The sequence below is a fragment of the Tardiphaga sp. P9-11 genome, assembly GCF_008329525.1.
Taxonomy (GTDB): domain Bacteria; phylum Pseudomonadota; class Alphaproteobacteria; order Rhizobiales; family Xanthobacteraceae; genus Tardiphaga.
Genome location: NZ_NPKQ01000002.1, coordinates 451,370 through 509,040, shown reverse-complemented (window position 1 = coordinate 509,040; position 57,671 = coordinate 451,370). Strand labels below are relative to the sequence as shown.

The 57,671-nt window shown below is 60.7% G+C and carries 50 protein-coding genes (2 of these 50 running past the window's edge); 21 read left to right on the top strand and 29 right to left on the bottom strand.

Annotated elements, in window-relative coordinates:
• The 9 genes from oxlT (CIW50_RS08735) to CIW50_RS08700 all read right to left on the bottom strand — a co-directional run.
• Nucleotides 1-926 carry the 5' portion of an oxalate/formate MFS antiporter gene (gene oxlT / locus CIW50_RS08735; protein WP_149530868.1) on the bottom strand. The gene continues 379 nt to the left of window position 1, outside the view, so only the first 926 of its 1,305 coding nucleotides appear in the window; the start codon lies at nt 924-926; the stop codon falls past the left edge of the window.
• 265 nt (nt 927-1,191) lie between these two features.
• A complete protein-coding gene (gene oxlT, locus CIW50_RS08730) occupies nt 1,192-2,481 on the bottom strand; it encodes an oxalate/formate MFS antiporter (protein ID WP_149530867.1) in 1,290 nt (429 codons plus the stop codon).
• A 231-nt stretch (nt 2,482-2,712) separates the two neighbouring features.
• The gene (locus tag CIW50_RS08725) at nt 2,713-4,212 is read right to left on the bottom strand and encodes a tripartite tricarboxylate transporter permease (RefSeq protein WP_149530866.1); all 1,500 of its coding nucleotides are present in this window, start codon (nt 4,210-4,212) and stop codon (nt 2,713-2,715) included.
• Between the two features lie 57 nt (nt 4,213-4,269).
• The gene (locus CIW50_RS08720) at nt 4,270-4,767 is read right to left on the bottom strand and encodes a tripartite tricarboxylate transporter TctB family protein (protein WP_149530865.1); all 498 of its coding nucleotides are present in this window, start codon (nt 4,765-4,767) and stop codon (nt 4,270-4,272) included.
• A 100-nt stretch (nt 4,768-4,867) separates the two neighbouring features.
• Nucleotides 4,868-5,881 (bottom strand): Bug family tripartite tricarboxylate transporter substrate binding protein, encoded by a 1,014-nt coding sequence (locus tag CIW50_RS08715; protein WP_149530864.1) that lies wholly within the window; start codon nt 5,879-5,881, stop codon nt 4,868-4,870.
• A gap of 493 nt (nt 5,882-6,374) precedes the next feature.
• Nucleotides 6,375-6,512, bottom strand: a complete 138-nt coding sequence (locus CIW50_RS28990; RefSeq protein ID WP_170849697.1) for a hypothetical protein — start codon at nt 6,510-6,512, stop codon at nt 6,375-6,377.
• A 233-nt stretch (nt 6,513-6,745) separates the two neighbouring features.
• The gene (gene frc, locus CIW50_RS08710) at nt 6,746-8,023 is read right to left on the bottom strand and encodes a formyl-CoA transferase (RefSeq protein WP_089267116.1); all 1,278 of its coding nucleotides are present in this window, start codon (nt 8,021-8,023) and stop codon (nt 6,746-6,748) included.
• Nucleotides 8,024-8,105: 82 nt separating this feature from the next.
• Nucleotides 8,106-9,845 (bottom strand): oxalyl-CoA decarboxylase, encoded by a 1,740-nt coding sequence (oxc, locus tag CIW50_RS08705; protein WP_149530863.1) that lies wholly within the window; start codon nt 9,843-9,845, stop codon nt 8,106-8,108.
• Nucleotides 9,846-9,930: 85 nt separating this feature from the next.
• Complete coding sequence (locus CIW50_RS08700; protein ID WP_149530862.1) at nt 9,931-10,662, bottom strand: GntR family transcriptional regulator; 732 nt, start codon at nt 10,660-10,662, stop codon at nt 9,931-9,933.
• Between the two features lie 187 nt (nt 10,663-10,849).
• Between CIW50_RS08700 and CIW50_RS08695 the strand changes: the two genes are divergently transcribed.
• Complete coding sequence (locus tag CIW50_RS08695; protein WP_149530861.1) at nt 10,850-13,012, top strand: acetate--CoA ligase family protein; 2,163 nt, start codon at nt 10,850-10,852, stop codon at nt 13,010-13,012.
• Nucleotides 13,013-13,076: 64 nt separating this feature from the next.
• Here CIW50_RS08695 and CIW50_RS08690 read toward each other — a convergent pair whose 3' ends face one another.
• Both CIW50_RS08690 and pncB read right to left on the bottom strand, forming a co-directional pair.
• Nucleotides 13,077-14,396 (bottom strand): alpha-amylase family protein, encoded by a 1,320-nt coding sequence (locus CIW50_RS08690; protein ID WP_149530860.1) that lies wholly within the window; start codon nt 14,394-14,396, stop codon nt 13,077-13,079.
• A 31-nt stretch (nt 14,397-14,427) separates the two neighbouring features.
• Nucleotides 14,428-15,729 (bottom strand): nicotinate phosphoribosyltransferase, encoded by a 1,302-nt coding sequence (pncB, locus tag CIW50_RS08685; protein ID WP_149530859.1) that lies wholly within the window; start codon nt 15,727-15,729, stop codon nt 14,428-14,430.
• Nucleotides 15,730-16,024: 295 nt separating this feature from the next.
• On the opposite strand from pncB, the gene CIW50_RS08680 reads away from it, so the two are divergent.
• Nucleotides 16,025-16,873 carry a cyclase family protein gene (locus CIW50_RS08680; protein ID WP_172980271.1) on the top strand — a complete coding sequence of 283 codons (849 nt, stop codon included), beginning with the start codon at nt 16,025-16,027 and terminating at the stop codon, nt 16,871-16,873.
• Nucleotides 16,874-16,909: 36 nt separating this feature from the next.
• On the opposite strand, the gene CIW50_RS08675 is transcribed toward CIW50_RS08680, so the two are convergent.
• From CIW50_RS08675 to CIW50_RS08665, 3 genes are all read right to left on the bottom strand, one after another.
• Complete coding sequence (locus tag CIW50_RS08675; protein ID WP_149530857.1) at nt 16,910-17,689, bottom strand: ABC transporter ATP-binding protein; 780 nt, start codon at nt 17,687-17,689, stop codon at nt 16,910-16,912.
• A complete protein-coding gene (locus CIW50_RS08670; RefSeq protein WP_172980270.1) occupies nt 17,686-18,429 on the bottom strand; it encodes an ABC transporter permease in 744 nt (247 codons plus the stop codon). Before CIW50_RS08670 ends, CIW50_RS08675 begins: the two co-directional genes overlap by 4 nt.
• A 61-nt stretch (nt 18,430-18,490) precedes the next feature.
• Nucleotides 18,491-19,471, bottom strand: coding sequence for an ABC transporter substrate-binding protein (locus CIW50_RS08665; RefSeq protein WP_149530855.1), 981 nt, complete (start codon nt 19,469-19,471; stop codon nt 18,491-18,493).
• A 185-nt stretch (nt 19,472-19,656) separates the two neighbouring features.
• Between CIW50_RS08665 and CIW50_RS08660 the strand changes: the two genes are divergently transcribed.
• The 8 genes from CIW50_RS08660 (at nt 19,657) to CIW50_RS08625 (ending at nt 27,681) form a co-directional block, all read left to right on the top strand.
• Complete coding sequence (locus tag CIW50_RS08660; protein WP_149530854.1) at nt 19,657-20,517, top strand: alpha/beta fold hydrolase; 861 nt, start codon at nt 19,657-19,659, stop codon at nt 20,515-20,517.
• A 3-nt stretch (nt 20,518-20,520) separates the two neighbouring features.
• On the top strand, nt 20,521-21,309 hold the full coding sequence (locus CIW50_RS08655; RefSeq protein WP_149530853.1) for an enoyl-CoA hydratase-related protein: 789 nt from the start codon (nt 20,521-20,523) through the stop codon (nt 21,307-21,309).
• Nucleotides 21,310-21,351: 42 nt separating this feature from the next.
• Nucleotides 21,352-22,161, top strand: a complete 810-nt coding sequence (locus CIW50_RS08650; protein ID WP_149530852.1) for an SDR family NAD(P)-dependent oxidoreductase — start codon at nt 21,352-21,354, stop codon at nt 22,159-22,161.
• Between the two features lie 307 nt (nt 22,162-22,468).
• On the top strand, nt 22,469-23,689 hold the full coding sequence (locus CIW50_RS08645; protein WP_149531562.1) for an ABC transporter substrate-binding protein: 1,221 nt from the start codon (nt 22,469-22,471) through the stop codon (nt 23,687-23,689).
• Between the two features lie 70 nt (nt 23,690-23,759).
• Nucleotides 23,760-25,658, top strand: a complete 1,899-nt coding sequence (locus tag CIW50_RS08640; RefSeq protein ID WP_149530851.1) for an ABC transporter permease — start codon at nt 23,760-23,762, stop codon at nt 25,656-25,658.
• Nucleotides 25,655-26,422 (top strand): ABC transporter ATP-binding protein, encoded by a 768-nt coding sequence (locus CIW50_RS08635; RefSeq protein WP_149530850.1) that lies wholly within the window; start codon nt 25,655-25,657, stop codon nt 26,420-26,422. The genes CIW50_RS08640 and CIW50_RS08635 overlap by 4 nt, the downstream gene beginning before the upstream one ends.
• Nucleotides 26,422-27,150, top strand: coding sequence for an ABC transporter ATP-binding protein (locus CIW50_RS08630; RefSeq protein ID WP_092151506.1), 729 nt, complete (start codon nt 26,422-26,424; stop codon nt 27,148-27,150). The genes CIW50_RS08635 and CIW50_RS08630 overlap by 1 nt, the downstream gene beginning before the upstream one ends.
• A 69-nt stretch (nt 27,151-27,219) precedes the next feature.
• On the top strand, nt 27,220-27,681 hold the full coding sequence (locus tag CIW50_RS08625) for a MarR family winged helix-turn-helix transcriptional regulator (protein WP_149530849.1): 462 nt from the start codon (nt 27,220-27,222) through the stop codon (nt 27,679-27,681).
• Here CIW50_RS08625 and CIW50_RS08620 read toward each other — a convergent pair whose 3' ends face one another.
• From CIW50_RS08620 to CIW50_RS08600, 5 genes are all read right to left on the bottom strand, one after another.
• Nucleotides 27,682-29,994, bottom strand: a complete 2,313-nt coding sequence (locus tag CIW50_RS08620) for a xanthine dehydrogenase family protein molybdopterin-binding subunit (protein WP_149530848.1) — start codon at nt 29,992-29,994, stop codon at nt 27,682-27,684.
• The gene (locus CIW50_RS08615; protein WP_149530847.1) at nt 29,991-30,470 is read right to left on the bottom strand and encodes a (2Fe-2S)-binding protein; all 480 of its coding nucleotides are present in this window, start codon (nt 30,468-30,470) and stop codon (nt 29,991-29,993) included. The genes CIW50_RS08620 and CIW50_RS08615 overlap by 4 nt, the downstream gene beginning before the upstream one ends.
• Nucleotides 30,467-32,833, bottom strand: coding sequence for a xanthine dehydrogenase family protein molybdopterin-binding subunit (locus CIW50_RS08610; RefSeq protein ID WP_149530846.1), 2,367 nt, complete (start codon nt 32,831-32,833; stop codon nt 30,467-30,469). Before CIW50_RS08610 ends, CIW50_RS08615 begins: the two co-directional genes overlap by 4 nt.
• A complete protein-coding gene (locus tag CIW50_RS08605; RefSeq protein WP_149530845.1) occupies nt 32,830-33,687 on the bottom strand; it encodes an FAD binding domain-containing protein in 858 nt (285 codons plus the stop codon). Before CIW50_RS08605 ends, CIW50_RS08610 begins: the two co-directional genes overlap by 4 nt.
• Nucleotides 33,688-33,843: 156 nt before the next feature.
• Nucleotides 33,844-35,136: an NAD(P)/FAD-dependent oxidoreductase gene (locus CIW50_RS08600; RefSeq protein WP_149530844.1), complete on the bottom strand. Its 1,293-nt coding sequence runs from the start codon at nt 35,134-35,136 to the stop codon at nt 33,844-33,846.
• Between the two features lie 291 nt (nt 35,137-35,427).
• Here CIW50_RS08600 and serA point away from each other — a divergent pair, with 291 nt between their 5' ends.
• From serA to dusA, 3 genes are all read left to right on the top strand, one after another.
• Nucleotides 35,428-36,681 carry a phosphoglycerate dehydrogenase gene (gene serA, locus CIW50_RS08595; RefSeq protein WP_246664241.1) on the top strand — a complete coding sequence of 418 codons (1,254 nt, stop codon included), beginning with the start codon at nt 35,428-35,430 and terminating at the stop codon, nt 36,679-36,681.
• A gap of 623 nt (nt 36,682-37,304) precedes the next feature.
• Nucleotides 37,305-39,065, top strand: a complete 1,761-nt coding sequence (locus CIW50_RS08590; protein ID WP_172980269.1) for a GGDEF domain-containing protein — start codon at nt 37,305-37,307, stop codon at nt 39,063-39,065.
• Nucleotides 39,066-39,256: 191 nt separating this feature from the next.
• Complete coding sequence (gene dusA / locus CIW50_RS08585) at nt 39,257-40,246, top strand: tRNA dihydrouridine(20/20a) synthase DusA (protein WP_149530841.1); 990 nt, start codon at nt 39,257-39,259, stop codon at nt 40,244-40,246.
• Here dusA and CIW50_RS08580 read toward each other — a convergent pair whose 3' ends face one another.
• The 4 genes from CIW50_RS08580 to CIW50_RS08565 all read right to left on the bottom strand — a co-directional run bounded on the left by CIW50_RS08580 (nt 40,247) and on the right by CIW50_RS08565 (nt 43,689).
• A complete protein-coding gene (locus tag CIW50_RS08580) occupies nt 40,247-40,759 on the bottom strand; it encodes a TIGR02281 family clan AA aspartic protease (protein ID WP_149530840.1) in 513 nt (170 codons plus the stop codon).
• A gap of 10 nt (nt 40,760-40,769) precedes the next feature.
• Nucleotides 40,770-40,988, bottom strand: coding sequence for a DUF1289 domain-containing protein (locus tag CIW50_RS08575; RefSeq protein ID WP_149531561.1), 219 nt, complete (start codon nt 40,986-40,988; stop codon nt 40,770-40,772).
• Nucleotides 40,989-41,033: 45 nt separating this feature from the next.
• Nucleotides 41,034-42,635, bottom strand: a complete 1,602-nt coding sequence (locus tag CIW50_RS08570) for a sensor histidine kinase (protein ID WP_149530839.1) — start codon at nt 42,633-42,635, stop codon at nt 41,034-41,036.
• 184 nt (nt 42,636-42,819) lie between these two features.
• Entirely contained in the window at nt 42,820-43,689 is an 870-nt protein-coding gene (locus CIW50_RS08565; RefSeq protein WP_149530838.1) for an NAD(P)-dependent oxidoreductase, read from the bottom strand.
• Between the two features lie 311 nt (nt 43,690-44,000).
• Here CIW50_RS08565 and CIW50_RS08560 point away from each other — a divergent pair, with 311 nt between their 5' ends.
• The 3 genes from CIW50_RS08560 to CIW50_RS08550 all read left to right on the top strand — a co-directional run bounded on the left by CIW50_RS08560 (nt 44,001) and on the right by CIW50_RS08550 (nt 47,357).
• Complete coding sequence (locus tag CIW50_RS08560; RefSeq protein ID WP_149530837.1) at nt 44,001-45,167, top strand: Mrp/NBP35 family ATP-binding protein; 1,167 nt, start codon at nt 44,001-44,003, stop codon at nt 45,165-45,167.
• Between the two features lie 204 nt (nt 45,168-45,371).
• Nucleotides 45,372-46,460, top strand: a complete 1,089-nt coding sequence (locus CIW50_RS08555) for a TRAP transporter substrate-binding protein (RefSeq protein WP_149530836.1) — start codon at nt 45,372-45,374, stop codon at nt 46,458-46,460.
• A 153-nt stretch (nt 46,461-46,613) separates the two neighbouring features.
• Entirely contained in the window at nt 46,614-47,357 is a 744-nt protein-coding gene (locus CIW50_RS08550; protein ID WP_149530835.1) for a 2-keto-4-pentenoate hydratase, read from the top strand.
• Nucleotides 47,358-47,371: 14 nt separating this feature from the next.
• Here the strand turns inward: CIW50_RS08550 and CIW50_RS08545 are convergent, their stop codons facing one another.
• Both CIW50_RS08545 and CIW50_RS08540 read right to left on the bottom strand, forming a co-directional pair.
• Nucleotides 47,372-49,210 (bottom strand): TRAP transporter large permease, encoded by a 1,839-nt coding sequence (locus tag CIW50_RS08545; protein ID WP_149530834.1) that lies wholly within the window; start codon nt 49,208-49,210, stop codon nt 47,372-47,374.
• A 44-nt stretch (nt 49,211-49,254) separates the two neighbouring features.
• Nucleotides 49,255-49,851 carry a TRAP transporter small permease subunit gene (locus CIW50_RS08540; protein WP_149530833.1) on the bottom strand — a complete coding sequence of 199 codons (597 nt, stop codon included), beginning with the start codon at nt 49,849-49,851 and terminating at the stop codon, nt 49,255-49,257.
• Between the two features lie 243 nt (nt 49,852-50,094).
• Between CIW50_RS08540 and CIW50_RS08535 the strand changes: the two genes are divergently transcribed.
• Together CIW50_RS08535 and CIW50_RS08530 are read left to right on the top strand one after the other, a co-directional pair.
• On the top strand, nt 50,095-50,805 hold the full coding sequence (locus CIW50_RS08535) for an AraC family transcriptional regulator (RefSeq protein WP_172980268.1): 711 nt from the start codon (nt 50,095-50,097) through the stop codon (nt 50,803-50,805).
• 69 nt (nt 50,806-50,874) lie between these two features.
• A complete protein-coding gene (locus tag CIW50_RS08530) occupies nt 50,875-51,636 on the top strand; it encodes a sulfite exporter TauE/SafE family protein (RefSeq protein ID WP_149530831.1) in 762 nt (253 codons plus the stop codon).
• A gap of 27 nt (nt 51,637-51,663) precedes the next feature.
• Here the strand turns inward: CIW50_RS08530 and moaA are convergent, their stop codons facing one another.
• From moaA to CIW50_RS08515, 3 genes are all read right to left on the bottom strand, one after another.
• Nucleotides 51,664-52,695, bottom strand: coding sequence for a GTP 3',8-cyclase MoaA (gene moaA, locus CIW50_RS08525; protein ID WP_149530830.1), 1,032 nt, complete (start codon nt 52,693-52,695; stop codon nt 51,664-51,666).
• A 112-nt stretch (nt 52,696-52,807) separates the two neighbouring features.
• On the bottom strand, nt 52,808-53,245 hold the full coding sequence (locus CIW50_RS08520) for a hypothetical protein (RefSeq protein WP_149530829.1): 438 nt from the start codon (nt 53,243-53,245) through the stop codon (nt 52,808-52,810).
• A 150-nt stretch (nt 53,246-53,395) separates the two neighbouring features.
• Nucleotides 53,396-54,109: an HAD family hydrolase gene (locus CIW50_RS08515; RefSeq protein WP_246664195.1), complete on the bottom strand. Its 714-nt coding sequence runs from the start codon at nt 54,107-54,109 to the stop codon at nt 53,396-53,398.
• Nucleotides 54,110-54,272: 163 nt separating this feature from the next.
• Between CIW50_RS08515 and rpiA the strand changes: the two genes are divergently transcribed.
• From rpiA to gor, 3 genes are read left to right on the top strand one after another with little or no spacing between them, the layout of a single operon-like run.
• On the top strand, nt 54,273-54,971 hold the full coding sequence (rpiA, locus tag CIW50_RS08510) for a ribose-5-phosphate isomerase RpiA (protein WP_149530828.1): 699 nt from the start codon (nt 54,273-54,275) through the stop codon (nt 54,969-54,971).
• Between the two features lie 23 nt (nt 54,972-54,994).
• Nucleotides 54,995-55,534 (top strand): DUF2059 domain-containing protein, encoded by a 540-nt coding sequence (locus CIW50_RS08505; RefSeq protein ID WP_149530827.1) that lies wholly within the window; start codon nt 54,995-54,997, stop codon nt 55,532-55,534.
• Between the two features lie 55 nt (nt 55,535-55,589).
• Nucleotides 55,590-56,975, top strand: coding sequence for a glutathione-disulfide reductase (gor, locus tag CIW50_RS08500; protein WP_149530826.1), 1,386 nt, complete (start codon nt 55,590-55,592; stop codon nt 56,973-56,975).
• Nucleotides 56,976-57,000: 25 nt separating this feature from the next.
• Here the strand turns inward: gor and CIW50_RS08495 are convergent, their stop codons facing one another.
• Nucleotides 57,001-57,671 carry the 3' portion of an alpha/beta hydrolase family protein gene (locus tag CIW50_RS08495; RefSeq protein ID WP_149530825.1) on the bottom strand. 250 nt of this gene lie beyond the right edge of the window, so only the last 671 of its 921 coding nucleotides appear in the window; its start codon lies beyond the right edge, outside the window; the stop codon is at nt 57,001-57,003.

Below are 57,671 nucleotides of genomic sequence, written 5' to 3'. Positions count from 1 at the left end.
GCAGCAGTGCCGAAGGCGATGAACATGGTGTGTTCACGACCGATCTGATCGGACAACCAACCGAAGAGCGGGCGTCCGAAGCCGTCGAAGATGCGATCGAGCGAGATGGCAAAGGTCAGTGCAGCCATCTGGAAGCCGGCCAGTGTCACCGGAGAATTCGCGATCTTGTAGTCGTGCGCGATGGGGGCGATCTGCGCTGCGGTCATCAAACCACCGGCGGCGACCATCACGAAGACCAGATACATGACCCAGAAGATCGGGCTGCGCAGCACTTGCGGCGGCGTGAAGTCCGTCTTGGTCTGCGGCAGATTGAGTTGCTTCCTCTTCACCGGCACGGCCTGGCCCGGTGGGCGCATGAAGAAGGCAAGCATGAAAACGATCAGACCTTGGCCGATGCCGAAGGTGAGGAAGGCATGCTGATAGCCGCTCTCGGCAATCATGTGCGCGATCGGTACGACAGTGATCGCGGCGCCTGCGCCGAAGCCTGCTGCGGTCGCACCGGCAGCGAGGCCACGGCGATCGGGAAACCACTTCAACGCATTGCCGACGCAGGTGCCGTAGACCGAACCGGCGCCGATGCCACCGACGATGGCGCCAGCGTAGAGCATCACCAGCGAGTCCGCATAGGAGTTCAGCACCCAGGCGAGGGTGATCATGATGCCGCCGAACATGATGACGACGCGGGGGCCGTATTTATCGACGAACCAGGCTTCGACCGGCACCAGCCAGGTCTCGACAACGACGAACAACGTGAAGGCAAGCTGGATCGCGGCGCGACCCCAATGATACTTGGCGTCGATGGGATCGACAAATAGCGTCCAGCCGTATTGAAGATTGGCGATCATCGCCATGCAGACGATGCCCATCACGAGTTGGACCCAGCGGAAGCTGGAGGTGGGAGCGATGGTCGAGTCGGTATGAGACATTGGGAGTCCTCCGAGCGCGCCTCTTGATCGCGACTTAATGTCACGAATGCTGTGGCTTATTGCCGCAAGCGTCGCATTTGAGGAGACTGGTATATTATATTCCAACTTGCAACTGACTAAGGGCGTGGGCGCGCGGATTTCGTTGCTGCATCGCAGCGCGGCGGTATTTCGGTCTGGCTGGGGTTGATCGACGCGGCGAAGCCCTTAAAACGCAAAACGCGCCCAGCCGAAGCTGAGCGCGTTTTTCTTCAGGGATCTTATAGTCTTAGGTCGCAAGCGCCTTGCTGACAACGGCCCTGCGCCATGGTTTCAGTACTGCAATTGCAAGTACCGAAGCCAAAATATTGGCGCCGGCGGCGATCAGGAACACGCTGTCCCATGTCCCTGACGACTGCTGCATGTAGTTCGCGACAGGCACCAGTAGTGCCGCCGTGCCCTTGGCCGTGTAGAGCAGGCCGGCATTGGTCGTTGCGAACTTGGAGCCGAAAGTGTCGGTACAGGTCGATGGGAAGAGCGAATAGATCTCACCCCAGGCGAAGAACACAAAGCCCGACAACAGCACGAACCACAGCGGATCGTGACCCCACATATACAGCGCCCAGATGCCGACGCCTTCCATGCCGAAGGCGATGAACATCGTATTCTCGCGGCCGATCATGTCGGAGATCCAGCCGAAGAACGGACGTGTCAGGCCGTTGAGTACGCGGTCGATGGTGGCTGCGAAGGTGACCGCCGTCATCGTCATGGCCATCAGCGTGACGGGTACGTTGTCGATCTTCCAGTCGGCCGCAATTGGCTTCAGATTTGCCGTCACCATCAGGCCGCCGGCACCGACGATCACGAACATGAAGTACATCAGCCAAAAGATCGGATGGCGGATGACTTCTGTCGGAGCGTAGTTGCGGCGGGTCTGGATCACGTTGGCGTTCTGCGTGACCGCCGGTACCTGTCCAGCCTTCGGCGCGAACAGGAAGAAGGAGAGGATCACGATGATGATGCCTTGTCCGAGACCGAAATACAGGAAGGTGGTCTGGAAACCGGAATCCTTGATCATGGCCTGGATTGGCGCGACGGTGAGGGCAGAGCCTGCACCGAAGCCTGCAGCCGTGATGCCAGCCGCGAGGCCGCGCTTATCGGGAAACCACTTCAGCGCATTGCCGACGCAGGTGCCGTAGACGCCGCCAGCGCCGATGCCAGCGATGATCATGCCGAGATAGAAGCCGTTGAGCGTTTCCGCCTGTGCGTTGATCGCCCAGCCGATGCCGCACAGAATGCCGCCAACGAGGACGACGATCTTCGGGCCGTATTTATCGACGAACCATCCTTCGACCGGCACCAGCCAGGTCTCGAACAGAACGAAGAGGGTGAAGGCCCACTGGATCGATGCGCGATCCCAGCCGAACTTCTTCTGGATGTCGGGGACGAAGAATGTCCAGCCATATTGATAGTTGGCGATCATTACCATCGCGCCGACACCGATGGCCAATTGGGTCCAGCGATAAGCGTCGCTGACACGGGCGGCAGCCGGGGCCGCTCCATGAACTGCATCAGTCATATGTTTCTCCCACACGCGCTGTTCTGTTAGTTGCGACAGCTGCTGCTAGTGAGTTTGGTATATGATATGCCAGCCGACAAGCGGAATTTGTAGTTCGCTAACTAACACACACAGCCGCAATCACCGTTACACACGGCTAAATCAGCTCAAAAGCGCGTTCAGAGGAAATTTAGCGCACAGACCGACCGGGGTGCGACGAGGTGCCGCACCCGTTTGTGGCGGTGCGGCGGCTCAAGCTGCGACGGTGCGCAGGCGCGTGAAGCCGTTTTGAATCACGGACCAGAACAGGGCGATCAGGCCAAGTATCATGATGGTCGAGACCAGCGTGTTCGAAAAGAAGATGCCAAGCGAACCCTGCGATCCCAGCAGCGATTGCCGGAACGCTTCTTCGGCCTTGTCGCCAAGCACGATGGCCAGCACCAGCGGGGCGAGGGGATAGTTACACTTTTTCAGTGCATAGCCGATCACGCCGAATACCAGCATCATTACCACGTCGAAGGTCGAGTTATGGACGGAGTAAGCGCCGATCGCGCAGAGCACCAGGATAAGCGGTGCGATGATGCTGAACGGCACACGAAGGATCGCCGCGAAGATCGGCACGCAGGTCAGTACGATGATCAGGCCGACGAGATTGCCGAGATACATCGAGGCGATCAGGCCCCAGACGAACTCTTTCTGCTCGACGAACAGCATCGGGCCAGGCTGCAGGCCCCAGATCAGCAGGCCACCAAGAAGCACAGCGGCAGTTGGCGAGCCGGGGACGCCGAGTGAGAGCATCGGAAGCAGGGCTGCGGTGCCAGCAGCATGCGCGGCCGTTTCCGGAGCGATGACGCCTTCAATCTCGCCCTTGCCGAAGTTGTTGCCGTTCTTGGAGACGCGCTTGGCGATGCCGTAACTCATAAAGGACGCGGGTGTCGCGCCTGCGGGCGTAACACCCATCCAGCAGCCGATGACGCAGGAGCGCAATGATGTCATCCAGTATTGCGGCAGGCTCATCCAGGTACGGAGCACGACGCGAAGATCGATCTTCGCCTTGCCGCCCTGGAAGCGCAGTCCTTCCTCCATGGTGAGGAAGATTTCGCCGAGGCCGAACAGGCCGATGACGGCGATCAGGAAGTCGAAGCCATTGAGGAGTTCAGTCGAGCCGAACGTGAGTCGCAGTTGTCCGGTAATGGAATCGAGGCCAACGGCGGCGAGGGCGAATCCGATCATCATTGCCGCGATGGTCTTGAAAGGTGGCTCCTTACTCAGCCCGACGAAACTGCAGAACGCCAGGAAATAGACCGCGAATTTCTCCGCGGGCCCGAACCGTAAGGCGAACCCTGCGACCAGCGGTGCAACCAGGGTGATCATGACGACGGCGAACAGTGCGCCAACGAAAGAGGAGGTGAAGGCGGCTGTCAGTGCTTCGGCAGCCTTGCCCTGCTGCGCCATCGGATAGCCGTCGAATGTCGTAGCGACTGACCATGGCTCCCCGGGGATGTTGAACAAGATCGAGGTGATCGCACCTCCGAACAAAGCGCCCCAATAGATGCAGGACAGCATGATGATGGCCGATGTCGGCGGCATGCTGAAGGTGAGAGGCAGCAGGATCGCGACGCCATTGGCGCCGCCCAGGCCGGGCAGCACGCCGATGATGACGCCAAGCACGATGCCGAGCACCATTACCGCGATGTTGAAAGGCTGCAGCGCGACCGCAAAGCCCTGGAACAGATTAGCAATTTCTTCCATTTCGAGTAGTCCTCAGAAAGAGACCGGCAGACGCAACGGAATTAAAGATCGCGAGAATTAGAGCCCAAGCAGATCCTCCAGCGGCCCTTTGGGGAGCGGCACGAGAAACCAGCGTTCAAAAATGAGATAGGTTACGACAGGCATGCCAAGAGAGATGGCCGCGATGATCGGCCACTCGTATTTGCCAAGCCAGCGCATGAACCAAGCGATGAAGATCATCGACGATACATAGAGGCCGATGAACGGCAGGACCCCGACATAGATGCCGGTGGGAATGACAACGCTGAAGACCTGGCGCAACTGGCCCCATTCAGCGAACAGGTTGCCGTCATCCTCGCGCAGCGTGTTCCAGAGATTGATCAGGCTGGAGATGATGATGAAGAGCCCGATATAAAATGGGAAGAACCCGGCCTTTGGGCCTTCGGCACCCCAATTGATTCCGGCTTTGATGCTGCCATAGACGACGATGGCACCGAAGATGCCGATAACAGTGGTGACGCCGGCTTCGACGGATTTATGAGACGGGCCGACATTGTGAGATTGCTGCGTGGTCATGGAGAACTCTGTGTGAGAAATGTATCGATCAGCGTGCCGCGTGTGCCGGACCTGATATGCGATCAGATCCGGCGTTATCACCCTACGTCAGTTGCCTCGATCAGTTTCCTTGCGCGAGGAAGCCAGCTTCCTTCATTAGCGTCTCGTGCCGTTTCTCTTCGGTTCCGACCCAGCCGGCGTAGTCACCGCCGGTCATGAAGGTCGTGTTGAACGCACCGCTCTTCATCAACTCCTGCCACTCCGGTGTGGCGCGAACCTTCTTGAACAGTTCAACGTAATATTCGATCTGATCCTTGGTCGCTTTAGGCCCCATGAAGATGCCGCGCAGCATTACATATTCGATGTCGAGGCCCTGCGACTTGCAGGTTGGAATGTCCTTCCAGCCCTTGCCGTCGGCGACCTGTTCGTCATAGGCCATAGGCTTGCTGTCGAAGACGCAGAGCGGCCGCACCTTGCCGCCGCGCCATTGCGCGACTGCCTCGATCGGATTGTTCACGGTTGAATCAACGTGCTGGCCAACGAGTTGCACCGCGACTTCACCGCCGCCCTTGTAGGGAATGTAAGTGAATTTGCTGCCGATCGCCTTCTCGACCGCGACCGTGATGATCTGATCTTCCTGCTTCGAGCCGGTGCCGCCCATCTTGATCGTGCCGGCCGGCGCAGCCTTCACGGCGTCGATATAGTCCTTCACCGTCTTGTACGGTTTGTCGGCATTTACCCACAGTACGAACTCGTCGAGCGCCAGCATCGCAACCGGCGTGAGATCCTTCCAGTTGAAGGGAATGCCCGTGGCGAGCGGTGTCGTGAACAGGTTAGAGAGCGTGATGATGATCTTGTGCGGATTGTTGTTCGCCGACTTCACGTCGAGGAAACCTTCACCGCCGGCACCACCCGACTTGTTGATGACGACAAGCGGTTGTTTCATCAGACTGTGCTTGGTGATGATGCCCTGAATGGTGCGCGCCATCTGATCGGCGCCGCCGCCGGTGCCTGCGGGGACGATCAGTTCGACGGGGCGCGTCGGCTCCCATGCAGCAGATGCCGGGAGAATACTTCCCAGACTAAGAATGGATGCAGCGGCGGCCAGCGTGAGACATGAACCTAGGCGTTTCATTGTTTCTCTCCCATTCGATGACGTCGATCGTTCGTCGACTTTGAAATAGTCAGTGCGTGGTCGGGTCTTCCTTCGAATGTCCTGACTGCAGGTGTGCAAACACGCCCTTGCGTGCGCCATATGCGCACGTCAGACTGTCGAGCCCCGAAGCGGCTCGCCTGCAAAAAGGATGAGTGGGTCTGGATCGCTTTGTCATGGCGCATACGGCATTGCATGCCCGCTAGGGCAGCGTAGCCTTTGTCCTCCCCAAGTATGCTTTCTATTAAACGTGAAGCATTACCGTTCGCGCATTTTGGTATGCGATATGCCAAGCGGCAAGCGATTAGAGCCGTTAAAAGCCGGGGAGGCTGAAATGCCGCAGGGAGCGTGAGGCATCGCTGCGAAGCAACTACACAAACAAAAAAAACGGCCCCGGAAATCCGGGGCCAGTCGTCGGGAGGAACGCAGAGAATTTTGCGCGGGCTTGCCGCGCAAAAGTAGTGAAGTCGCAGCCTTACAGGCCGAAGCGAGGCAGGTCGCCGTTGCGGGCCGAGATGCGTGCGCTGGCCATCAGCGCGCGATCAAGCGAGGCCATGAAGCGAGCGAAGAAGCTGGTGGACGTTGTGAGGTCGAGAGAAGCAGTCTTCGACATGATCTGATCCTTTGCTGGAGGCCGCCGCGTCTTGGCGCCTCATCATCCGGGATCAATTTACGTATACCAGATGCCAAGGACAATTGTCTTGTTTGCATGGCAGCATGAGAATTTTGCAGTGCAGTATATATCGATTTGATTTTCTTATTAAAGTTCCGCATTGGCCGCCGTAAATGAAAAAGGCCGCCAATCGGCGGCCTTTCGCATCTAATTGTCTGAAATAACTGCAAAAATTACTCAGCAGCGACCTTCCGCGGCGGATCGAGCGCGCCGGAGTCGTGGATTTCGGCCACCTGATGATCGCTGAAACCCAGCACCTGTTTGAGGATTTCGTCGGTATGTTCACCGAGCAGGGGTGAGCGGGTCACTTCGGTGGGGCTTTCCGATAGCTTAATCGGATTGCCGACCGACAGATACTTGCCGCGCTCGGGGTGATCGACTTCGACCACGGTGCCGGTCGCACGCAGTGACTGGTCTTCGGCCAGTTCCTTCATGGACAGGATCGGGCCGCACGGGATGTCGTCCTGGTTCAGGATTTCCATCGCCTCGAACTTGGTCTTGGTCATCGTCCACTGTTCGATGCGCGCGAAGATCGCGTTGAGCTTGGGCAGGCGCACCGCCGGCTTGGCATAGGCCGGGTCGGTCTTCCAGGTCGGTTCGCCGATCACGTCGCAGATCTTCTCCCACACCGGCGCCTGAGTGATGAAGTAGATGTAGGCGTTCGGGTCGGTTTCCCAGCCCTTGCACTTCAGGATGCGGCCGGGCTGACCACCGCCGGAGTCGTTGCCGGCGCGGGGCACGGCATCGCCAAACGGAATGCCTTCGCCAAACTGGCTGTATTCCTTGAGCGGGCCGTGGGCGAGGCGCTGCTGGTCGCGCAGCTTGACGCGCGATAGGTTGAGCACGCCGTCCTGCATCGCGGCGGTGACCTTCTGGCCCTTGCCGGTCTGTGTGCGCTGATACAACGCGGTGACGATGCCGAGTGCGAGATGCAGGCCGGTGCCCGAGTCGCCGATCTGTGCGCCGGTGACGAGTGGCAGGCCGTCGCGGAAGCCGGTGGTGGAAGCGGCGCCACCGGTGCATTGCGCGACGTTCTCGTAGACCTTGCAGTCTTCATAGGGACCGGGACCAAACCCCTTGATCGAGGCGACGATCATCTTCGGGTTGATCTGCTGTATCTTTTCGAACGGGAAGCCCATGCGGTCGAGCACGCCGGGTCCGAAGTTCTCGACGAGAACATCGCACTCTTTCATCAGCGCGGTGAGGACTTCCTTGCCCTTCGGGTTCTTGGTGTCGAGCGTGATCGAACGCTTGTTGTGGTTCAGCATGGTGAAATACAGGCTGTCCACGTTCGGCACGTCCTGCAACTGGCCGCGGGTGATGTCGCCGACGCCAGGACGTTCGACCTTGATCACGTCGGCGCCGAACCATGCCAGCAACTGCGTGCAGGTCGGGCCGGATTGAACGTGGGTGAAGTCCAGAATGCGAACGCCTTTGAGCGCTTGTGTCATTGTTTTGCTCCCGTAACTATTTTTTGCCGGCTCGGCACATGGAGAAAAGGGGCGGGGCCTCGCGACCCCGCATGGTCAGGTGTTATTTCTTCTTGCTCAGCACGCTCTGCGGATTGAGGTTGCCGATACGGCCGCTCTCGCTGCCGGCCGCCGGATCGATCACCGCATTGATGAGTGTCGGCTTGCCGGAATCCATCGCCGCATTCACGGCGCGCTTGAGTTCGTCGGGCGAGGTCACATTCACGCCGATGCCGCCGAAGGCTTCCATCATCTTGTCGTAGCGCGAGCCCTTCACGAACACGGTCGGTGCCACGTCGGCGCCGCCGGTCGGATTGACGTCGGTACCGCGATAGATACCGTCATTGTTGAAGACGACGATGCAGACCGGCAGATTGTAGCGGCAGATCGTTTCCACCTCCATGCCGGAGAAACCGAAGGCGCTGTCGCCTTCAATCGCGAGGACAGGCTTGCCGGTTTCGACGGCCGCGGCAATGCAATAACCCATGCCGATGCCCATGATACCCCAGGTGCCGACATCGATGCGCTTGCGCGGCTGATACATGTCGACGATGCCGCGGGCGAGATCGAGGGTGTTGGCGCCTTCATTGACCAGCATCGCATCCGGACGTTCGGCGACGATGGTGCGGAGAACGCCGAGCGCGCCGTGATAATCCATCGGCGAGTTGTTGTTCATCAGGCGCGGCGCCATCTTGGCGACGTTCTCTTCGCGCTTCTTGGTGACGGCATTGGCCCAGTCCACCGGCGCCTTCTGCCAGCCCTTGCCCATGCCATCGAGCAGCGCGGCGACGCAGGAGCCGATATCGCCGACGACAGGTGCGACGATCTCGACGTTGGAATCCATTTCCTTCGGCTCGATGTCGATCTGGATGAACTTCTTCGGTGCATCACCCCAGCTCTTGCCCTTGCCATGCGACAGCAGCCAGTTCAGGCGTGCGCCGATCAGCATGACGACGTCGCTGTCTTTCAGGACCGTCGAACGTGCAGCACCCGCACACTGCGGATGGGTGTCAGGCAGAAGACCCTTGGCCATGCTCATGGGCAGGAACGGAATGCCCGAGGTTTCGACCAGCGCTTTCACGGCATCATCAGCCTGGGCATAAGCGGCGCCCTTGCCGAGGATGATCAGCGGCTTCTTCGCCGATTTCAGTACGTCGAGCGCGCGCTTGATTGAATCCGGGGCAGGGATCTGCGCCGGTGCGGCGTCGATCACCTTCACCAGCGACTTCTTGCCGGCTTCGGCATTCATCACCTGACCGAACAGCTTGGCAGGCAGATCGAGATAGACGCCGCCGGGACGGCCGGACACTGCAGCGCGGATCGCGCGCGCAAGGCCGATGCCGATATCGGCGGCATGCAGCACGCGGAACGCGGCCTTACACAGCGGCTTGGCGATCGCGAGCTGGTCCATTTCCTCGTAGTCGCCCTGCTGCAGGTCGACGATCTCGCGCTCGGACGAGCCGGAGATCAGGATCATCGGGAAGCAATTGGTGGTGGCGTGGGCCAGCGCCGTGAGGCCGTTGAGGAAGCCAGGTGCCGACACGGTCAGGCAGACGCCAGGCTTCTTGGTGAGATAGCCGGCGATCGACGCGGCATAGCCGGCGGCCTGTTCGTGACGGAACGACAGCACGCGGATGCCCTCGGCCTGCGCCATGCGGCCGAAGTCGGTGATCGGAATGCCCGGCACGCCATAGATCGTGTTGAGGCCATTGAGCTTGAGAGCATCGATGATCAGATGGAAGCCATCGGTCAATTCCTGCTCGGCGGCTGCGTTGGTATCGATGCTCTGGACTACTGCGGACATCCCGCTCTCCCTGACTTTTCTTGTGACTGTTGGTCGTTGCTCAATTGGACGTGGTGCGGAGTGGTGAACCGTCGCGAGACGGCGCTTACGTAAACAGTTCCTGGCCGTGGGCTTCGACATAAGAAGCCAGACCGAGCGTGTGGTCGCGCGCGCGCTTCTCGGCGAGCTCGGTGTTGCGCTCCTCAAGCGCTTCGATGATGGCCAGATGTTCGGGCAGGGACGTCGCGGTACGGTCCGTGCGTCCGATCGTCAGCTGACGATAGCCACGCACATGCAACAGAATATCGTTGGTCATATCGACTAGCACTGGCGATTCGCTGAGCGAGATCAGCGACTGGTGGAAAGCGATATTCGCTTTCGAATATTCCTCAACGTGGTCCTGTGGCAGACGGTCCTTGTTGAAGTCCTTGAAGAAGTCGCGCAGCGCCGAGATATCTTTCTTGCGCGCGGTGGTCGTGATCAGACGCGCGGCCATGCTTTCCAGCGCTGCCCAGGCGCGGATCATGTCGACGATCTCGACCTTGGTCTTGCGGACAACGACGATGCCGCGTCGTGGCACGGTCTTCACGAAGCCGTCCTGCTCCAGCATCGCAATGGCTTCGCGGATGGGTGTGCGGCTGACGCCAAGTCGTTCCGACAGCGCACGCTCGTCGAGCATCACCGGATCGGCGGTCGTGTAGATGTCCATCTTAAGAATAGCTTCTTTCAAGGCTTCATAGGCCTTGGTCTTGAAGCTGGTCTCCGGTGCAATCCGAACGATCGCGATATCGGCTTCAGACATGACGAACGGCGCCTTGGTTTGTTTTCGCGTGGGCATGAATCATCTCCAGTCGAGATGTCCTACCACAGAAATAACGTCAAGAATTTTTGGCATACCAGATGCCAGCATGTCAAGATGACAGCTATTTCAGCAATTTTGCGCTGCAACGCGCCTTGACAATCAAGTTTCTGGCATACCAAATGCCATCAATCCGTCTATTGGAAAAGACGTGAAGGAGGAAGCCATGTCCCAATCGAATCTTGCCGTCAAAGAAGCAACACCATCGGCGAAACAGGCCGTCCGCAAAGTTCTCGATGCGGTCAAAGCCGACAAGCGCACCAGCCTGACCGCCCCCGAGGGCAAGCTTGTGTGTGATGCATACGGCATTCCCGTGCCGAAGGAAGGCGTGGCCACCTCAGCCGCTGACGCTGCCAAGATGGCAAGCGGCATGGGCTTCCCGGTCGTGATGAAGATCGTCTCGCCGGACATTCTCCACAAGACTGAAGCGGGCGGCGTCATCGTCGGCGTCAAGACCGCCGAAGACGCGCAGAAAGCTTACGACACCATTCTGGCCAATGCCAAGAAGTACAAGGCCGACGCCAAGATAGAAGGTATCCAGGTTCAGCAGATGCTGATGGGCGGAACCGAAGTGATTATCGGTTCGATCACCGATGGTTCGTTCGGCAAGCTGGTGGCCTTCGGCCTCGGCGGCGTGCTGGTCGAAGTGCTGAAGGATGTGACATTCCGTCTCGCCCCCGCGACCAATGAAGACGCGCTGTCGATGCTCGATGGCATCCAGGCGGCCGAGATGCTGCATGGCGTGCGTGGTGGCGATCCCGCCAACCGCGAGGCGCTGGCCGACATCATCGTCAAGGTGTCGCAGCTCGTCAGCGATTTCCCGGAAATGGTCGAACTCGATCTCAATCCGGTTTTCGCTACCAAGAAGGATGCGATCGCCGCCGACGTGCGCATCGTCGTCGATTTTGACTACAAACCGCGCCCGGCGCCGCGCTCCAACGCCGAAATCGTCACGGCGATGAACCGCATCATGATGCCGAAGGCCGTTGCTGTGATCGGCGCCTCCGCCGAAGATGGCAAGATCGGCAATTCGGTGATGAAGAATCTCATCAACGGCGGCTACAAGGGCGACATCTACCCGATCCATCCGAAGGCGGAAGAGATCATGGGCCGCAAGGCCTATAAGAGCGTCAAGGATGTCCCGGGCGTGATCGATACCGCGGTGTTCGCAATCCCGGCCAAGTTCGTCGCCGGCGCATTGGTCGAATGCGGCGAGAAGAAAATTCCGGGCGCGGTGCTGATCCCGTCGGGCTTTGCCGAAGCCAACGAGCCTGCGCTGCAGGAAGAGATCGTCGAAATCGGCAAGAAATACGACGTCCGCCTGATGGGGCCGAATATCTACGGCTTCTATTACACGCCGGCGAATCTCTGCGCGACTTTCTGTACAGCCTATGACGTGAAGGGCTCGGCGGCGTTGTCGTCGCAGTCCGGCGGCATCGGCATGGCGATCATCGGCTTCTCACGCTCGGCCAAGATGGGCGTGTCGGCCATCGTCGGTCTCGGCAACAAGTCGGATATCGACGAGGACGATCTGCTCGCCTTCTTCGAGCAGGATCCCAACACCACGATCATCGCGCAGCACTGCGAGGATCTGAAGGATGGCCGTGCCTTCGCGGAAGCCGCCAAGCGCGTCTCCAAGATCAAGCCGGTTGTCGTACTGAAGGCCGGCCGCACCTCGGCCGGCGCCAAGGCGGCCTCGTCGCATACCGGCGCACTTGCTGGCAACGACAAGATCTATGAGGACGTGTTGAAGCAGTCGGGCGTCATTCGCGCCCGCTCACTGCGCCAGTTGCTCGAATTCGCCCGTGGCATTCCCGTGCTGCCGACGCCGAAGGGCGAGAACGTGCTGATCATCACCGGTGCCGGTGGTTCGGGCGTGCTGCTGTCGGATGCGGTGGTCGATAACGGCATGTCGTTGATGGCGATGCCGCCGGATCTGGATGCGGCGTTCCGCAAGTTCATTCCGCCGTTCGGTGCCGCCGGCAATCCGGTCGACATCACCGGTGGCGAACCGCCGATCACTTACGTCAACACCGTAAAGCTGGGCCTCACCGATGATCGCATCCACTCGCTGATCCTCGGCTACTGGCACACGATCGTGACGCCGCCGATGGTGTTCGCGCGCAACATGGTCGAGATCAAGAACGAGATGAAGGCCAAGGGCATCGAGAAGCCGATGGTCGCTTCGCTTGCGGGCGATGTGGAAGTCGAGGAAGCCGCCGAATATCTCTACCAGAACGGCATTCCGGCTTACGCTTATTCGACCGAACTCCCGGTCGAGGTGCTTGGTGCCAAGTACAAGTGGGCGCGGGGCGCGGGCCTGCTGTAAGCAGCCTCGAGTTATACACTGAGCAAAGCGCCGTCCGGGAAACCGGGCGGCGCTTTTTTGTACCTTACGCTCGGCCGAACACGGCCCAACCGTGACCGGGAATACGGGCCTGACCTTGTCCGCTGTTGACACCTTCGCTGGCGGCCAGCGCGGCGAGTTTGTCTGCATCTCGTACAGTCAGCAGGTCGTCGCCGAGATTGAGCGCAACGGTGATGCGCTGATCGGCGTCGAAGCATTCGTAGACGAACTGGGTATTGGACAGCGTTAGCACGTGGGTGCGCGCGCGATGCAGCCACGCATGACGTCGCCGCAGGCCGATCAGTTTCTGGTGCAGACGATAGGTCGGCCAGCCGAACGGTGCGAGGTCCGCAGGCGCAGCCGGGAAGGCGGGACGGATCGCATCGTCGCCGCCGACGCGGTCTTCTTTCACCGCGCGAAACGCCTGCTCATCGCCGTAATAGATGCAGGGCGTGCCGGCACAGGTGAACAAAACGACCAATGCATGGGGCAGGTGGCGCTCGTCGCCAATCTGGGTGGCGAGGCGGGTGACGTCGTGATTGCCAATGAAGGTCAACGGCACGAAGCTGTCGAGCCACTTGCTGTGCCTCTCCAGTGTCCATGACAACTCGAAGAAATTGTGTTCCCTGAGCGCGCTCCAGATCGCTTTCCAGAGTTCGTATTGAGTGACCGCATCGACCGTGGTTTCACGAACGAAACCCACATAGTCGCCATGGATCACTTCGCCGAAGATATAGGCCTCGGGAAAGTCCGCGCGGACGCGCGGCAGCACCTTGGCCCAGAACGGCCGGGGTACTGCATAGGCGGCGTCGAGTCGCCAACCGTCGGCGCCGCGCGCGAGCCAGTGGGTCATCACGTCCACAATGAGGTCGGCCACCGCCGGCGCGTCGTGATTGAGTGCGGGAAGCTGCCGATGACCTTCGAAGTCCGCATAGGCCGGAGTGCCGTCCGACGATCTCTTGTCGAAGTCGATGCGAAACAACGCCGCGTCCGGTGAATGCGGTCCTTGCGCTATCGCACGTTGGAATGCCGGGAACTCGCGGCCGACATGGTTGAACACGCCATCGAGGACGACACGCAGTCCGCGTTGATGCGCTGCTGCAATCAGTGCGTCGAAATCCGCGCTATCGCCGAGACGCGGATCTATCGCGTAATAATCAATCGTATCGTAACCGTGGCTGGTTGACGTGAAGATCGGTGCCAACAACAAAGCGGAGGTACCGAGTTCGACCGCATAATCGAGCCACGCGATTAGTTGCGGCAGCCGATGGACCACGCCGGTTGCGGTGCGCTCGTTCTTCTCCGCGCCGGTGAAGCCGAGCGGGTAGACGTGCCAGAAGACTGCGTGCTGGATCCATCCGGGCAAATATCTCGTCCCTTCGTCAAGTTATCACCCGCTAGACGATCACCGGCTGTTCTGCCACTCCTTCGCGGCCGAAGATGCGCAGATAGCGTTCGATCTCTGCGGGGCTGCTGCCGGTGGTCTTAGCGGGATTGTCCGACAGCTTCACGGCCGACCGGCCGTTGGCATAGGTGACCTTGCAGACCAGACTGATCGGGTCGAGTGAATCGAGCCCGCGCGGATGGGCGCCGCGGAAGTCATTGGTGGCCATGGTGCCCCAGCCGAAGCTCTCGCGGATGCGCCCACGGAAGCGCTGATGCAGATCGATCATCAGGTCGACCTCAAGGCCGTCGCTGAACATCGCGCGCTTCTTGCGCGGGTCTTCGCCACGCATGGCGTACCAGGCGATCATCTCTTCGCCCGCCGCAACCGGCTCCTTGCTGTCCATGCGCATACCAGTCCATTTCGAGGCCCAGGCCGGCGCATCGCGCAGGAACTGCGTCATGCCGAATGTGTCGGGCAGGATGATCAAGAGCTCGCCGTCATAGACCTCCTGCCATTTCGCGAGCACGTCATATTGCGCGGTCTTCAACTGTTCGTCGTTCTCGGCGAGGCAGGCGAACACCATCGGCAGTTCGTGCGAATTGGTGCCGATGGCCTCGAATGAATGCTTGAAGGCGAGCAGGGCGTTGGAGGTGCCGACGAAGCTGCGGCCAAGCTCGTTGGCCATCGCGTCCGTCACCCATTCCTGCCACAGGAAGCCGTGGCGGCGACGGGTGCCGAATTCGGCGAGCCGCATGTCCGGATAGGATTTCAGCTTCTTGATCTTGTTCCAGATCTTGGTCTTGGTCTGGGCGTAGAGAATATCCAGCTCGAACTTGTCCAGCGTGGCCATGGCGATCCGCGACCGCAATTCGCTGACGATGGCGAGGGCGTAGATCTCCCACATCGTGACTTCGGCCCAGTCGCCCTCGAAGGTGAGGACATATTGACCATCGATGGTCTCAAGCTGGTAATCAGGCAACCTGAAGCTGCGCAGATATTCGATATATTCCGGACGGAAAATGTCGCGGCGGCCATAGAAGCGGTTACCGGCCAGCCAGATCAGTTCGTTCTCCCGGAATGAAAGCGTGCGGGCATGATCGAGCTGAGCGCGCAGCACAGCCTCTGGAATGATCTCGGCGAGGCGGACGGATTTGGTCCGGTTGATCAGGCCGAAGGTCACGGGCACCTTCGGATAGAGCATCCAGATGAACTGATGCATCAGGAATTTGTAGAAGTCGGTGTCCAGCAACGACCGGATAATCGGATCAAGCCGGTAGTTGTGATTGTGGACCCGGGTGGCGAAATCCATCATGGCAACGCCACTCCTGGTAACGTGCCTGATCGTGGCACCTGCACCGAAACGGCAGTGGCCGCATCGCTGACGCTGTCTTTGCAGCAGTTCATTAAATTGGCGTATCCGCCGGGTTTATCGATGTCAACGCAAGCGCTGAACGGTGCTTTCACAATCGAGGATTGTCGCCGCAGCTGGGCTTTTATCGATCTGTTTCTGGCCCTGATCCTGCATCTGCGGGCATTGCGCAGAATTGTTTGCATGCTTACGATTTCCACCTGCCGGTGGGCGCCCCGAAACGATGAAGGACAGCACCATGAAAGTCGTCGATCTCTCCCACGTCATGAACATCCACACGCCCGGATGGGTCGGTTATGCCGGCAACAAGATGTATTACGCGCAGAACCTGCAGACGCAGATGATTGTGGCACAGCGGATCGAGACGGCGCTCCATGCCGGCACCCATTTCGACGGCGCGATGCATGCGACGGACGGGCGCAAAGGCGACATGGCATCATTGCCGCTGGATTATCTGTTCAACCGCGGCGTCGTCGTTGACATCTCCAGCCAGATGCATGACTGGGCGGTGATCACGCCGGAGATGCTCGAAAAATCCGGCGCGGATATTCGCGAAGGCGACATCCTGATCCTGCACACCGGCTGGCACAAATATTACGAAGGGCAGGCGCAGCAGGATCTGGTGAAGTACTTCTGCTATCATCCCGGCCCGAACCTCGACACGCTGCACTGGATGCTTGAGAAGAAGATCAAGTGGTTCGGTATGGACACTGGTTCGTGCGACCATTCGATGAACACCTCGATCCGCAACATGCGGCCGGACATCGCTGCGCAGTTCACCAAGAAGCATGGCAAGACGCCGGCGGAATTCTTCGGCACGTTTGAGTATAATCACAAGCTTTCGGGCCGGCATGTGACTGCCGACATGTTCCCATTCCACAATTACGCGTTCCAGGAAGGCCTGTTGCATGCCGAGAATATCGGCGGCGACATCGAATTGATGTTGAACCAGCGCTGCCTGATCGGCGCATTTCCGTGGCGCTATGACGGGCTGGAGTCATGCCCATGCCGTATCCTGTGCTTCACGGACACTGGTGATGCGTCAGTGGAAGCCATGGGCAATGCGGCGAAGGCGATCATGGACTGATGACGACAAACGCCGGGGCAATGTCCCGGCGTTTCATCACTTGAGGCGCGCATCCGGCGCGTTCGCCTGCAACGTGTTCTGGATTGCTTCGCGGAGCAGGGCGTAGTCGGCGCGATCCCAGTCCGCCATCCGGACATCGGCGAGCAATGCCGCTGACTTTCCGAACACGACGATGCGATCGCCCACGGCCATCGCTTCTTCGAGCTGATGCGTAATCAGAATCGCGGTTGATTTGAATTCCCGTGCCAGTTCGACAAACGTCTTGCGCAGTTCGTTGGCGGTGACTTCATCGAGGGCACTGAACGATTCATCCGCCAGCAATATTTCAGGCTGTACGGCGAAGGCACGCGCGATAGCGACGCGTTGCCGCATGCCGCCGGAGAGTTCGCGCGGATAGGCATTGGCGAATTTCTCAAGACCCAGCCGTTTCAGCCAGGTCATCGCGCGCTCGTGCTGAATGTCCTCGGCGATGCCGATCAGCTCGAGGGGCAGCTTGACGTTGTCGAGAGCGGAGCGCCACGGAAACAGTCTATCCTGCTGGAAGATCGTCGCGATCTTGCCGCGGAAGGCGTTGAAGTCGTCATAGGGCGTTTTTCCGCCGATGGTGATACTGCCGGCGGTGGGATGTTCGAGCCCGATCAGGAGATCGAACAGGGTCGATTTCCCACAACCGGTCTTGCCGACTATGGCGATGAGTTCGCCGGGTTCGATCCGCAACGACAATTGGTCGATGGCCGTAATCGACTGGCCGGAAGTGGTCTGGCGAAATACCTTGCGCAGGCCGGCGATCTCGATGGGCGCTGAAGCTGCCGTCATGCCCGCCACCGTAAGACGCGTGTTTCGAGCCTGACGAGCAGCGCTTCGAGGAGGAACAGCAGGACGACCAATACCAGCGTCCAGGCGAATACATCGGCCACCGAGAATAATTCCTGGGCGACCGAGAGCTGATGCCCGATGCCGGTCACCGCACCTACCAGCTCGGCGATGGTCACAACGCGGATCGCCAGGCTGAGCGTGATCTTCCAGCTCGTGATGATCCCCGGCGTGATCGCAGGCAGCATCAGCTTGTGGAAGAACTGGAACGGCGTTGGCCGGAAGGAGCGGATCATCTGCTTCAGGTCGCGCGAGACTTCACGCATGTTGTCGAGCGCATCGACGGTGAAGACCGGCGCGCAGACCACGACCAGCACGAAGACAATGCGGAATTCGACGCCCTTGAACCACAGCACGGCGAACAGGATCCAGGAGACGACCGGGACCGCCATCAGGATACGTACCATAGGGCGCAGATATTTCTCGATGCTTTCGGACAGATACATCAGCATCGCCACCAGTAGTCCGATGACAAAGGACACGACCAGCGACAGCAACACGCGACCGAGCGTCACCGCGACGTCGAGCGGGGTGATCTTGGCAAGGCTCTGTGCGATGCGACCGAGGCCCGGGATCGCGAAAGCGGGGATACCCAGCGACGGTGCGAGATAGGACATGATCTGCCAGGCCACCGCGAAGAGCACGATCGATATGATCGTCTCGCGTGGCAGGCTGGAGATCATAAGGCTTCGCGGTGACCTTTCGAAGATCGGTTCCTCGAATGGCGTGGCAGGTCTCGGCTCATCAGGGGGCATAGATGATCGCTTCGTCAGGCAACTTCGGATGGAAGCCGGCGGCGACGGCGCGCTCGAACGTATCCCAGATGCTCTTGCGTTCGGTGGCGTCCCAGGCTGGCTTGGCGTCGAAGTCCCAGCGCTTGGCGAGTACGGCTTCCTTCAAAATGCCGGGAGGCAGTTTGACAGTCTCGACCGCAATCTTGTCGGCACCATCCGGATCGCTGCGCAGATATTTGGTCACGTCAGCCAGTGCCGCGACGAATTTCTTGGGCGCATCCGGGGCTTTCTTGATGGTGTCCTCGCGCATCGCATAGACGAGTTCCCAGCCGGTGGTGCCCGCGATCTCCTTCCAGCCGTCGTTGGCATTGAAGATGATCTTCAACGACGGATCGTCCTTCATCATCATGGTGGCGATCGGCTCGATGATCATCGCCGCATCGACACGCCCCGCAGCAAGCTGCGCGCGTGCCACCGCGAAATTGGCGTTGACCAATGTCATGTCCTTGGCCAGGTCCATCTTCCTGGACTTGGCGTAGATCGACAGGATCTGGAATTGCCCGCTGCCCATGTCGGCGGCGAGCTGCTTGCCCTTCAGGTCGGCGAGCGACTTGATGGCCGGGTCTTTGGTGATGATCACGAGATCGGCGAGCGTTGCGCCGGTTGCGACGATTTGCAGCGGCACGCCTTCGAGGCGCAGCTTCTGGAAGTAGGTGGGGCCGCCGATCAGCGTATCGATTTCCCCGGTGGCGAGACCCGCATAGTAAGCGGAGAAGGAGGGGTAGACCTGAACCTCGGCCTCGAAACCGTTCTTGGTATCGAACTTCTGCGCCTTCATGATGTTGACGATGATCGGTGCGAAGACGGGAAGTGTCAGACTACCCACGCGGATTTTTGTCGGCGCCTGCGCCTGCGAATTTGTTGTGAGCGCGCTGCTCATCAGCGTAGCAGCGGTGCCCATTGTAAAGGCGCGTCGCGAAAGTCCGGTCATGACATCTCCTCAAGAAACGTTGTGGCGCGTGGCTTTTCGATCAGTTTATGCGGCGTTGCGAATTTGTTTGTTTGCAAATGATATGCCAAAATTGAATCCACTAAATCCTCTTGCAGTCCCGAAATAACGCTACTAGCATTTCATTTGTGTGCAAATGAAATCTGCTCTGACCGCAGGAGGCAACGATGCCGCACGTGACGACGGCCGACGGGACGCAACTCTATTATGAGGAAGTCGGCACCGGGAGTCCTGTGGTTTTCGTCCACGAGTATGCGGGAGATTACCGCACCTGGGAGCCGCAGCTTCGCTACTTCTCGCGCTCCTATCGCTGCGTCACCTATAGCCAGCGCGGCTATCCCCCGTCGGACGTGCCAACCGATCCCGAACGTTACGGTCAGGATATCGCGCGCGACGACGTCATCGCACTGATGGATGCTTTAAAGATCGACAAGGCGCATATCGTCGGTCATTCCATGGGCGCATCGACGGCGCTGCATGTGGGCATTCACTATCCCGATCGCTGTTTGTCGGTGACGGCGGCAAGTTGCGGCTATGGCTCCAGCCCTGATCCGGACTTCGTGGAGCAGGGACGTGCCGCCTCGCGCGAAACCGCCAAGATGTTCGAGACTGTCGATTTTCCGACTGCCGCAGCGCGCTATGCCGATGGTGCGACGCGTCAGACCCACAAGAACAAGGACCCGCGCGGCTTTGCAGAATTTGCAAAGATGCTGGCGGATCATTCGCCGGTCGGCCACGCGCTGACCATGCGCGAGCTGCAGGCCAAGCGTCCGATGCTGTGGGAGATGAAGCCGCAGCTCGAGAAATTTACGCCGCCGTTGCTCGTGATCGTCGGTGACGAGGACGACTGGTGTCTCGACCCGAGCATCTTCCTCAAGCGCGTCGTGCCGACGGCTGGTCTCCTCGTATTGCCGCGTGCAGGCCATACCATCACCAGCGAAGAGCCGGCAGCGTTCAACGCGGCGCTGGCTGAACTCTTTCCGGCGGCCGAGTCAGGTCGCTGGATGTCGCACAAGCCGGTGGTTTGAGCGATGAGCATGCCTGGCGATATCATCATCGATATTGCGGACGGCATCGCGACGCTGCGCCTGGCCAATCCGGCACGCCGCAACGCGATCTCCACGGTGATGTGGAACAAGATCGCGGCCTTTGCTGGTGAAGTCGCCAACCGCAAAGACATTCGCGTCGTGGTCATCCGTGGTGAGGGCGAACTGATGTTCTCCGCCGGCGCTGATATCTCGGATTTTGCGACGGCCCGATCAGGCGAAGGTAACGCCCGTGCCTATGACGATCTTGTCGAGAACACCTGTCTCGCCATTGAAGCGATCCCGCAGCCAACCATCGGTCTGATCTTTGGCGGCTGCATGGGCGCAGGTTCGTCGGTAGCGGCGAGTTGCGACATGCGCGTTGCCGCTGACGATGCTTTCTTCGCAGTGCCTGCAGCTAAGTTGGGCCTCGGCTACGATCCTCGCGGCATTGCGCGTTTCGTCCGCGTGTTTGGCGCCGGTGCCACGCGGCAGGTGTTGTTCACCGCAGATCGTCTACCAGCGACGAGGGCTCATGCGTTTGGCGCCGTGCATGTCATCGCGCCGAAGGCTGACATTGAAGTGGTTGCCGGCGAGCTTGCCCGGAAAATTGCCGGTAACGCGCCGTTGACGATCAAGGCTGCCAAGGCCGCAATCCGTGCCTTGAGCACCGACAATGCCGAACTCCTGGCCGAAGCCGAGCAATTCTACGCCGCGGCCGACGCCAGCGCCGACTATGCCGAAGGCCGCAAGGCCTTTGCCGAGAAACGACCCCCGCGTTTTACGGGAAGCTGAATCCACCATTTCCATTTCTGCCAACCCAAGAAGGACACGCACATGGATCTCCAACTCAAAGGCAAATGCGCTCTCGTCACCGGCGGCAGCGAAGGTATCGGCAAGGCGATCGCCATGACGCTGGCCAAGGAAGGCGTCAATGTCGCGATCTGCGCGCGTCGTATGGAGCCGCTGGAGAAGACCGCCGAAGAGATCCGCAACGCCTATGGCGTGACGGTGGTGGCGATCTCGGCCGATCTGACCAAGGATGCCGACGCCAAGGCTTTCGTCGAGAAAGCCGCCAAGGAACTTGGCAGCGTCGACATCATGATCAACAATGCCGGCTCGGCGCCGGGCGGCGTCATCGAGACGCTCACCGAAGCCGACTGGGAGCAGGCGCTGCAGCTCAAATTCATGGGCTATGTGCGCTGCCTGCGTTACGCGCTGCCGATCATGGTCAAGCAGGGCGGGGGCCGCGTCGTCAACCTGATCGGCAATGACGGCGTGAAGCCGTCCTACTGGGAAATCGCGCCGGGTGCTGCGAACGCCGCCGGCCAGAACATGACCCTGTCGCTCGCTGGTCAATACGGCCGCCACAACATCTCGTTCTGCGCCGTCAATCCGGGTCCGGTCCGCACCGAGCGTTGGGCAGGCCTCGTCAACGCCATGTCGCGCGACATGAAGGTTTCCTATGAGGAAGCTGACAAGCTGGCGCCGGCCTCGATCCCGCTCGGTCGCATCGCCGAAGTCGAAGAAGTTGCAAACCTCGTCGTCATGCTCGCGTCGCCATTGGTCCAGATGGCCAACGGCACGATGATCGAAATCGACGGTGGTCAGGACAAGGCGCTGATGGATCGCTTCCGCGACCGATAGTCCTCGAAAGCAGAACGCGCGGCGGCGGAATATCGTCGCCGCGCGGCTCTGCAAAATTCGGTCTCAGATGCGCGCGTCATCTGCCGACATCAGATGATCAAAACTTCAGCGATGTGCTAGGCATGTTGCACCAAGACCGGTCTTGACAACAAAGAGGGTGCGCCGGACTATTTGCGTACAAACTAATTCGCGTTGCAAACTCGGGGCTGCAAGCGACGCAAGGGAAAACGGTTGCCCGTTTCCTGGCGAAGGCTTCGGCGAGAATCACTTCTATCGCAAACGTCGATCACAACGGAGTTCGATCATGATGACGGCTCGTTCCCTTCACTCACTCGCGATTGCCGGCGCCTTCGCCGGCGCACTGACATTGTCGTTCGGCCACGCGGCGCGCGCGCAAGACACGATCAAGATCGGTGAGCTCAACAGCTACAAGACACAGACCGCGTTTCTCGATCCCTACAAGAAGGGCTGGGAGCTGGCGATCGAGCAGATCAATGCCAAGGGCGGCGTGCTCGGCAAGAAGCTTGAAGTAATTTCGCGCGATGACGGTTCGACACCGGGCGATGCGGTGCGCGTCGCGGATGAGTTGGTGACGCGTGAAGGCGTCAACATCATCGCCGGAACGTTCCTCTCGCATATCGGTCTCGCGGTGACTGAATTTGCCGGCAAGAAGAAAGTGTTCTTCCTTGCTGCTGAGCCGCTGACCGACAAGATCACCTGGCAGAACGGCAATAAGTACACGTTCCGTCTGCGCGCCACGACCTATATGCAGGTCGCGATGCTGATGCCGGCCGCGGTTGCCGCGAAGAAGAAGCGCTGGGCGCTGGTCTATCCGAACTTCGAATACGGACAGGCGGCGGTCGCGACCTTCAAGGAAATGCTGAAGGCGCAGCAGCCGGACGTCGAATTCGTTACCGAGCAGGCGCCGCCGCTCGGCAAGGTCGATGCCGGCGCTGTCGTGCAGGCGATCGACGATGCCAAACCCGATGCCATCTTCAACGTGCTGTTCGGCGCCGACTTCTCCAAGCTGGTCCGCGAAGGCACCACCCGCGGCGTGTTCAAGGACCGCACCGTCGTGAGCCTGCTGTCGGGCGAGCCCGAATATCTCGATCCGGTGAAGGAAGAAGCGCCGGTCGGCTGGATCGTCACTGGTTATCCCTGGGACAAGATCAAGACCCCGGAATACCTCGCGTTCCTGACGGCCTATCAGAAGAAGTACAACGACTATCCGCGTCTCGGCTCGATCGTCGGCTACGTCACCATGACCTCGCTCGCAGCAGGCATTGCCAAGGCTGGTTCGACGGATACCGACAAGCTGATCGCGGCCTTCGAGGGCCTGAAGCTCGACAGCCCGTTCGGGCCGTTCATGTATCGCGCTAGCGATCATCAGGCGACGATGGGTGCCTATGTCGGCAAGATCTCGCTGGAAGGCGGCAAGGGCACGATGGCCGACTTCAAATATGTCGATGGCGCAACAGTGTTGCCCAGCGACGCCGAAGTGAAGAAGCTCCGTCCCGCGACCGAGTAACAGGAAGTACGACGATGATCGCCGTTGATACTCTTCCCGCACGTTCAACGCGGGGAGGGGGATTCCTCCGATGAGTTTCAACGCGTTTCTGTTTCAGGCACTGAATGGCCTGTCGGCTGCCTCCGGCCTGTTTTTTGTGGCGGCCGGGCTGTCGCTGATTTTCGGCGTCACCCGGATCGTCAATATCGCCCACGGGTCCCTCTATATGATCGGGACCTACATCGCCTACAGCATCGCCACCAAGGTCGGCGGCGCTTTCGGTTTCTGGGGCGGCATCGTCATCACGGCGCTACTGGTCGGGCTGATTGGCGCGGCCATTGAAATCGTGCTGTTGCGACGGATTTATCGCGCCCCCGAACTATTTCAATTGCTCGCGACGTTCGCGCTGGTGCTGGTCATCAATGACGCGACACTTTGGATCTGGGGTCCCGAAGATCTGCTCGGGCCGCGCGCCCCTGGCCTGACCGGCTCCATCGAAGTGCTCGGCCGCCGGTTGCCCACTTACGATATCTTCCTGATTTTCGTCGGCCCGTTTGTGTTGTGGATGCTGCATCTAGCGCTCGCCAAGACGCGCTTCGGCCGCCTGATGCGTGCGGCCACGCAGGACCGCGAGATGGTGGGCGCGCTCGGCGTCAATCAGGCCATGCTGTTCACCGGCGTCTTCGCGCTCGGCGCGTTGCTCGCTGGCCTTGGCGGCGCGCTGCAGATTGCACGCGAACCCGCGACGCTGGCGACGGACCTGATCGTGATCGGTGATGCCTTTGTCGTTGTCGTGGTTGGCGGCATGGGCTCGATCTCCGGTGCCTATCTCGCGGCGGTCATCATCGCCGAGGTCAAGGCACTGTGCATCGGCCTCGGGATCGTCAATTTCGGCGGTTTCACGGTGAATTTCTCCAAGCTTACGCTGGTGGCCGAATTTCTGGTGATGGCAGCTGTGCTCATCGCGCGGCCTTACGGTCTGCTTGGCCGCGAGCAGGTGGCGGTGCGCAGCGTCGCCGAACCCGAGGAACCGCTGCGTCCGTCGACACCAGCTACCAAGATCGCGGGCCTCATTCTTCTCGTCGTCCTGGTGTGTTTGCCGCTGATTGCGAAGAACTCGCCCTATACGCTTGTGCTCGGTATCGACGTGCTGATTGCCGTGCTGTTCGCCACCAGCCTGCATTTCATCATGGGGCCGGGCGGCATGCATTCGTTCGGTCACGCAGCCTATTTTGGTCTCGGAGCCTATGGTGCGGCGCTGCTGGTAAAGTGGTTCGCCGCGCCGATGGGGCTGGCGCTGGCTGCAGCGCCCATGCTGGCGCTGGTTGGTGCTTTGTTGTTCGGCTGGTTCGCCGTGCGCTTATCCGGCGTCTACCTTGCGATGCTTACGCTCGCTTTCGCCCAGATCGTCTGGGCTGCCGTTTTCCAGTGGGAGACACTCACAGGCGGCTCCAATGGCGTGCTCGGTGTCTGGCCGTCCGCGCCATTCGATACGCGCACACCGTTCTATTTCCTGACACTGGCGCTGGCCGCCTTCGGCGTGTTGCTGTTGCGCAAGTTCCTGTTCGCGCCATTCGGCTACGCGATGCGGGCAGGGCGTGACTCTCCGCTACGCGCCGAGGCCATCGGTCTCGACGTCAAACGCGTGCACTGGCTGGCCTTTGCCATTGCAGGTGCCGTCTGCGGCATCGCCGGTGGTCTGTTCGCCTTCGCCAAGGGCTCGATCTCGCCGGAGACCATCGGCGTCAGCCGCTCTATCGATGGTCTGGTCATGGTGCTACTCGGCGGCATCCAGACGCTGACCGGGCCGATCGTCGGCGCGTCGGTCTATGCTGTTTTGCAGGACTACATGATGCGCTCGACGGAATACTGGCGGGCATTGCTCGGAGGCATCATACTGTTGCTGGTGCTGGCCTTCCCGAGCGGTATCGTTGGCGGCTTCGTGAAGCTGATCTCGCGACGCAAGACAACGTCAAAGGCCGCATCATGAGCGACCTCGCCATTCGGTCACTATCAAAGTCCTTTGGCGGTGTTCGCGCCGTCAACGACGTGTCGTTCGACATCAAGCGTGGCGAGTTTCTTGCGCTGATCGGCCCCAACGGCGCCGGCAAGTCGACCTGCTTCAACATGATCAATGGCCAGTTGCCGCCGGATTCCGGCGAGATCTGGTTCGAAGGTGCGAAGCTCAACGGCAAGAAACCACGTGACATCTGGCGCCTTGGTATCGGTCGTACCTTTCAGGTGGCTGCCACCTTCAATTCGATGACGGTCATCGAGAATGTGCAGATGGCGCTGATCTCGCACGCCAATCAGGTCTATCGGTTGTGGAAGCCCGCAGCGTCGCTGCATCGTGAACGTGCGCTCGAGCTACTGGCCCAGGTCGGCATGCAGGACGCTGCAGATCGTCCAAGCCGCGAACTGGCTTACGGCGACGTCAAGCGCGTCGAACTGGCGATCGCACTCGCCAACGATCCGCGCCTGCTGCTGATGGACGAGCCGACCGCCGGCATGGCGCCCAAGGAGCGCAACGACCTGATCGCGCTCGTAAAGCGACTGGTGATCGAGAAGGGCATTTCCGTGCTGTTCACCGAACATTCGATGGATGTCGTCTTCGCCTTCGCCGATCGTATTATCGTGCTGGCGCGCGGCCGCCTGATCGCCGATGGCGACGCCAAGTCGATCCGCGATAATCCGCAGGTGAGGGAAGTGTATTTCGGCACCGGCAAGACCTTCCAGAAATCGGAGGCGCATTGATGAGCGCCCCGATGCTCTCCGTGGAAAATCTCGGCGCCTCCTATGGCGCAGCACAAATCCTCTATGATCTCAGTCTGAATGTCGGGCGCGGCGAAGTCGTTGCGCTAATGGGCCGCAACGGCGCGGGCAAGACCACGACCATGAAGGCCATCATGGGCCTGATGGCGCAGTCCACCGGCAAGATCCGGTTTGACGGCCATGACATCTCCGGCAGGCAGCCTTACGAGATCGCGCGTCTCGGTCTCGGCTTCACGCCGGAAGACCGCCGCATCTTCTCTGATCTGACGGTGCTGGAAAATCTCGATATCGGCCGGCAGCCGCCGCGCAAGTTTAGCGACGGCGTCCCGGCACCGGTCTGGACCGAAGAGAAGCTGCTTGCACTGTTTCCCAATCTCGGCGAAATGCCGAACCGGCCGGGCGGCCGCATGAGCGGCGGCGAGCAGCAGATGCTGACCGTCGCGCGGACCTTGATGGGCAATCCGCTGCTGATCCTGCTGGACGAGCCGTCCGAGGGCGTCGCCCCGCTGATCGTCGAGTTGATGGCCAACACCATTCTCGAGCTCAAGAAGGCGGGCGTATCGATCTTGCTGTCCGAGCAGAATGTTCATTTCGCCGAACTGGTCTCCGACAGAGCCTATGTCCTAGAGAAGGGACAAATCCAATGGAACGGAACCATGGCCGAGCTCGCGGAGAATATTGACATTCAGCGGGCTTATTTGACGGTGTAACGATCAAAACTTCATCTGTCGCAGCAACCGAAGATCGTCCATAACTAGTGAGAGATCGTCGGAACCGAGATGACGCAGAAACCCAGCAAGCTGAAGGCCCTTCCGGCTACGGAGCCGTCGCCGGACTATGTCCTCGACTCCCAGGTCGGCTTCCTGATGCGGGTGGCGATGCAGCGCCACACCTCCATCTTCATGTCCAACATGATCGAAGATCTGACCCAGACGCAATTCGCGGTGCTGGCGAAGCTGCATGAGGTCGGCCCGAGTTCACAGAACCATCTCGGTCGCTTGGTCTATCTCGATGCCGCTACCATCAAAGGTGTGGTCGATCGGCTGGGCCTGCGTGGTTTCATCACCACCGGCAGCGACCCCACGGACCGTCGCCGCCGTGCGGTGTCGCTGACTGAGAAGGGCGCCCGTGTGGTTGATGGCGCAATCCGCGTTGCCGCTGAAGTCAGCGCCAAGACGCTGCGACCATTGACGGCGGAAGAGCAACGCACACTGACGCGGTTGCTGAAGAAGATTACCTGATCAGACTTTGGCGTTGAGCAGCCCCTTGATCCGCTGCGGCGTGACCGGCAGTTGCGTGATCGCGCCGGGCTGACCAAGCGCATCGTCGATGGCCGCTGCAATCGACGCGCCCACGGCATTGGTCCCGCCTTCGCCGGCGCCCTTGAGGCCCATCGGGTTGAGCGGGCTCGGCGCATCCTCGGAAATAATCACTTCGACATCAGGTACTTCGCGAGCCGTCGGCATCAAATAGTCGGCGAAAGTTACCGCCAGCGGTTCGCCGCGGTCGTCGTAGGTGAACTCTTCATAAAGCGCGCCACCGATGCCTTGGGCCACGCCGCCAACGATTTGGCCATCGACCAACATCGGGTTGATCGCTTTGCCGATGTCATAGGCGACAAGATACCGCTCGACGCTGATGCCGCCTGTATCGCGCGCCAGCGAGACGACGGCGACATGGACGCCGTAGGGGTAGGTCATATGCTTGGATTCGAACGATGCTTCGGCGAACAGGCCCGGTTCGCTATCGCCAACCAGATTGCCTCCCGGTTCGAGCGCCTTTGCGATCTCAGCGAGCGTCATCGATGGGCCAGTACCGCCATCGAGGCGGACAATCTCGCCATCGACAATATCGAGTTGATCGGCCGTCAACTGCATCAATTCAGCTGCGGCCGCGAGAGCCTTATCGCGCAGCTTTAGCGCGGCTTGCCGCGTCGCTTCGCCGGTCATCACGGAGACGCGCGAGGCGAAGGCACCGAGACCCCGTGCGATACGGTTGGTCTGGCCGTGGATCACGCTGACATTGTCATAGCTGGCGCCGAGTTTCTCTGCGCAAATCTGAGCGATGACAGTTTCGACGCCCTGGCCGACCGAAGCGGCGCCGGTGACGACTTCTACGAGCCCGTCGGTGCCGACATTGATCCGCACATCGTCGAACGGGCCGAGGCCGCTCTTTTCGACGAACATGGCGACGCCGGAGCCGACCAGTTCGCCCGTCTTGCGACGCGACGTAATCTGCGTCTGCAGGTCGTCCCAGCCGATGCCATTCAGCGCCTTGTCCAGCAGCTTCGGATAATCGCCTGAATCCAGCACGATGTCGGTACCAAGCGTTTCCAGTGCACGCGTGACCGGCATCTCGCTGGTCGCGATGAGGTTGCGGCGGCGGACCTCGACGCCGCTGATCCCCACTTTGGCGGCGACTGCATCCAGTAATCTTTCGCGCACGAAAGTGCTCTCATAGCGGCCGGGCGCGCGATAGGTCCCGCCCGGGGTCTTGTTGGTCAGCCGGATATGGCCGAGCACGCGATAGGCGGGAATCCGATAGGGGCCGGGGAGCATCGCGGCGGCGAGGTCAGGCACGGTCGCGGCATGCGTGCGCATGTAGCCGCCCTGATCGTGAAAGAACTCGTTGTCGATGGCCAGAATATTGCCGTCGCGATCGATCGCCGCACGGATGTGATGGGTTTGCTGCCGCGAGTGATTGGCTGCGATCAGATGCTCGCGGCGATCCTCGATCCATTTTACCGGGCGGCCCAGGCGCAGCGCGGCCAGGCACACCAGTACGTCCTCGGGATACATCTCGCCACGAATGCCGAAGCCGCCGCCAACATGGCCTTCGAACAGATTGGTGTTGGCAGCGGTGCGGCCGAACATCTTCGCAAGCTGGTCGCGATTCCAGTGCGGGACTTTCGCAGCACCGTACATTTCCAGCATGTCCGTCTCGGCAATGTAACGGCCGATGGCGCCGCGCGTCTCCATGGGGACGCCGGAATGGCGGCCGATGGACAGCGACAGGCTGACCACGGCATGCGCATTCGCAAAAGCCCCGTCGACGTCGCCATAGCCCTTCTTGATCAGCGCCGTCTCGGTGGGGAGCCCGTTGCGGAATTCGCCGATCTCGCCATCGGCCTGCAGGATCACCGGCAGTTCTTCTATCTCGACCTTGACATGCTCGGCGGCGTCTTCGGCGAGATAAGGATCTTCGGCGAACACGACGGCAACGGGATCGCCGACATAGCGCACCTTGTCCTTGGCCAGAATGGTCTGCCGATAGGCGGCAAGCTGTTCAAGCCGTGTCAGGCGAAAGTCGATTGGTGGGATATCGGCGACGTCGGCAAAGCTCCATGCGGCGACGACGCCGGGAATGGCGAGCGCCGACGCGAGATCGACCGAGACGATGTTGCCGTGGGCGTAGGTCGAGCGCACCACGCGCATATGGAGCTGGTTCGGGAAATTGATGTCCGCAGCAAATTTACCCTGGCCACGCAGCAACGGGCCGTCTTCCTTGCGGAGGACGGACTTGCCGACCAAGGTCGCTTTCGCGCCAGCACTCACGACTGACGCATCTCCACCGCGGCGGCGCGCACTGCCTTGATGATGTTTTGATAGCCGGTACAGCGGCACAGGTTCGACGACAGGACGTCGATTAGATCGTGGTCGGAAATATCCGGTTCACGCTCCAGCACGCCGACGGCGAGCATCAGGAAGCCGGGCGTGCAGAAGCCGCATTGCAGGCCGTGGTTCTCCATGAAGGCGCGCTGCATCGGATGCATCTCGTCGCCATCGGCGAGGCCTTCCACTGTGCGGATCTCTTTGCCGTCGGCCTGCTGCGCGAACATCAGGCAGGAGCGCACCGGTTCGCCATTGACCAGCACCGTGCAGGCACCGCACACGCCGTGCTCGCAACCGATATGGGTGCCGGTCTGGCCGCAATCCTCGCGGATCGCATCCGCAAGCGTGCGGCGGGACTCGACGCGAATGGCGTGAGAATGGCCGTTGATGGTGAGGGTGATGTCGGTCTTGTCGCTCATGCAAGCCTTCCCATGCTTGGGAGTTTTCCTGGCAATTTTCCGCTTGCGCGTAGCGCCGCACGAATGCGCTGCGGCGTTGCCGGCATTTCGTCGATGGAGATTCCAAAGGACGACAAGGCGTCATTGATCGCCGAGATCACGGCGGCCGGCGCGCCGATGGCGCCGCCTTCGCCGAGGCCCTTGGCCTTGGTGATCGAATTGCCGGTCAGGGTCTCGATGTGATGCAGTTCGATCTCGGGAATCTCGTGCGTCGTCGGCGGCAAGAAATCGGCGAGGGTACTGGTCAGGATGTTTCCGGTCTCGTCATAGATGATCTCTTCAAGCAGCGCGTTGCCGATGCCCTGCGCGACACCGCCATGCACCTGACCGTCGGCGATCATCGGATTGATGATCAGCCCGGCGTCTTCTGCGACCAGAAATTTCTCCATCTCGACGCGACCGGTCTCGATATCGACCTCGACGACGGCGACATGGCAGGCATTGGAGAACGTTCCGGAGGGATCGTAGGTGCCGGTTTCGGTGAGGCCCGGTTCGATCTCGCCCTTGAAGATGTGGGTCTGGTGATAGGCCGCACGCGCCATCGATGCGATAGTCACCGAGCGATCGGTGCCGATGACATGCGCCGAGCCGGACTGCAGCTTGATGTCTTCGGGCGCGGCTTCCAGCAGATGGCTGGCCATCTTCAGGAGCTTGGCGCGGATTTTCTGCGCGGCAAGCAGGCTGGCACCGCCCGACAGCACCAGCGAGCGGCTGGCAAAGGTGCCCCAGCCATAGGGCGAGCGATCGGTGTCGCCGTGAACCACCTTGATGAATTCGGGATCGATGCCGATTTCGTCGGCAATGATCTGCGCCAGCGAGGTGCGCAGGCCCTGACCGTGAGGTGACGAGCCGATCCGCGCCTCGACGAAGCCCGAGGGGTCGATGGTCAGATACACGGTCTCGAAGCCAGGCGTGATTTCCATGCCGCGCGCGGCAAAAGCCGGGCTGCCATAGCCGGTACGCTCGGAGAAGGTGGCAAAGCCGATGCCGAGATAGCGGCCGGCATCGCGCGCCGTCTTCTGGCGCTTGCGGAACGCGTCGAGGTCGATGGCCTTGATGGCCATCTCCATGGTTTCCTTGTAGCTGCCATCATCGAAGACGAGCCCGGTCGCTGACGTATAGGGAAATTTGTCGATGAGGTTTCGACGGCGCAACTCAGTGGGTTCGATGCCGAAGACGGCAGCCGCCTTGTCCATAAGGCGTTCGAGCACGAAGGTGATCACCGGCCGCGAAACGCCGCGATAGGGCGCCATCGGGCAGGTATTAGTCATCACGCCGCGCGAGCGGCAATCATAGGCGCGCACATCGTAAGGGCCGGGTAGCTCAGCCAGCGCCATCAGCGGTTCGACGCCGCAGGTAGTCGGGAAGCAGGAATAGGCGCCGATATTGGCGACGATGTCGCCGCGCAGCGCGAGCAGTTTGCCCTTTGCGTCGAACGCGCCTTCGAGCTGAACGTGCTGGTCGCGGCTGTGAAAGCTGGCGATCAGGTTCTCACGACGATCCTCGGTCCAGGCCACCGAGCTGCGCAGTTTGCGCGCCAGCCAGACCAGCAGCACATATTCCGGTGCGAGCGACATTTTCTGCCCGAAGCCGCCGCCGACATCGGGCGCGACGACGCGCAGATCGGATTCCGGAATGCCGAGGATGTCGCAGACCGCCGTGCGTGTCAGATGCGGCATCTGCGTGGTGCAGGTCAGCGTCACGCGGCCAGTCGACCCGTCATAGGCGGCATGGCCGGCGCGAGCTTCCATGGGCGTTGCGTTCTGACGGCGCGAGCGGGCATCGACGCGCAGTACCTTGTGCGCGGTCTTCCAGACGTCCGAGAAGCCGGGTGTCGCGATACGACCCTCAACGATCACGTTGTGCTTGGTGTCGGCGTGCACCAGCGGAGCGTCCTCGGCAAGCGCATCCGTCGCGTCGATCAGCGGCGCGCCTTCGGATATCTCGACCTCGACCTGATCGGCAATGTCCTCCGCCTGATCCTTGCTCGGCGCGTAGACGGCCGCGATGGACTCACCTGTGAACCGCACCACGCCATCGGCAAGGATCGGCTGACCCACGGCGACATAGTTGAACTTGCTCAGCATCGGCCGGATCGGCTTCAGCTTTGTGAGGTCTTTGGCCGTGACGATGCCTGCGCCCTCCGGCGCCGTGATGTTCTCGATCGTTCCGGCAGCCACGCTGCTGCGGACGAAGCGTACCCAGTGCGTGGCCGGCATATCCGCGGTGAAGCGGCCGCGGCCGGTGACGAGGGCGGGGTCCTCGAGCCGGCGGATCGAACGCCCGACCCAGGTCGTACCGGAGCCCTTGGTGTGGACCGTCATTGTGCCGACCGCTCCAGTGCGCGCCGCGTCACGGCGCGGACCAGATCGCAGCGATATTCCGCAGTGGTCTGGATATCCTCCAGCGGCTCGATCGCATTGGCTGCGGCTTCGCCGACGGCGACGAACAGGTCCGGCGAGGGAACCTGACCGTTCAACACGTCTTCGGCCTCAGTGATCCGTCGCGCACGATCCTCGGCACCACCGATGCCGACATGGGCATCAGCGATCACGCCATCGACGAGGCGATAGGTAACGAGCGCGGCAGACATCGCAAAATCGCCCGCTCGGCGGCTGAATTCGTAGAAGCCGAATTTGGTGTCGTCGGGCAGCAGCGGCAGACGGGCTTCGGCGAGAAATTCGTCCTCGGCGAGCGATGTCGACATGATGCCTTCGAGGAAATCCGTGACATCAACGATACGTTCGCCGCGCACGCTCTTTACGACGAGTTGCGCATTGAGCGTCGCGGCGACGAGGCACCATTCCGATGCAGGGTCGGCATGGGCGAGGCTGCCGCAAAAAGTCCCGCGCATGCGGATCGGATAATGCGCGATGTGGCTGACGACGAAAGCGAGGAGCTTACCAAGCGGACCGTCGATGACAGGCTTATGGAATGCGCCGTGGCGCACCCGCGCGCCAATCGAGAGATAGTCGCCGTCAACAGCGAGGCGGTCGAGCCCTTCGACCTCGTTGATATCGATCAAGTGTGCTGGCCGCGCCATGCGGAACGCCATGATCGGCACCAGGCTCTGGCCGCCCGCCAGAATGCGGCCGTCGAGCGGCGCAAACTCGGCCAATGCACTCACAACCTCATCCACGGTGCGTGGAACGTGCCTGGTGAACGGCGCCGGCTTCATGCGGAAAACCCCTGGCAGGAGGGCCAAAATTCACTTGTATGCTAACAATCGCCTTTTGGAAGTCAATCAGGGGCGCTGACGCAAAACGGGGCGTTCGCCGCCTGCGTTTTGATCACACGGGGATAGCTGAATTTGCCGAGTCGAGCGCGCTAAGTTTCAGGCGATATCGCGCTGCAGCGCGAAGTCATCCAGCAATGGCGAGCGTTTGCCCGCGATCATCCCGCCGATCAGTTGCGCTGCGAGATAGCTGAAGGTGATGCCGTTCCCGCCATAGCCATAGGCAGCATAGAGATTCGGATGACCCGGCACCGGGCCGATCAGCGGCAGGCCGTCGCGCGTGGTGTCGAAGGTGCCGGCCCAGCGATAGTCGATGGCAAGCTCGGCACGTGGCCAAAGGGCAGCAAGCTTGTCCGTCAGCGCGCGCGCCTTGGCCGGGATGAGGGCGTCGCGTGCATCGGGATCGATGATCTCGTCGCTGTCTTCGCCGCCGATGATGATGCGGCCGGATGCGGTGGTTCGGGCGTAGAGATAATCCTTGCTGTCTTCCCAGATCAGCACGCCGTCACGCCAGAGTCTGTCCGGCTGCGGCTTTGTCGCGATCGCCCAGCTCGATGACGGCTTTTGCACGGTCGTTTTTACGATATCGGGCATCACATAGCCCGTCGCCAGCACGACGTGGCGCGCCTCGACGGTACGGCCGTCCGTCAATTGAACTCCGACGGCGTGGCCTGCGGAGTCGAACGTGGCCGTCTCCGCCTCGAACAATCGCGCGCCGCGCGCCGTCGCGACATTCAGCAGCCCCAGTGCCAGTTGCAACGGATCGGAATCTGCCGAGTCCGGCGAGATGATGGCACCCGCCCGGGCAATGTCGTATTCGGACAGGAGGGCCTTGTGATCGAGGAGTGTGCCGGGCAGACCGGCGCGCGCGCGAAGCGCGTGTTCCTCGATCAGTCCTTTGGCACCCTCGCCTGCGGCAAGATAGAGCGAGTCCTTCGCGCGCATGTCGCATCGCAGGTCGAGCGTCCGGACCAGTGCCTTCAATCCATGGACGGCGTCATAGCTGGCTCGATAGGCACGCGCGGCGCGCTCATAGCCATAGAGATGTGTCAGCTCCTGCAACGAACGATCGATCTCCCACAGCAGCATCGACGTGCTCGCTACTGTACTGCCGCGCCCAGGCAATTCGCGATCGACGATCACCACATCCAGTCCCTGCCGCGTCAGTTGCTCGGCCATCAGGGCGCCGGTGATGCCACCGCCGACGATCAGGGCGTCGCATGTGATGTCTTCGGTGAGGGGCTGACGGGAGGCATGCTGCAGGCCGGCAAACCATGGCGAATGTCCGCCGCGCAAATCAGCATGCTCGGTGGTATCGGGATCGAGATCGGAAATGGAGCACCTGAGGTCGGGAAGGGCAGGCGCAGTCGGCGCCTCACGCTGAATTCGCATGACAATTTCCCGGACCCCGTTCCGTTCCCCGCGAGGCTGCACGGACGTATCAGTTGCTCCAGATTCTCCCGGGCCGCGGCGCGGTTCGGAGCCGGATTGCCTGCCGCTTGCGATCAGAAATAAATGATTTCAAAGGGTTAGATACCCATAGCAAGATCGGTGCGGTGGCGTTAAACAGACGCTAAATCGAACCAGATGATGAGAGCCGGACCAACCGGAGCCTTACCGCTCCAGCGTGGTTTCTGTCTCATTCATTGCTCAAAGGACGCCGCGACCGTGACCAAGAACAGCCTGCCTGTGCCGCAGCTTTCCCTCCCGAAAGATAAGATCAAGATCCTGCTGCTCGAAGGCGTGAATGACAGCGCGGTCGAGCTGATCGAGGCAGCCGGTTATTCGAGCGTGACGCGCCTGCCCAAGGCGCTCGATGGCGATACCCTGAAGGAGGCCATCAAGGGTGTCCATATCCTGGGTATCCGCTCGCGTACCCAGATCACCCAGGACGTGCTGGACGCGGCTGACCGTCTGATCGGTGTCGGTTGCTTCAGCGTCGGCACCAATCAGGTGGATATCGATGCGGCGCGTCGATCAGGCATTCCTGTTTTCAATGCGCCGTTTTCCAACACGCGCAGTGTCGCCGAATTGGTGATCGGCGAAATCGTCATGCTGCTGCGCCGGATCGTGCCACGATCGAATGCTGCGCATGATGGGCGCTGGGACAAGTCGGCGAATGACAGTCACGAAGTTCGTGGCAAGACCCTGGGTATCATCGGCTATGGCAGCATCGGCTCGCAGCTCTCCAATCTGGCGGAAGCGCTGGGCATGCGCGTGATCTTCTACGATCACACCGACAGGCTCCGCCATGGCAATACCGAGCCGGTCGCGACTCTGCAGGAATTGTTGGCGCAGAGTGACGTCGTCAGCCTGCATGTGCCGGAGACGCCGGCCACGCAGGGCATGATCGGCCGGGACGAGCTCGCAGCCATGAAAGACGGCGCCTATTTCATCAATAACAGCCGCGGCACGGTGGTCGATCTCGATGCACTCGCCGAGGCGCTGCGCAACGGCAAGCTGCGCGGCGCTGCCGTCGACGTGTTTCCCGTCGAACCGGGGTCCAACCAGGAGCGCTTCGTGACGCCTCTGCAGGGGCTGCCGAACGTACTGCTGACGCCGCATATCGGTGGCTCCACCGAAGAAGCACAGGAGCGTATCGGCGCCGAAGTCGCACGCAAGCTGATTGACTACAGCGACAGCGGTTCGACCATGGGTGCAGTGAATTTCCCGCAAGTGCAGTTGCCGGCCCGTCCGTCGGGTACACGTTTCATCCAGGTGCAGCGCAATGTGCCGGGCATGCTCGGGCGGCTCAACGAAGTGCTCGCGCGTCACGCGGTCAATATCGCTGCGCAATACTACGAATCTTACAGCGATGTTGGTTATGTCGTGCTCGACGCCGACGCGTCCGCCGCGGACAGTCAGCGGGTGCTCGCGGATATCCGAGCGCTCGAAGGCACAATCCGCGCGCGCTTGCTCTACGAGTACAAGGGCTGAACCCGGCAGGCTAAATTTGATAGTTGTCTCTGATATGGTCTGAAGCAGCTTCTCTCGATGATGCACTGGACCGACTGAGCGGAAAAGAAAAGCGTCACCGGCACTTGAGGCGAACTCGATACGCCTTGCAGCACTAAATGTTGTAACCGACCATTTTCGAGGCGTGAGAAGCGAGGGATGTGGCGCTTCCGTCTTCACTTGAAGGTTGTCGTGTATCGCATCTCGGCGAGCAGTTCCGAGACGCTCTATGATGCATGAACTTGCGCTCGGAGGTTGTATGGCGAACACCCGACGAGACGATGCTCAATCAATCATCATAATTGATCTGTTGAAGGCAACATTACGGAGCGCTGGAAATAAACAAACTTGTTACCAAGTTGATTCACTGATCGGCAGTTGGATATCGATATTTTGATCGTCACACTGGCTTCGAAATTATGGAGCCATTGAAGGATGTATTAGGTCCTGGACGGGGTTACATGTTTCGATCTATAAATTTAAGATTGTGGAATTCTCTCAAGGCAAAGTCTGAAGGAGCGAAAGCCCAATTCAGCCACAGGGTGGATGGACCCAAGAGCAAAGCCGAACACAGTCTCCGTCGGAAGCTTTGGACTCGTACCGGCTTGGCGATTATCTGCACCGCCATCCTTGCTCTCACCATCATCGGCCGGTTGTACGTGGATTATGCGCAGGCTCGGCAAAATCTCTTCGATATTCAGGCCTTCCGGCTGCTCCTCGACACCGCTAATCACCTTTCTGCGGAACGTGGCCCAGCCAACGTCATGATGGCTGCGGAAGCGCCCGCGGACAGCCCCGCATCAAAAAGGCTTGCCGAGTTCCGGGCCCGAAGCGATGCCGCCCTCGATGGGGCGGCCGCTCATCTAACTATGTCATATGGATTGCACGATCATCCTGTTCCAAAGCACTTGTTCGACCGGGTGCGGGAGAAGCTCTGGCAAGCCAGAATGGAAGTTGACCGCGCCGTCTCCATACCACGCGAAAACCGACGTGTTGAGGATATGCAACGCGCGATCGAGGATATGTTCGTGGTCGTCGATGACTTCCAGGCCGCGATCGCGTGGAAGGCGAACGCACTGGTTAACAGCGATACGGGTCTGGCCGCCCCGGTCCTCACAGGCCAGATGTTGAGTGACCTTCGGGAATACGGCGGCCGGATAGCCTCCCAGATTATAGCGCCGGTCGCTCTTGGCGAAAAACTCGAACTCAAGAACTTGGTCGACGCCGGTCGCACACGCGGTCGCATCCTGGAGCTTTGGCGCCTCGTCGGAGGTCAGGATGCGCTGTATCATGGAGATTATCGTCTGCTGGACGGTCGACGGGATGTGGAGCGTCTGTTCCTTGGCAAGGGACTCGCGATCATCGATGCGCTCATTGGGGAAGGCCGGCTATCCGGCAGCTATTCGATGACAGCCGAGCAACTGACGATAAGTTTCGTTGCCACACTTCAGCCGCTGGAGCGCTTTCGCAGCGCGTTTTTGGATCTGGCCGTTGAGAATGTCGTCGCGGCTCGCGACCGTGCGCTGAAAATTCTTGTCGCCGTCGCCGCTGTGACTGCTCTGATTCTTGCTGTGCTGATTGGCTTCGTCCTCTCCGTCCAGGCCATTATTTTCCGGCCATTGCTACGAGCCGGGGAAGAGGTGATCGGCTTGGCAGAAGATCGCCCAATGGCCTTGAAGCGTGACCCGCATCACGCCTCTGAGATGCTCCATCTGTTTGATGCGATCGATATCTTGCAGGGCAAGCTGCAGGAGCGTGCATCCCTGATGGGGCAACTGAAACTGCAGGCTGAGACCGATGGGTTAACCAACGTCCTGAATCGACGTGCATTGGATCAGGTCGGTGAGCGCCGTGTTGATCGCCAGACCCAGGCGGGCGACGCGTGCATTCTCATCCTCATCGATCTCGACCATTTCAAGAGTGTCAATGATACGCATGGTCATCTCGCCGGCGACGATGTCCTCAAAGAAGCCGCACGCCTCATGCACTCCCTCGTGCGTCCAACAGACATCGTCGCCCGTTTTGGCGGCGAGGAGTTCGCAATTCTGATTTCCGATGATGGTCTTGCCGGTGCTGTAGCGCTGGCAAGGAGAATCCGGCTCGCGTTGCAATTGCACGAGATCGTCATTTCCGATGGTACGCGATTGCATGTCACCGCAAGCTTCGGCGTGGCCAGGGGGCGTTGCGGGCAGGATGAGTGGCGCTGCTTGATTGACGCTGCTGACGCCGCACTTTACCGCGCAAAGTTGGACGGTCGAAATCGCGTTCGCTTCGCACGGGAAGCACCGACACGACCAGCATTGGAATCGGCATCAACACCGCAGGACACCAAGGACGAGAATTACCCCTGCGCTGCTTCGTTCTGATCATTTGCGATGACTTCTTTTTTCCCGCCAGCGCCGCCGTGCTTTGGTTGGCGTAAACTGTCGCGGGCAGAACTGCGATCTGGTCAAGCGGTTGAAAAGAAAGGAAAATGCTTTAGCTCCGTAGTTCTGATTATGTGCCAGTACAAAAATCAGTCCGACGGAACGAAGTTGCAAACTTAAATGAAAACAATATGTTAGATAGAAATTTCTCCATTGCGCCGATGATGGACTGGACTGACCGACATTGTCGCGTCTTCCATCGTCTGCTGTCGCGACGGGCGCGGCTCTATACTGAGATGCTGACGACGGGTGCCGTGATCCATGGCGATCGCACGCGGTTGCTTGGTTTCGACCCCAGCGAACATCCTGTGGCGCTGCAACTCGGTGGCTCTGAGCCGGCACATCTTGCGGAAGCGGCGAAGATCGGCGCGGATTTCGGCTATGACGAGGTGAATATCAATGTCGGCTGCCCCTCGGATCGCGTGAAGGACGGTCGCTTCGGCGCCTGCCTGATGGCCGAGCCTGATCTGGTGGCGCGCGGCGTGGCAGCGATGAAGCAGGCCGTGGACGTGCCGGTCACCGTGAAATGCCGCATCGGCATCGACGATCAGGATCCGGAAGTCGCACTCGATACGCTGGCGCGCGCGGTCGTCGCTGCCGGCGCTGACGGTCTGATCGTGCATGCGCGCAAGGCATGGCTCAACGGCCTGTCGCCGAAAGAGAACCGCAATATCCCGCCGCTGGACTATGACCGCGTCTACCGGCTGAAGGCGGCGATGCCCGATGTGCCGATCAGCATCAATGGCGGCATTCCCGGCGTGCGGGAGGCGGCGGCGCATCTTACGCATGTGGACGGCGCGATGCTGGGACGCGCGGCCTATCAGGAGCCGTGGCGACTGCTCGCGGTCGATCCGGAAATTTTCGGCGAGCCCGCGCCGCACGCCACGATGAAAGATGCGTTCGAGGCGATGATGCCTTACATCGCAGACCAACTCGCGCAGGGCACGCGGCTGCATTCGATAACGCGGCATTTCGTCGGCGCGTTTCACGGCGTGCGTGGCGCGCGTGCGTTTCGGCGTTATCTCGCGGAGAATGGTGTCAAGCACGGCGCCGTGATCGACGTATTGCGTGAAGCCATTGCGCAAGTCGAGGATGAGCCAGCCGTGTCTGAAGCGGCGTAGTTAGGGATAACCGCGCAGCATCAATTTGTCGGCGCGCACTTCCCAGCTTTCCAGGCGATCGAGAAAACTCATCCCAAGCAGGTTGGTCTTCATCTGGCCGCGCGGCACCACCAGCGCCGGGACGGATCGCTCGACCAGCTTGCCGACGGCGAGGCGGTCCAGCGTCAGTCGCGCAGCCTTGGTGCGGCCGCCTGCAGTTTCCACGTCGACATTGTAGTCGAGCATTTCGAGCGGCAGACCCGCGGCCTTTGCTGTTTCATAAGTCAGTACCACCGACGTGGCGCCGGTATCGATCACCATGGCTGTCTTGACGCCGTTGATCTTGGCCTGAAGCCCGAACTCGCCGGTATTGCCGCGCGGGACATCGACCAGCCGCAACGGCGGCGGGCTCTGCTTGCGCAAGATTTCCGTCACGAGATTGCCGGCCTTGGAGATCTGCTTGGGATCGCCATAGGCGAGGGCGGCCCCTGCCGTCGCGACGATGACAATGACCAGAAGAAAGACCCGGCTCATGGCGAGCCTCTCAGGTCGTCGCGGGTGTCTTCTTCGCGGCGTATGTCGACGAAGGCTCCAACCCGGCGTCGGCCATGCGGGCCGGCAGCAGTGCCATCGTATCCAGACGCTCCGCGCTGTCCATTTTCCCCCAGCGCGCAATCTCCGGCAGCGTACGTCCGCAGCCGAGGCAGAGCTTGGTCTTGGGGTCGATGAAGCAGACGGCGATGCACGGTGTTTCTTTGCTCATCCAGTAATATTGAAGCGGTTCGGCTTGCTTGCGCAAGCGTCGAAATCACAGCCCGGTTCCTGCATTCATGATGGGTTTGTTGCGGGCGCGGCGCTTTTCATCGGCGACGTTCATCTCGTATTCGGGTTGCAGCGGCGGAGCATCGGGCGCCATTGGCGCAAGCGCGGACATCACACGCTCCGGCGGGAAAGTAACGATCACCTCGGTGCCGATCCGCAGTTTCGATTTCAGCGTGAAGGTGCCGCCATGCATGTCGATCAAGCTCTTGGCGATCGGCAGGCCGAGGCCGGCGCCCTGTTCTGCGGATTTGATCGAGTTCGATCCCTGGCCGAACGACGCCAGCACGATCGGGATTTCGTCTTCGGCGATACCGGAGCCAGTGTCCTTGCAGCTCAAATACTGGCCACCCGAGGCAGTCCAGCCGACCTTGAGCCAGATCTCACCGCCTTGTGGGGTGAACTTGATCGAATTGGACAGCAGGTTGAGCACGATCTGGCGGCAGGCGCGCTCGTCGCCCCAGACTCGCGGCATGCCATGTTCGAAGACTTCATGGATGGTGATGCCGCGGCTTGATGCGCGCAGCTTCAACAGGTGATGGCAGTCGGCCACCACATGCACCAATGAGACGGCTTCCTCGTTGAGTTCGTAGCGGCCGGCCTCGATACGCGAGAGGTCGAGAATCTCGTTGATGAGATTCAGCAGATGCACGCCGGAGTTATGGATGTCAGCCGAGTAGTCCTTGTAGACCGGTACGGCATGGCCACCGAAAATTTCGCTCTTCATCACTTCCGAGAAACCGAGAATGGCATTCAGCGGCGTGCGCAATTCATGGCTCATCTGGGCGAGGAAGCGCGACTTCGCGACATTGGCGGCTTCGGCGCGGTGGCGCGCTTCGTCGGAGATCGCCTTGGCCTGTTCGAGCTCGCCGATCAGGGCGTCCTTCTCGGCGCGGGCTTCCAGTGTTGCGAGCGTGGTCGAGTGCAGGCGTTGCGCCAGCAGGGCGAAATAGCCCTCTGCCGCGACGGCCAGAACGGCCAGAACATAATTGTCGAAGGTGCCGCGCAGGATGAAGCTCAGCGCGACTCCGAGCGTTACCGGCGCGGTAGCCGCAAAGGCGGCAATCGGCAGGCTTGCAGCGAGCATGCTGGAGACCGCGACCACCAGCAGCATCAGGAACATCATCAGCGAGTTGGAGACGACGTCGACGCCGGTCGGATGCACAAGGATGACCGTCCACGACAAGCCGTAGAGCAGGTCCAGAAAGATAAAGCGCAGCCGCCATTTATGCGTGCTGCCGGGTGTCGGCGTTTCCGCCAGATAGCGATTGCAGGCGCGCAGGATCACCGCGTGAATGCAGAGCATCCCGCATGACCACGCCGCGGCCGGCAGCGGCTGCATCCAGAAGCCGAACAGAATGCCGGTGCCGATCACCAGCAGGGTAACGACGAGCGAGGCGGAGAGGCGAGTCTGGGCGTATTGGCGAAGCAGTTCACGATCGAAAGCCGGGCGTGTTCCCGATGTCGAGGTCAGCCGGTCGCGCGCTTCGCGCACCCGTTGTTGTGCCGCCCGGCGATTGCGCGGCGGAACAGCGGCGGGCGTTTCAGCCGGAAGCTGGACGACCTCGGGCCTGGCGGCGGGCTCACTCATCACTCGTACACAAATCCTGCACGCAAATGCGGGCGGTTTTTCACAGACCCTATCTGTGCCGCACAATCATTAAGAGGTGCCTTAAAGAACGAAGTAATCCGGTTAATATTCGATAAAAACAGAGACGGCGGAGGATGCCCGGCCAGCACCGCTCCGCCGCTGTTTATGTTGCAGAATTAAATACTTAGCGCTGCAATCTTGCCAAAAGACTGGAAGTATCCCAGCGCTTGCCGCCCATGGTTTCAACTTCTGAATAGAAGTTATCGACCACAGCCGTGACCGGCAGGCTGGCACCGTTGCGGCGGGCCTCGGCGAGGCAGATCGAGAGGTCCTTGCGCATCCATTCGACAGCGAAGCCGAAATCGAATTTTCCGTCATTCATGGTCTTGTGACGGTTCTCCATTTGCCACGATTGCGCGGCGCCCTTGGAGATCACCTCGACCACCGCATTCACATCGAGACCGGCCTTCTTGGCGAAGTGGATGCCTTCGGACAGTGCCTCGACGAGGCCGGCGATGCAGATCTGATTGACCATCTTGGTGAGCTGGCCGGAGCCAGCGGGGCCGAGCAGCTTCTGCATCTTGGCGTAGGCCGTGATGATCGGCTCGACCTTGGCATAGGCCGCCGCGGTGCCGCCGCACATCACGGTCAGGGCGCCGTTCTCCGCACCGGCTTGGCCGCCGGAAACCGGCGCGTCGATGAACTGAAAGCCGGCCTTGGTTGCAGCGGTATCGAGCTCACGCGCAACTTCAGCGGAGGCGGTGGTGTGATCGACGAAGATTGCGCCCTTGGGCATGCCGGCAAAAGCGCCGTCGGGACCGATCGTGACCGAACGCAGGTCATCGTCATTGCCGACGCAGGCCATCACGAAATCCTGGCCTTCGGCAGCCGCTTTCGGGGTCGGCGCGGATTTGCCGCCGAACTTCTCCACCCATGCTTTGGCCTTGGCTGCGTTGCGGTTGTAGACGGTGACCTCGTGGCCGCCCTTGGTGGCAAGGTGACCGGCCATGGGGAAACCCATGACGCCGAGACCGATGAATGCAACTTTGGCCATGTCCGTACCCTTTGGATGCTGTCGGCTTTGCTGCCGAACGTCGACTGTTGGGAAGTGAGGGCGCCGCCCCGGTTCGTGGCGGCGAGATCGCTTGTGATGAGGAGCGCCAGCATAGTCGCTGCACATGACGCGGCAAAGCCCCCGTTACCACCCACGGCTGTAGCCTCATGGTGCATTGCAAAATGAAATCCGGTGCGGGTCTTGTGCAGAGCAATCCTGAAACCCTCGCGGTCGCCTAGAAACGCCATGGACTTAGGGCGGAAGTTCTCTATCTGTGCGGTTTGAATTGTCCGTTGATCGGGAGACACGCATTGAGCGTTTCGAAGCAGCAGGTTCTGGATGGTCTGGCCAAGGTGACATCGCCGCGCGGCGTGCCGCTGATCCATGCCGATGTCTTGTCCGAGATCGCGGTGACTGACGGCAAGGTGCTGTTTTCGATCAATGTGGACGCCGCCGAAGCGCGGGCCTGGGAAAGCGTGCGCGCGCAGGCGGAAGCTGCGGTACGGGCGATCCCTGGTGTCACGGGCGCAATGGTCGCGCTGACTGCCGAGCGCAAGCCCGGTAGCGCGCCGGCCGCTGCACCTGCGCACAACCATGGCCCCGGTGGACATTCGCATGGTCCGCAGTCCGGCGGCGTGCAACCGGTCTCGGCGCATCGTCCGCACGCGAATCCGGCCAATTCGCCAATGTCAAAACAGGCGGAGATTCCCGGCGTTACCGCGGTCATCGCGGTGGCTTCGGGCAAGGGCGGTGTCGGTAAATCGACCACGGCGCTCAATCTGGCGCTGGGCCTGCGCGACCTCGGCCTGAAGGTCGGTCTGCTCGACGCTGATATCTACGGTCCTTCCGTGCCGCGGCTGACCGGCATCAATGAAAAACCTGTTCTCGACGACAACAGGAAGATGATTCCGATCGAGCGCTTCGGCCTGTCGATTATGTCGATCGGCTTCTTGGTCGAGGAAGAGACCGCCATGATCTGGCGCGGCCCGATGGTGATGTCGGCCATCACCCAGATGCTGCGCGATGTCGCCTGGGGCACGCTGGACGTCCTCATCGTCGACATGCCGCCCGGCACCGGTGACGCGCAACTCACGCTGGCGCAGAACGTGCCGCTGAAGGGCGCGGTGATTGTGTCGACGCCGCAGGACCTGGCATTGATCGATGCCCGCCGCGGCCTCGCGATGTTCACCAAGGTCAACGTGCCTGTGCTCGGGATCATCGAGAATATGAGCTACTTCCAGTGCCCGGAATGCGGCACGCGGTCGGACATTTTCGGTCATGGCGGCGCTCGTCACGAGGCAGAGCGGCTCAAGGTGCCGTTTCTCGGGGAAGTGCCGCTGCATATGTCCATCCGCGCGATGTCGGATGCCGGCACACCGATTGTCGTCAGTGAGCCCAATGGCCCACACGCCGCGATCTATCGGGCCATCGGCGCTCAGATCCGTGACCAGTTGCAGGGCGTTATTGCAGCTGCGTAAGCCGGCCGGCGGCCGGGGCCGAGATGTCGCATAGAACTTTCGTTCAATTGGGCTGGCAATGACGTTCGTCGTGTTTTCCGCGGCCGAATAACCGTGTTAGACAGCCTCTGCACCAGAGCGTCTTCGGTTGAATCGCGCAACGATTTGCCGTCGAACATGCTCAAAGAAATTCTAGGGAAAACGCCCGCAAAAAGGAGAGCTTGAATGAAGCGTCGTGAGTTTTTGAAGGTTTCTACGGCCGGCGCCGCAGTGGCTGCCGTTGCCTCACCGGCGATCGCGCAGTCCGCGCCCGAGATCAAATGGCGCCTCGCATCCAGCTTCCCGAAGTCGCTTGACACCATCTATGGCGGCGCCGAGATGATGGCGAAGCAGGTCGCCGAAATGACCGACAACAAATTCCAGATCCAGGTCTTCGCGGCCGGTGAACTGGTCCCCGGTCTGCAGGCACTCGATGCGACCTCGAACGGCACTGTCGAAATGTGCCACACCGTGTCCTACTATTATGTTGGCAAGGATCCGACCTTCGCGATTTACGCGTCGGTGCCGTTCGGCCTGAATGCACGTCAGCAGAATTCCTGGTGGTATCAGGGCGGCGGCGAGCAGCTCGGCAATGAGTTCTTCAAGAAGTTCGGCGTCATCGGCCATCCATGCGGTAACACCGGCACCCAGATGGGTGGTTGGTTCCGCAAGGAGATCAAAACCGTTGCCGATCTCTCTGGCCTCAAGATGCGCATCGGCGGCATTGCCGGTCAGGTGCTGCAGAAGGTCGGCGTCGTGCCGCAGCAGCTCGCTGGCGGCGACATCTATCCGTCGCTCGAAAAGGGCACCATCGACGCCGCTGAGTGGGTCGGTCCCTATGATGACCAGAAGCTCGGCTTCCAGAAGGTCGCAAAATACTACTACTATCCAGGTTTCTGGGAAGGTGGCCCAACGGTGCACGCTTTCACCAACCTCGAGAAATACAATGCGCTGCCGAAGAACTATCAGGCGATCCTGACCAATGCCTGCGCTAACGCCAACAGCTGGATGGCCGCTCGTTACGACATGCAGAATCCGGCAGCACTGAAGCAGCTGGTCGCCGGTGGCACACAGCTTCGTCCGTTCACCAATGAAGTTCTGGATGCGTGCCTCAAGGCCACCAACGAACTCTGGGCTGAAGTCTCCGCGAAGAACGCCGACTTCAAGAAGTCGATCGACGCGATGCAGGCCTATCGTTCGGACGAATATCTGTGGTGGCAGGTCGCCGAATACACCTTCGACAGCTTCATGATCCGCTCGCGTACTCGCGGCTGATCTTAAGCCTCGATCAAAACAAGAAGCCCGGCCTTCGCGAGAAGGTCGGGTTTTTCATTGAGGCACACACGTGTGCCGCGCGGTGTTGCTGGATGCGGAAATCCGCTAAGTCTCTTGGACGCTGCAAATCTTTTATCCTTGAGAGATATCGCCATGACCGAACCAGAGATCGCCGCCGCCGCAGAAATCCTTGCCGCGGCGCGCCGTAGTGGGACGCAGATCGAGGGACTCCCGGTCACGCCATCTTCGGTAGGAGAGGCGCACGAGATTCAGGATCGCGTTGCCGCTCTGGTCCGCGAGCCCATCGGTGCCTTCAAGGCCGGTGCGCCGCCCGAGGGCGAGCCGACGCGGGGTCTGATCGAAGCCCGGATGATCCGTTCGAGTCCGGCGCATATGTCGGTGGCCGAAGTCCCGCATCTCGGCGTCGAGGGCGAAGTCGCCTTCCGCTTCATTCGCGATCTGCCGGCGCGTAGCGCGCCTTACACGCGTGACGAGGTCGCGAAGGCCGTTGCGGTGCTTCCGGTGATTGAGGTGGTCTCAAGCCGCTTCCGCGACCCGCTGAGCCGGCCAAAGCTCGAGCAGCTCGCCGATTGCGGCATCAATGCCGGGCTCGTCACCGGCCCCGAACTCGCCGACTGGTCGCATCTCGATCTGCCAAACCTGCAGATGACCTTCACCGTGAATGGCGAGACGCAGATCGCGCGCACTGGCGGTCATCCCACCGATGACCCAATCGCAGGCGCGGTCGCTTTGGTGAACATGATGCCTGCTGGGGTGAAGGTAGGTCAGATCGTGACGACTGGCAGCTGGACCGGACTGCCGTTCCTGAAGCCCGGCGATCGGTGCTCCATCCGGTTCGAGGGACTGGGCGAAGCCGAAGTGGTGTTCGACGGCTAAGCCCGACTTTCCCGTTACTTCGGTGGCCCGAAGTCCAGCGGCGGCGCTTCCATCTGCGGGATCTGGATGTCGATCTTGCTGGAGTCGATGTCCGAAGCTGCGCCCTTGTAGTGCATGACCATCGACGGGAAGGCGATCACGAGGCCGACCATGATGACCTGGATGATCACGAACGGCACCGAGCCCCAATAGATCTGCCCGGTGGTGACCGGCTCCATGCGCTTGCCGCTGACGCGGTCGATATAGGATTCCTTCGGCGCCACTGAGCGCAGATAGAACAGCGCGAAGCCAAACGGCGGATGCATGAACGAGGTCTGCATGTTCACGCCCATCATCACGCCGAACCAGATCAGGTCGATACCGAGCTTTTCGGCCGCCGGTCCGAGCAGCGGGATCACGATGAAGGCGAGCTCGAAGAAGTCGAGGAAGAAGGCGAGCACGAAGACGAAAGCGTTTACGAAGATGAGGAAGCCGACCTGACCACCTGGTAGCGACACAAGCAGTTCCTCGACCCAGCGATGGCCATCGACGCCGTAGAAGGTCAGCGAGAACACGCGCGCGCCGACTAGGATCAGTACCACGAAGGCTGAAAGCTTCGCGGTGGCTTCCGCGGCCTGACGCGTCAGGCCGAAGGTGAGGCGGCCCTTCATCACGGCGAGGATCATGGCGCCGGCTGCGCCCATCGCGCCGCCTTCGGTGGGGGTGGCGACGCCAATGAAGATCGTACCGAGCACGAGGAAGATCAGCCCGAGCGGCGGCACCATCACGAAAACGACCTGTTCGGCGAGCTTCGAGAGCAATCCGAGACGGAGGAAGCGATTGAGCACCGCGAGCACAAAGGACACGCCGACGGTGATCGACATGGTCAGCACGACGTAGTCGGCGCCGGCCTTCACTTCGGTAAAGCGCATCGCGATGAGGCCGATGGTCGTGGCGCTGACTAGCGTCAGGAACAGCGACAGCGTCATGGTACGAATGATGCCAATGAACGGCTTGAACAGCACGCCGAGTAGGATCACGAACCAGAAGCCTTCGAGAACCGCTTTGCCGAGGCCGATCTTGTCGAATAGCGGCGAGGTCCAGTCGAACAAGCCAAGACGCACGACAAAGAAATACGCCGTCGCAGCAGCCGAAACCGCTGCCAGTGGCAGGATCACCGGGTGTTTTGCAGTCTCTACTTCGCGCAGGGTCTGCGCTTCGAGCGGCAGGCCGGGGGCGGCGTTTGGTGCGAAGACAGTGACCAGGAAAATGTAAAACGCGTACAGCAGCGACAATACGATGCCGGGAATGAAGGCGCCTTCATACATGTCGCCGACGGAGCGGCCGAGCTGGTCGGCCATCACGATCAGCACCAGCGACGGCGGGATGATCTGCGCCAGCGTGCCCGAGGCGGCGATAATGCCGGTGGCGACGCGACGATCATAGCCGTAGCGCAGCATGATCGGCAGCGAGATCAGGCCCATCGAGATCACCGATGCGGCGACGACGCCGGTGGTTGCTGCCAGCAGCGCGCCGACGAACACCACGGCATAGGCGATGCCGCCGCGGATGCTGCCGAACAACTGTCCGATGGTTTCGAGCAGATCCTCGGCCATGCCCGATCTCTCGAGAATGAGTCCCATGAAGGTAAAAAACGGAATCGCCAGCAGCGTCTCATTGTTCATCACGCCGTAGACGCGTTCCGGCAGTGCCTGCAGGAAGTCGGGGCGAAACAGGCCGAGTTCGATACCGATGAAGGCGAAGATCAAACCGTTGGCGGCGAGCGAAAACGCCACCGGGTATCCCAGCAGCAGGAAGATCACCAGCGACGCGAACATGATGGGCGCCATGTAGTGGATAAACATAGCGGTCATTCAGGCGTCTTTCGCTGCAATAATGATGGGGGAGAAATGAGAGATCACGGCTTTTCGCCGGCGATGGTCATCACCAGGCGTTCGGCCTCGAGTTCGGCCGCCCTTTGCGCGCTGATGGCATTGGCGTTGGAATCAGGAATGACGCCGCGCATCATCGCCGCACGCTTGATGATTTCGGAAACGCCCTGAACGAACAGCATGGTGCACATGATCATGATCAGCGACTTGGCCGGCCATTGCGGCAGGCCGCCGGCGCTGAACGACTGCTCGTTCTGGCGATAGGAGGTAATGAAAAACGGCACCGACCAGAACAGCAGGATCAGCGTGAACGGCATCAGAAACAGCAGATGACCGAGCATATCGATCCATCCGCGCACCTTCAGCGGCAGCGAGTGGTTGATGATGTCGATCCGGATGTGTTCGTTGCTCAGCAGTGTCCAGGGCGAGCACAGCATAAAGACGATGCTGAACAGCACCCACTGCAATTCGAGAAATGAGTTAGAGGATAAGTCGAACACCTTGCGGATGATCGCATTGCCAGCAGAGATGACCACGGCGACGACGATCAGCCAGGACAGCCATCGTCCAGCCCACGTGTTGAAGGCGTCGATCTTACGGCTTATCGCCAGCAGTGATTGCAACCCCAGTCCCTCCCGAACTTGCTCCCCATTTAGCCATGCCGTTGGTGCATAGGGCTTTTTCAGCCGGGGCAGCGAAGCGCGGGCACCATTTCAGCGTGTCACGCTGTCGTCAATTGGAAGTTAGGCGAAGTTCACCGGGAGTTGTGCCGCCCAAGGCCAGAGGGGGCATGGATCGGGGTTGGAAGATTGTTACCCCGTGGTGCAGGGTGCCTCATGGTTGGTTCAGGGAGGGGAACATATCCAATGCCTTTGACGGGTGACAATTCGTGGCGATATTGGTCGGATCGGGAGCGTGCCGATGCCGAGTATGCGAGCTGGAATGGGGATGCTGCCCCGGTTCTCGGCACGCATTTTCATGACGAGGGCCAACTGACGCTCGTCATACGTGGCAGTCGCGCATTTCGGATGAAGTCAGGCATCGTGCATGTGCGGCAGGGCCAATGCCTCTATATCCCGGCAGGATGGCCGCATCGGGGGCTGCCGCACTTTGATCGCGATACGCGATGCATCAATACATATGTGAGCCTACCAAGTGGCCGACATGCACCGGTCTTGTTTTCGGTTCCTGAAATCACTGCTTTCAGCCGGGGTACTTCGGCGAGTTTGCTGGCGCGCGCCGTGCGTTGCTTACCGCCATCAGCCGGTGATGAATTGATGGGAGGTTACCTGCCACGGATTGATCCGCGGGATGATGCCTGCGTCGGCGAGATTGCATCCCGCTATGGGCTCAGTCGCGAGACGTTCACGCGTTCGTTCTCTCGTGGGGTTGGAATGCCGCCCCATGCATTTCGGATCGTGAGCCGGCTGAATCTTGCGCGCCGCCAGATCAGGGCGGGAGAGACCCTTGCCGCAGTCGCTGTTGAACAGGGCTTTGCCGACCAGAGCCATTTGGGGCGTCATTTCCGCCGCGTCTTCGGCGTGACGCCCGAGACCTATCGGGAAGCGATGCGATAGTCACAAACGTTCCAGACGCCGTTGTCGAGGTGCTCTAAGCCGTCCCGTGATTTGGGATGGGTAGTGCGCATGGACTGGACGATCATCATACTCTTGTTTCTCGCAGGTCTCTTGGGTGGCATCGTCAACGCATTGGCGGGCGGCGCCACGCTGATCACCTTTCCGGCGATGCTCGCGGCGGGGCTGCCGCCAGTTGTTGCCAACGCATCGAATGCGGTTGCCATTGCGCCTGGCCATCTGGTGGCGGGCTTTGCTGATCGGGAGAAAATGCCTCCGATGGAGGGGCGCATCATCGCGTTGCTTTGCGCGAGCATATGCGGGGGTGTCGTCGGCGCATTGTTGCTGCTCGCTCTGCCGGACCGCTTGTTTGTCCTGCCGGTGCCGGCGCTGATCGGCTTTGCAACGGCGTTATTCGCTTTCGCACCGCGAATTGGACATTGGGCCGAGACCCGGCGTGGCGCTGAAAGGACTTCCGGACGTCGCAGCATCGTTGTGGTGGCAGCGGCGTCGATCTATGGCGGCTTCTTCGGCGCCGGACTTGGCGTCATTCTGACGGCTGTGCTGTCACTGAGCGAGCCGAATGACATTCGCAAGGTTAAGGTCCTGAAGAACGTACTGGCGAGCTGCGTCAGCCTCGCTACTACTGTCATTTTCATCGCCCAGGGGATGGTTCGATGGCCGCAAACTCTGCTGATGTTGGCGGGTGCTTTGATTGGCGGTTATGCGGGCGGGGCTCTTGTCAGGGTACTGCCGGCCGACATCGTCCGCTGGTTCGTGATCGTCTCCGGAGCGATCATGACGATCGCTTACGCATGGCGATATTGGTTGTAGATAGGCTGCAGCGCGACTTGCCGTCAGCTATCCGCCGGTCACGCTCATATGCCGGCTGACGCTCGGCCGGTTGTGGCGTCGATCGATGATGAAGTCGTGGCCCTTCGGCTTCAGGCCGATGGCGCGATCAATCGTGGCATTGAGCAGTTCATTGCTCTCGGAGGCACGTAGAGGCTTGCGCAGGTCGGATGCGTCCTCGTGTCCGAGGCAGGTATGGATCGTGCCGGTGCAGGTAATGCGGACGCGGTTGCAGGATTCGCAGAAATTGTGGGTCATCGGCGTGATGAAGCCGATCTTGCCGCCGGTCTCGGCGACGCGAACATAGCGGGCAGGACCGCCGGTATCGTCGGGCAAATCCGTCATCGTGAACTGGTTGGCGAGGCGCGTGCGCAGCATCGACAACGGCACATACTGGTCGATACGGCCTTCGCCGATATCGCCCATCGGCATCACCTCGATCAACGTCAGCGCCATGTCGCGGCCATGGGCCCATTCGATCAGCGAGGGGATCTCTTCCTCATTCATGTTCTTGAGGGCCACGGCATTGATCTTCACGGCGAGGCCCGCAGCCTGCGCAGCATCGATGCCGGCCAGCACCTTGTTGAGATCGCCCCAGCGGGTGATGGTGCGGAATTTCGCGGGATCGAGCGTGTCCATCGAGACGTTGATGCGTTTCACGCCGCAATCCGCCAGCTCATCGGCATATTTGGCGAGCAGCGAGCCGTTGGTCGTCAGCGTCAGTTCTTTCAGTGCGCCGGTCTTGAGGTGGCGCGACAGTGAACGCACGAGGCCCATCACATTGCGCCGGACCAGTGGTTCGCCGCCGGTAAGTCGCAGCTTGGTGACGCCCTTGGCAATGAACGCGGAGCAGAGCCGGTCGAGTTCTTCCAGCGTCAGCAGGTCAGCCTTGGGCAGGAAAGTCATGTCTTCCGACATGCAGTAGAAGCAGCGCAGATCGCAGCGATCCGTCACCGAGACGCGCAGATAGCTGATCCGCCGGCCGAACGGATCGGTCATGGCGGAAGAGGCCAGAGCAGGGTTCAACTCGGATACGCTCATTCAAATGCCTTGCCGCAATTGACGTGTTGATCGCGCGGCGAAAAACGCCGCACGATCAATCTAGTCACCTGTTGCAGCTGGCACAATCACGCCAACGTATATGTTTGACGGATCAGCGAGGGGCGGGGAACGGGGAACCTGCGGCTGCGGCCGCCGGAGCAGCGGCAGGTGCTGCCGCGCGCTTGGCGGCCTTGCGGGCGCGTCGTGGCGGCGTAGCGGGCTGCAGTTCGGCGACGACCGGGCTCGGATCGACCGTGGTCCGTGCGGGCGAGGTGAAATCCCCGGGAACGCGGGTGACGGTCACGGGAACCGTCATCGGCTGGAATTTTGCGAGGGTAAACGTTGCGCTGAACCCGGTTTCCGTTGCCAGAGGCAACGAGCAGGGTGTCTTGCAGCTCGGGCCGATCGACGTGACCACCTCTGCGCCGGGCGGAACCGAGTCGAATTGCACGGTAACCGGTTCCGGCGCCGACTTGAATGCGTCCATGGAGAACGAGGTGCAACCGGCCAGGCTCAGGCCTGCCGCTGCCAAAACTATTACTCTACGCATGGGTATATCCGTCACGTTTTGCGGCTAGCCGCCATCCCCGGGGCAACCATAAGAGCGTCGTACATATGACGCAACACGCGGGTGGCTTATAGTTAATTGATGGTTAATGGCACCGCCGAAAAACCTGAGAAGCTCAATTAAATGAACAGGCTAGGTAGGGCGTTTGGACATCAGACGTTCAACTGTCGCCGGCAGATCGCGGAAATGGTCGATGACGATGTCGGGCTTGAGCTCGGCAATCGGGACATCCGTATAGCCGAACGTGACGCCGATCACCGGGACATTGGCACGCCGTGCCACGCCGACATCCGGGCCGGCATCGCCGACCATCACCACCGACGACATCACGCCGCCGGCCCGCGCTACCGTCTGCTGCAGGATCACCGGATCGGGCTTCGACACGCCAAAGGTGTCAGCACCGCATATCGCCGCGAATCGGTCGGTCAGCTGCAGCTTTTCCAGCAGCAGCTTGGACAGAAATTCCAGCTTGTTGGTGCAGACCGCGAAACGGTAGCCACGCCCTGCCATCTCGTCGAGTGCCGCGATCAGGCCCTCGAAGGGGAGGGACTCATCGGCGATGTGCTCCGCGTAATAATCAATGAAGTTTTTGGTCAGACGGGTGACCTCGTCCGGGGTCATTTCGCGCCCCTCTAGCTCCAGCCCACGTTCGATCAGGCGCCGGGCGCCCTGGCCGATCATTTTCCGCGCTGATTCCAGCGGGACGGGGGCCAGCCCCTCCTGATGGAGCACATGATTCAGCGCACTGATGAGATCGGGGGCGGTATCGACGAGGGTGCCGTCGAGGTCGAAAACGACGACGGGAGCAGGGGAAGCATCTGTCATGCGAGGATCGCTACCGGTCATCGGCCGATCCCGCAAGGGGCCTGATGCGGTCCGGCATCCCAGGGAATGCAGCCTGCATTCCCTGGGAAAGCACGTCCTTCGCCCTGTTCCTTGCTCCCAAACGTCGCTAGATATGCGGCGCATCCCGTCCGTGGGACAGTTTTGAACAAGGACCGCCGCGCCGATGAATATGGACGAGCTGAAACGACAGGCTGCCGCCAAGGCGCTCGAACATGTGCGTGACGGCATGAAGCTTGGGCTCGGCACGGGGTCGACAGCGAAACATTTCGTCGAACTGCTCGGTGAACGCGTGGCGGGCGGTCTCAAGGTCATTGGTGTCCCGACATCCGAAGCTACACGCGCCGATGCCGAACGCTGCGGCGTGCCGCTGACCACGCTCGATGAGGTCGATCGGCTCGATCTCACGGTGGACGGCGCGGACGAAGTTGATCCGGCGCTGAATCTTATCAAGGGCGGCGGCGGCGCATTGTTGCGCGAGAAGATCGTGGCGGCGGCGTCCGACCGCATGATCGTCATCGCCGACGATTCCAAATGGGTGCCGAAGCTCGGTCGTTTCCCGCTTCCGATCGAGGTGGTTCCGTTCGGGCTCTCCGCTACCCGTCGCGCCGTCGCGCAGGTGTTCGCACAGTGCGGCCTGAGCGGTGAGATGGCCGTTCGCAACGGCAAGGACGGTCATGCTTTCGTCACCGATGGCGGCCACTGGATCATCGACGCCCGGCTCGGGACGATCACCGATGCGCCCCGCCTGGCCGGGCTGCTCGGCGCCATTCCGGGCGTGGTCGAGCACGGTCTGTTTATCGGTCTGGCAAGCACCGCCATGCTGGCAGGATCGCAGGGAATTCGCGTTTTCGAGCGTCCGTAACGGCGCAATCAAGGAGAATTGGAATGAAGAAGCTCTCGCACATGCTGCTGTCCGCTGGTCTTGCGCTCAGCGTTGCAGGGATCGCGCTGCCGGTCTCAGCGCAGCAGGCGTCTCCGGAAGGACAGGCCCGGCCGATCAAGCCGGCGTCGCCCGCCGCGATCGGTTACGCTAAGGAAATTCTGGCGATGAAGAATGCCAGTGCGATGTATGCCAACGCCGTGCCGAACATGGTTCAGCGCGTCAAGGATTCGCTGCTGCAGAGCAATCTGAACTATCAGAAGGATCTCAACGAGGTCGCCATCACCATCGCGCAGACGATGGCCGGGCGCGACAAGGAGATCACCGAGCAGATGGCGAAGATCTATGCCAGCGACTTCACCGAGGCGGAGTTGAAGGATCTTGCGACATTCTACAAGTCACCGCTCGGCCAGAAACTTCTGGTGCAGGAGCCCCAGTCGATTTCCGCCAGCATGACCTATATGCAGCAGTGGGCGCAGCAGTTTTCGGAGCAGGTCAACGGCCTGTTCCGCGCTGAAATGCGCAAGCGCGGCAAGGAAATCTAGGGGGCGTAAGCTGAGGCCCGGCATCCCCGGCCTCAGTCCGCAGTTCGGAGCGATCATGGCTGACGTCGACGTTGATCTGTTTGTCATTGGTGGTGGTTCTGGCGGCGTGCGCGCCGCCCGTATCGCGGCCGGCTACGGCGCGAAGGTCATGGTGGCCGAGGAATATCGGTTCGGCGGCACCTGCGTGATCCGCGGCTGCGTGCCGAAGAAGCTGATGGTCTATGCCTCGCATGTTCAGCGCGAGATCGACGATGCCGCCGGATTCGGCTGGACAATCCCGACGGCGACATTCGACTGGTCGACCTTCATCGCCAACAAGGACAAGGAGATCGCACGGCTCGAGGGCATCTATCAGTCCAATGTGGAGAAAACCGGTGCAACGACCGTCAAGACCCGCGCCGTGTTCGAGGATCCGCACACGCTGCGGCTCGGCACCGGCGAGACGGTGCACGCCAAGCATATCCTCATCGCCACGGGCGGCGCGCCCAATCATGGGCCTGTGATTCCCGGCATCGAACATGTGATCTCCTCGAACGAGGTGTTTCATCTGCCCGAACTGCCGAAGCGCATCGTGATCCAGGGCGGTGGTTACATCGCGCTGGAATTTGCCTGCATCTTTGCAGGATTGGGCTCCGACGTGACGGTGATCTATCGCGGCGACAATATCCTGCGCGGCTTCGATGAAGACGTGCGCGCCCATGTCCGCAGCGAGATGGAAAAGGATGGCATCACCATCCTGACCGGTTGCACGGTGACCAGGGTCGAGAAGCACCGGCACGACTTCACGACGCATCTGTCCAGCGGCGCAAGTATCGCGTCCGATCAGGTGTTGTTCGCGATCGGGCGCAATCCGAACACTGCCAATCTCGGCCTCGAGAAGGCTGGCGTTGCGCTCAAGCCCGCCCATGGCGGCATCATCGTCAACGAGTTCTCGCAAACCAATGTGCCTCATATCTACGCGGTCGGTGACGTCACCAATCGCGTCAACCTCACGCCGGTGGCGATCCGCGAAGGCCACGCATTTGCAGATACGGTGTTCGGCAAGAAGACCGTGAAGGTCGATCACAGCAATATCCCGACCGCGGTGTTCACGCAGCCGGAAGTCGGCACCGTCGGCATGAGCGAAGAAGAGGCGCGGGTCACCTTCAGTCACGTCGATATCTACAAGACCAATTTCCGGTCGATCAAATCGACCATCTCCGGCAGCGAAAGCCGGGTGCTGATGAAGCTGGTGGTCGACGGCGCGACGGATATCGTGGTCGGCGCCCATATCGTCGGACCGGAAGCGGCCGAACTCATCCAGGTGCTGGGCATCTGCGTGAAGCTGAAGGTGACCAAGGCTGATTTCGACGCCACGGTGGCCGTGCATCCGAGTGCGGCCGAGGAGCTGGTGACGATGCGCACACCGACCGCGCGTTACGTGCGCGAAGCCGCCGAATAGTCAGCACGGCATAGCCGCGGGACAATCAATCTTGCATCTGGATCCATTCGGCTGCGCCGCGCCACAGCGTGTCGCGGTGCTCCGGCCGGAAGAATCCGAAATGGCCGACCCTGTTCGAGCCGGCCTCGACGGGGCGGATACTGTCGATCTCCGGCTTGATCGACGTAAAGCCGCCGCAGAGCATTTCTACAGCGGCACGCGTGGCCCATGGGTCGTCCGTGAAACTCAGCGCGCGCAACTCGCCGCGGTAGCGCGGGAAATTCACGAGCGCCCTGAGCTTGCTGTCATCGAAGAAGTAACGATCGCTGGTCACCCAGCCCGCCCATTCCAGAAACACGTCGCGCGGCAGATCGTAGCCGAGACCTATCCTGCCGGGCGCATAGCCGATGAAGCGGGCCAGCGGCGCGCCGACGAATTTCATCAGCGCATAGATGCGATAGCCCTCTGGCGGCGTCATCAGCCGCCAGGTGCCTGCCTGTGCCGCGATGAGCAGGGCGCGCGACACCTCGGAATTGTTGGGGATCAGGCCGAGCGCCTGACCGCCGAAGGAGTGACCGACAAAGGCGAGCGGCATCGTCTTGTAGCGCTCGCGCATCCAGGTCACCGCGGCGGTAACATCGAGCGCCGCCCAGTCGGTCATGGATGCCTTGAAGCCGACCAGTCCGTTCGACCGGCCGGACAGGGGATCGGCCTTGG

Bases quoted from the DNA above. Each gene is read 5' to 3' on its own strand.
- CIW50_RS28990 (WP_170849697.1), bottom strand. From the start codon at position 6,512: ATGTCGAAGACTGCTTCTCTCGACCTCACAACGTCCACCAGCTTCTTC.
- CIW50_RS08695 (WP_149530861.1), top strand. From the start codon at position 10,850: ATGTCCCAATCGAATCTTGCCGTCAAAGAAGCAACACCATCGGCGAAA.
- CIW50_RS08550 (WP_149530835.1), top strand. From the start codon at position 46,614: ATGACCGAACCAGAGATCGCCGCCGCCGCAGAAATCCTTGCCGCGGCG.
- CIW50_RS08515 (WP_246664195.1), bottom strand. From the start codon at position 54,109: ATGACCGGTAGCGATCCTCGCATGACAGATGCTTCCCCTGCTCCCGTC.
- CIW50_RS08650 (WP_149530852.1), top strand. From the start codon at position 21,352: ATGGATCTCCAACTCAAAGGCAAATGCGCTCTCGTCACCGGCGGCAGC.
- CIW50_RS08670 (WP_172980270.1), bottom strand. From the start codon at position 18,429: ATGATCTCCAGCCTGCCACGCGAGACGATCATATCGATCGTGCTCTTC.
- CIW50_RS08565 (WP_149530838.1), bottom strand. From the start codon at position 43,689: ATGGCCAAAGTTGCATTCATCGGTCTCGGCGTCATGGGTTTCCCCATG.
- CIW50_RS08520 (WP_149530829.1), bottom strand. From the start codon at position 53,245: ATGCGTAGAGTAATAGTTTTGGCAGCGGCAGGCCTGAGCCTGGCCGGT.
- rpiA (WP_149530828.1), top strand. From the start codon at position 54,273: ATGAATATGGACGAGCTGAAACGACAGGCTGCCGCCAAGGCGCTCGAA.
- CIW50_RS08555 (WP_149530836.1), top strand. From the start codon at position 45,372: ATGAAGCGTCGTGAGTTTTTGAAGGTTTCTACGGCCGGCGCCGCAGTG.
- pncB (WP_149530859.1), bottom strand. From the start codon at position 15,729: ATGATGGATTTCGCCACCCGGGTCCACAATCACAACTACCGGCTTGAT.
- CIW50_RS08610 (WP_149530846.1), bottom strand. From the start codon at position 32,833: ATGACGGTCCACACCAAGGGCTCCGGTACGACCTGGGTCGGGCGTTCG.
- moaA (WP_149530830.1), bottom strand. From the start codon at position 52,695: ATGAGCGTATCCGAGTTGAACCCTGCTCTGGCCTCTTCCGCCATGACC.
- CIW50_RS08580 (WP_149530840.1), bottom strand. From the start codon at position 40,759: ATGAGCCGGGTCTTTCTTCTGGTCATTGTCATCGTCGCGACGGCAGGG.
- dusA (WP_149530841.1), top strand. From the start codon at position 39,257: ATGTTAGATAGAAATTTCTCCATTGCGCCGATGATGGACTGGACTGAC.
- CIW50_RS08715 (WP_149530864.1), bottom strand. From the start codon at position 5,881: ATGAAACGCCTAGGTTCATGTCTCACGCTGGCCGCCGCTGCATCCATT.
- CIW50_RS08640 (WP_149530851.1), top strand. From the start codon at position 23,760: ATGAGTTTCAACGCGTTTCTGTTTCAGGCACTGAATGGCCTGTCGGCT.
- oxlT (WP_149530867.1), bottom strand. From the start codon at position 2,481: ATGACTGATGCAGTTCATGGAGCGGCCCCGGCTGCCGCCCGTGTCAGC.
- CIW50_RS08530 (WP_149530831.1), top strand. From the start codon at position 50,875: ATGGACTGGACGATCATCATACTCTTGTTTCTCGCAGGTCTCTTGGGT.
- CIW50_RS08700 (WP_149530862.1), bottom strand. From the start codon at position 10,662: ATGCCCACGCGAAAACAAACCAAGGCGCCGTTCGTCATGTCTGAAGCC.
- oxc (WP_149530863.1), bottom strand. From the start codon at position 9,845: ATGTCCGCAGTAGTCCAGAGCATCGATACCAACGCAGCCGCCGAGCAG.
- gor (WP_149530826.1), top strand. From the start codon at position 55,590: ATGGCTGACGTCGACGTTGATCTGTTTGTCATTGGTGGTGGTTCTGGC.
- CIW50_RS08505 (WP_149530827.1), top strand. From the start codon at position 54,995: ATGAAGAAGCTCTCGCACATGCTGCTGTCCGCTGGTCTTGCGCTCAGC.
- CIW50_RS08535 (WP_172980268.1), top strand. From the start codon at position 50,095: ATGCCTTTGACGGGTGACAATTCGTGGCGATATTGGTCGGATCGGGAG.
- frc (WP_089267116.1), bottom strand. From the start codon at position 8,023: ATGACACAAGCGCTCAAAGGCGTTCGCATTCTGGACTTCACCCACGTT.
- CIW50_RS08645 (WP_149531562.1), top strand. From the start codon at position 22,469: ATGACGGCTCGTTCCCTTCACTCACTCGCGATTGCCGGCGCCTTCGCC.
- CIW50_RS08545 (WP_149530834.1), bottom strand. From the start codon at position 49,210: ATGACCGCTATGTTTATCCACTACATGGCGCCCATCATGTTCGCGTCG.
- CIW50_RS08725 (WP_149530866.1), bottom strand. From the start codon at position 4,212: ATGGAAGAAATTGCTAATCTGTTCCAGGGCTTTGCGGTCGCGCTGCAG.
- CIW50_RS08660 (WP_149530854.1), top strand. From the start codon at position 19,657: ATGCCGCACGTGACGACGGCCGACGGGACGCAACTCTATTATGAGGAA.
- CIW50_RS08615 (WP_149530847.1), bottom strand. From the start codon at position 30,470: ATGAGCGACAAGACCGACATCACCCTCACCATCAACGGCCATTCTCAC.
- CIW50_RS08665 (WP_149530855.1), bottom strand. From the start codon at position 19,471: ATGACCGGACTTTCGCGACGCGCCTTTACAATGGGCACCGCTGCTACG.
- CIW50_RS08720 (WP_149530865.1), bottom strand. From the start codon at position 4,767: ATGACCACGCAGCAATCTCACAATGTCGGCCCGTCTCATAAATCCGTC.
- CIW50_RS08655 (WP_149530853.1), top strand. From the start codon at position 20,521: ATGAGCATGCCTGGCGATATCATCATCGATATTGCGGACGGCATCGCG.
- CIW50_RS08675 (WP_149530857.1), bottom strand. From the start codon at position 17,689: ATGACGGCAGCTTCAGCGCCCATCGAGATCGCCGGCCTGCGCAAGGTA.
- CIW50_RS08570 (WP_149530839.1), bottom strand. From the start codon at position 42,635: ATGAGTGAGCCCGCCGCCAGGCCCGAGGTCGTCCAGCTTCCGGCTGAA.
- CIW50_RS08600 (WP_149530844.1), bottom strand. From the start codon at position 35,136: ATGCGAATTCAGCGTGAGGCGCCGACTGCGCCTGCCCTTCCCGACCTC.
- CIW50_RS08625 (WP_149530849.1), top strand. From the start codon at position 27,220: ATGACGCAGAAACCCAGCAAGCTGAAGGCCCTTCCGGCTACGGAGCCG.
- CIW50_RS08630 (WP_092151506.1), top strand. From the start codon at position 26,422: ATGAGCGCCCCGATGCTCTCCGTGGAAAATCTCGGCGCCTCCTATGGC.
- CIW50_RS08575 (WP_149531561.1), bottom strand. From the start codon at position 40,988: ATGAGCAAAGAAACACCGTGCATCGCCGTCTGCTTCATCGACCCCAAG.
- CIW50_RS08680 (WP_172980271.1), top strand. From the start codon at position 16,025: ATGAAAGTCGTCGATCTCTCCCACGTCATGAACATCCACACGCCCGGA.
- CIW50_RS08605 (WP_149530845.1), bottom strand. From the start codon at position 33,687: ATGAAGCCGGCGCCGTTCACCAGGCACGTTCCACGCACCGTGGATGAG.
- CIW50_RS08635 (WP_149530850.1), top strand. From the start codon at position 25,655: ATGAGCGACCTCGCCATTCGGTCACTATCAAAGTCCTTTGGCGGTGTT.